General features: G+C 57.8%; 50 protein-coding genes and 3 pseudogenes (1 of these 53 running past the window's edge). 12 read left to right on the plus strand and 41 right to left on the minus strand.

Annotated elements, in window-relative coordinates:
* Nucleotides 1-207: 207 nt before the first annotated feature.
* From AC07W5_RS18290 to AC07W5_RS18320, 7 genes are all read right to left on the minus strand, one after another.
* The gene (locus AC07W5_RS18290; protein WP_495024022.1) at nt 208-1,620 is read right to left on the minus strand and encodes an aldehyde dehydrogenase family protein; all 1,413 of its coding nucleotides are present in this window, start codon (nt 1,618-1,620) and stop codon (nt 208-210) included.
* Nucleotides 1,621-1,630: 10 nt separating this feature from the next.
* Nucleotides 1,631-2,674: a homoserine dehydrogenase gene (locus AC07W5_RS18295; RefSeq protein ID WP_495024023.1), complete on the minus strand. Its 1,044-nt coding sequence runs from the start codon at nt 2,672-2,674 to the stop codon at nt 1,631-1,633.
* A 173-nt stretch (nt 2,675-2,847) separates the two neighbouring features.
* Nucleotides 2,848-3,285 (minus strand): Lrp/AsnC family transcriptional regulator, encoded by a 438-nt coding sequence (locus AC07W5_RS18300; protein WP_494995532.1) that lies wholly within the window; start codon nt 3,283-3,285, stop codon nt 2,848-2,850.
* Between the two features lie 20 nt (nt 3,286-3,305).
* Nucleotides 3,306-4,685 carry a threonine synthase gene (gene thrC, locus AC07W5_RS18305; protein WP_495024024.1) on the minus strand — a complete coding sequence of 460 codons (1,380 nt, stop codon included), beginning with the start codon at nt 4,683-4,685 and terminating at the stop codon, nt 3,306-3,308.
* 16 nt (nt 4,686-4,701) lie between these two features.
* On the minus strand, nt 4,702-5,592 hold the full coding sequence (locus AC07W5_RS18310; RefSeq protein ID WP_495024025.1) for a LysR substrate-binding domain-containing protein: 891 nt from the start codon (nt 5,590-5,592) through the stop codon (nt 4,702-4,704).
* A gap of 60 nt (nt 5,593-5,652) precedes the next feature.
* Nucleotides 5,653-7,083, minus strand: a complete 1,431-nt coding sequence (locus tag AC07W5_RS18315) for an amino acid permease (RefSeq protein WP_495013601.1) — start codon at nt 7,081-7,083, stop codon at nt 5,653-5,655.
* 152 nt (nt 7,084-7,235) lie between these two features.
* Nucleotides 7,236-8,513 (minus strand): cystathionine gamma-synthase family protein, encoded by a 1,278-nt coding sequence (locus AC07W5_RS18320; RefSeq protein ID WP_495024026.1) that lies wholly within the window; start codon nt 8,511-8,513, stop codon nt 7,236-7,238.
* Nucleotides 8,514-8,996: 483 nt separating this feature from the next.
* On the opposite strand from AC07W5_RS18320, the gene AC07W5_RS18325 reads away from it, so the two are divergent.
* Complete coding sequence (locus tag AC07W5_RS18325) at nt 8,997-9,200, plus strand: co-regulatory protein PtrA N-terminal domain-containing protein (RefSeq protein ID WP_495024027.1); 204 nt, start codon at nt 8,997-8,999, stop codon at nt 9,198-9,200.
* Between the two features lie 224 nt (nt 9,201-9,424).
* Here the strand turns inward: AC07W5_RS18325 and AC07W5_RS18330 are convergent, their stop codons facing one another.
* Nucleotides 9,425-10,705 (minus strand): HAD family hydrolase, encoded by a 1,281-nt coding sequence (locus AC07W5_RS18330; RefSeq protein WP_495013598.1) that lies wholly within the window; start codon nt 10,703-10,705, stop codon nt 9,425-9,427.
* A gap of 263 nt (nt 10,706-10,968) precedes the next feature.
* Here AC07W5_RS18330 and AC07W5_RS18335 point away from each other — a divergent pair, with 263 nt between their 5' ends.
* The gene (locus AC07W5_RS18335) at nt 10,969-11,739 is read left to right on the plus strand and encodes a DeoR/GlpR family DNA-binding transcription regulator (protein ID WP_495024028.1); all 771 of its coding nucleotides are present in this window, start codon (nt 10,969-10,971) and stop codon (nt 11,737-11,739) included.
* An 89-nt stretch (nt 11,740-11,828) separates the two neighbouring features.
* Here AC07W5_RS18335 and AC07W5_RS18340 read toward each other — a convergent pair whose 3' ends face one another.
* The 6 genes from AC07W5_RS18340 to AC07W5_RS18365 form a co-directional block, all read right to left on the minus strand.
* A complete protein-coding gene (locus AC07W5_RS18340; protein ID WP_495024029.1) occupies nt 11,829-12,770 on the minus strand; it encodes a p-hydroxyphenylacetate 3-hydroxylase reductase component in 942 nt (313 codons plus the stop codon).
* A 205-nt stretch (nt 12,771-12,975) separates the two neighbouring features.
* Nucleotides 12,976-13,581 (minus strand): hypothetical protein, encoded by a 606-nt coding sequence (locus AC07W5_RS18345; RefSeq protein WP_495024030.1) that lies wholly within the window; start codon nt 13,579-13,581, stop codon nt 12,976-12,978.
* A 549-nt stretch (nt 13,582-14,130) separates the two neighbouring features.
* A complete protein-coding gene (locus AC07W5_RS18350; protein ID WP_495024031.1) occupies nt 14,131-15,354 on the minus strand; it encodes a patatin-like phospholipase family protein in 1,224 nt (407 codons plus the stop codon).
* A 418-nt stretch (nt 15,355-15,772) separates the two neighbouring features.
* Nucleotides 15,773-16,618 carry an amidohydrolase family protein gene (locus AC07W5_RS18355; RefSeq protein ID WP_495024032.1) on the minus strand — a complete coding sequence of 282 codons (846 nt, stop codon included), beginning with the start codon at nt 16,616-16,618 and terminating at the stop codon, nt 15,773-15,775.
* A gap of 28 nt (nt 16,619-16,646) precedes the next feature.
* Nucleotides 16,647-17,936 carry an MFS transporter gene (locus AC07W5_RS18360; protein WP_495024033.1) on the minus strand — a complete coding sequence of 430 codons (1,290 nt, stop codon included), beginning with the start codon at nt 17,934-17,936 and terminating at the stop codon, nt 16,647-16,649.
* A gap of 137 nt (nt 17,937-18,073) precedes the next feature.
* Complete coding sequence (locus tag AC07W5_RS18365) at nt 18,074-18,805, minus strand: GntR family transcriptional regulator (RefSeq protein ID WP_495024034.1); 732 nt, start codon at nt 18,803-18,805, stop codon at nt 18,074-18,076.
* Between the two features lie 181 nt (nt 18,806-18,986).
* Here AC07W5_RS18365 and AC07W5_RS18370 point away from each other — a divergent pair, with 181 nt between their 5' ends.
* Nucleotides 18,987-19,727, plus strand: coding sequence for a Mut7-C RNAse domain-containing protein (locus AC07W5_RS18370; protein WP_495024035.1), 741 nt, complete (start codon nt 18,987-18,989; stop codon nt 19,725-19,727).
* Between the two features lie 121 nt (nt 19,728-19,848).
* Here the strand turns inward: AC07W5_RS18370 and AC07W5_RS18375 are convergent.
* The 12 genes and pseudogenes from AC07W5_RS18375 to AC07W5_RS18430 form a co-directional block, all read right to left on the minus strand.
* Nucleotides 19,849-20,267 (minus strand): annotated as a pseudogene (locus AC07W5_RS18375) (DUF924 family protein); the annotation flags it as partial.
* An 88-nt stretch (nt 20,268-20,355) separates the two neighbouring features.
* Nucleotides 20,356-20,544, minus strand: coding sequence for a hypothetical protein (locus AC07W5_RS18380; protein WP_495013458.1), 189 nt, complete (start codon nt 20,542-20,544; stop codon nt 20,356-20,358).
* A 167-nt stretch (nt 20,545-20,711) separates the two neighbouring features.
* Nucleotides 20,712-21,629, minus strand: a complete 918-nt coding sequence (locus tag AC07W5_RS18385; RefSeq protein WP_495024036.1) for an alkene reductase — start codon at nt 21,627-21,629, stop codon at nt 20,712-20,714.
* Nucleotides 21,630-21,781: 152 nt separating this feature from the next.
* The gene (gene egtB / locus AC07W5_RS18390) at nt 21,782-23,929 is read right to left on the minus strand and encodes an ergothioneine biosynthesis protein EgtB (RefSeq protein ID WP_495024037.1); all 2,148 of its coding nucleotides are present in this window, start codon (nt 23,927-23,929) and stop codon (nt 21,782-21,784) included.
* Between the two features lie 185 nt (nt 23,930-24,114).
* Complete coding sequence (locus AC07W5_RS18395; protein WP_495013455.1) at nt 24,115-24,483, minus strand: DUF427 domain-containing protein; 369 nt, start codon at nt 24,481-24,483, stop codon at nt 24,115-24,117.
* A 19-nt stretch (nt 24,484-24,502) separates the two neighbouring features.
* Entirely contained in the window at nt 24,503-24,907 is a 405-nt protein-coding gene (locus AC07W5_RS18400) for a nuclear transport factor 2 family protein (protein ID WP_495024038.1), read from the minus strand.
* A 93-nt stretch (nt 24,908-25,000) separates the two neighbouring features.
* Nucleotides 25,001-25,648 carry a glutathione S-transferase family protein gene (locus tag AC07W5_RS18405; protein WP_495024039.1) on the minus strand — a complete coding sequence of 216 codons (648 nt, stop codon included), beginning with the start codon at nt 25,646-25,648 and terminating at the stop codon, nt 25,001-25,003.
* An 87-nt stretch (nt 25,649-25,735) separates the two neighbouring features.
* Nucleotides 25,736-26,995, minus strand: a complete 1,260-nt coding sequence (locus AC07W5_RS18410) for an MFS transporter (protein ID WP_495024040.1) — start codon at nt 26,993-26,995, stop codon at nt 25,736-25,738.
* A 72-nt stretch (nt 26,996-27,067) separates the two neighbouring features.
* The gene (locus AC07W5_RS18415) at nt 27,068-27,817 is read right to left on the minus strand and encodes an SDR family NAD(P)-dependent oxidoreductase (protein WP_495013451.1); all 750 of its coding nucleotides are present in this window, start codon (nt 27,815-27,817) and stop codon (nt 27,068-27,070) included.
* Between the two features lie 44 nt (nt 27,818-27,861).
* Nucleotides 27,862-28,611 carry an SDR family NAD(P)-dependent oxidoreductase gene (locus tag AC07W5_RS18420; RefSeq protein ID WP_401117527.1) on the minus strand — a complete coding sequence of 250 codons (750 nt, stop codon included), beginning with the start codon at nt 28,609-28,611 and terminating at the stop codon, nt 27,862-27,864.
* A gap of 58 nt (nt 28,612-28,669) precedes the next feature.
* Nucleotides 28,670-29,518 (minus strand): alpha/beta fold hydrolase, encoded by an 849-nt coding sequence (locus tag AC07W5_RS18425; protein ID WP_495024041.1) that lies wholly within the window; start codon nt 29,516-29,518, stop codon nt 28,670-28,672.
* 65 nt (nt 29,519-29,583) lie between these two features.
* Entirely contained in the window at nt 29,584-30,330 is a 747-nt protein-coding gene (locus AC07W5_RS18430) for an SDR family NAD(P)-dependent oxidoreductase (protein WP_495024042.1), read from the minus strand.
* A 164-nt stretch (nt 30,331-30,494) separates the two neighbouring features.
* Here AC07W5_RS18430 and AC07W5_RS18435 point away from each other — a divergent pair, with 164 nt between their 5' ends.
* Nucleotides 30,495-31,379 carry a LysR substrate-binding domain-containing protein gene (locus AC07W5_RS18435; RefSeq protein ID WP_495024043.1) on the plus strand — a complete coding sequence of 295 codons (885 nt, stop codon included), beginning with the start codon at nt 30,495-30,497 and terminating at the stop codon, nt 31,377-31,379.
* A 656-nt stretch (nt 31,380-32,035) separates the two neighbouring features.
* Here the strand turns inward: AC07W5_RS18435 and AC07W5_RS18440 are convergent.
* Nucleotides 32,036-32,821 carry a FadR/GntR family transcriptional regulator gene (locus AC07W5_RS18440; protein WP_495013447.1) on the minus strand — a complete coding sequence of 262 codons (786 nt, stop codon included), beginning with the start codon at nt 32,819-32,821 and terminating at the stop codon, nt 32,036-32,038.
* A 162-nt stretch (nt 32,822-32,983) separates the two neighbouring features.
* On the opposite strand from AC07W5_RS18440, the gene AC07W5_RS18445 reads away from it, so the two are divergent.
* From AC07W5_RS18445 to AC07W5_RS18455, 3 genes and pseudogenes are all read left to right on the plus strand, one after another.
* Nucleotides 32,984-34,294, plus strand: coding sequence for an MFS transporter (locus AC07W5_RS18445; RefSeq protein ID WP_495024044.1), 1,311 nt, complete (start codon nt 32,984-32,986; stop codon nt 34,292-34,294).
* A gap of 15 nt (nt 34,295-34,309) precedes the next feature.
* Nucleotides 34,310-35,284, plus strand: coding sequence for a D-erythronate dehydrogenase (gene denD / locus AC07W5_RS18450; protein ID WP_495024045.1), 975 nt, complete (start codon nt 34,310-34,312; stop codon nt 35,282-35,284).
* A 20-nt stretch (nt 35,285-35,304) separates the two neighbouring features.
* A pseudogene (locus AC07W5_RS18455) lies at nt 35,305-35,431 on the plus strand (3-oxo-tetronate kinase); the annotation flags it as partial.
* Between the two features lie 129 nt (nt 35,432-35,560).
* Here the strand turns inward: AC07W5_RS18455 and AC07W5_RS18460 are convergent.
* The gene (locus tag AC07W5_RS18460; RefSeq protein WP_495024046.1) at nt 35,561-36,415 is read right to left on the minus strand and encodes a LysR family transcriptional regulator; all 855 of its coding nucleotides are present in this window, start codon (nt 36,413-36,415) and stop codon (nt 35,561-35,563) included.
* Between the two features lie 107 nt (nt 36,416-36,522).
* On the opposite strand from AC07W5_RS18460, the pseudogene AC07W5_RS18465 reads away from it, so the two are divergent.
* Nucleotides 36,523-37,164: pseudogene (locus tag AC07W5_RS18465) on the plus strand (FMN-dependent NADH-azoreductase).
* Nucleotides 37,165-37,195: 31 nt separating this feature from the next.
* On the opposite strand, the gene AC07W5_RS18470 reads toward AC07W5_RS18465, so the two are convergent.
* The 4 genes from AC07W5_RS18470 to AC07W5_RS18485 form a co-directional block, all read right to left on the minus strand.
* The gene (locus AC07W5_RS18470) at nt 37,196-38,791 is read right to left on the minus strand and encodes a DHA2 family efflux MFS transporter permease subunit (RefSeq protein ID WP_495024047.1); all 1,596 of its coding nucleotides are present in this window, start codon (nt 38,789-38,791) and stop codon (nt 37,196-37,198) included.
* The gene (locus tag AC07W5_RS18475) at nt 38,788-39,885 is read right to left on the minus strand and encodes an HlyD family secretion protein (protein ID WP_495024048.1); all 1,098 of its coding nucleotides are present in this window, start codon (nt 39,883-39,885) and stop codon (nt 38,788-38,790) included. The genes AC07W5_RS18470 and AC07W5_RS18475 overlap by 4 nt, the downstream gene beginning before the upstream one ends.
* A gap of 97 nt (nt 39,886-39,982) precedes the next feature.
* Complete coding sequence (locus AC07W5_RS18480) at nt 39,983-40,396, minus strand: cupin domain-containing protein (protein WP_494995563.1); 414 nt, start codon at nt 40,394-40,396, stop codon at nt 39,983-39,985.
* Between the two features lie 82 nt (nt 40,397-40,478).
* Nucleotides 40,479-41,240, minus strand: coding sequence for an SDR family oxidoreductase (locus AC07W5_RS18485; protein ID WP_495024049.1), 762 nt, complete (start codon nt 41,238-41,240; stop codon nt 40,479-40,481).
* Between the two features lie 259 nt (nt 41,241-41,499).
* Between AC07W5_RS18485 and AC07W5_RS18490 the strand changes: the two genes are divergently transcribed.
* Nucleotides 41,500-43,098: a winged helix-turn-helix domain-containing tetratricopeptide repeat protein gene (locus AC07W5_RS18490; protein ID WP_495013438.1), complete on the plus strand. Its 1,599-nt coding sequence runs from the start codon at nt 41,500-41,502 to the stop codon at nt 43,096-43,098.
* 201 nt (nt 43,099-43,299) lie between these two features.
* Here AC07W5_RS18490 and AC07W5_RS18495 read toward each other — a convergent pair whose 3' ends face one another.
* The 4 genes from AC07W5_RS18495 to AC07W5_RS18510 all read right to left on the minus strand — a co-directional run bounded on the left by AC07W5_RS18495 (nt 43,300) and on the right by AC07W5_RS18510 (nt 47,907).
* Nucleotides 43,300-44,223 (minus strand): LysR family transcriptional regulator, encoded by a 924-nt coding sequence (locus AC07W5_RS18495; protein WP_495024050.1) that lies wholly within the window; start codon nt 44,221-44,223, stop codon nt 43,300-43,302.
* 80 nt (nt 44,224-44,303) lie between these two features.
* Nucleotides 44,304-45,278, minus strand: a complete 975-nt coding sequence (locus AC07W5_RS18500; RefSeq protein ID WP_495024051.1) for a quinone oxidoreductase family protein — start codon at nt 45,276-45,278, stop codon at nt 44,304-44,306.
* A gap of 279 nt (nt 45,279-45,557) precedes the next feature.
* Nucleotides 45,558-46,211, minus strand: coding sequence for a peroxiredoxin (locus AC07W5_RS18505; protein ID WP_494995568.1), 654 nt, complete (start codon nt 46,209-46,211; stop codon nt 45,558-45,560).
* Nucleotides 46,212-46,821: 610 nt separating this feature from the next.
* Entirely contained in the window at nt 46,822-47,907 is a 1,086-nt protein-coding gene (locus AC07W5_RS18510; RefSeq protein WP_495013429.1) for an NAD(P)H-dependent flavin oxidoreductase, read from the minus strand.
* A 317-nt stretch (nt 47,908-48,224) separates the two neighbouring features.
* Between AC07W5_RS18510 and AC07W5_RS18515 the strand changes: the two genes are divergently transcribed.
* The 3 genes from AC07W5_RS18515 to AC07W5_RS18525 all read left to right on the plus strand — a co-directional run bounded on the left by AC07W5_RS18515 (nt 48,225) and on the right by AC07W5_RS18525 (nt 53,215).
* Entirely contained in the window at nt 48,225-49,256 is a 1,032-nt protein-coding gene (locus AC07W5_RS18515; RefSeq protein ID WP_495024052.1) for a GlxA family transcriptional regulator, read from the plus strand.
* 250 nt (nt 49,257-49,506) lie between these two features.
* Nucleotides 49,507-52,323: a 2-oxoglutarate dehydrogenase E1 component gene (locus AC07W5_RS18520; RefSeq protein ID WP_495024053.1), complete on the plus strand. Its 2,817-nt coding sequence runs from the start codon at nt 49,507-49,509 to the stop codon at nt 52,321-52,323.
* 124 nt (nt 52,324-52,447) lie between these two features.
* Complete coding sequence (locus AC07W5_RS18525; RefSeq protein ID WP_495013427.1) at nt 52,448-53,215, plus strand: metallophosphoesterase; 768 nt, start codon at nt 52,448-52,450, stop codon at nt 53,213-53,215.
* A gap of 340 nt (nt 53,216-53,555) precedes the next feature.
* Here AC07W5_RS18525 and AC07W5_RS18530 read toward each other — a convergent pair whose 3' ends face one another.
* The 5 genes from AC07W5_RS18530 to AC07W5_RS18550 form a co-directional block, all read right to left on the minus strand.
* On the minus strand, nt 53,556-54,539 hold the full coding sequence (locus AC07W5_RS18530) for a GlxA family transcriptional regulator (RefSeq protein WP_494995586.1): 984 nt from the start codon (nt 54,537-54,539) through the stop codon (nt 53,556-53,558).
* Between the two features lie 144 nt (nt 54,540-54,683).
* Nucleotides 54,684-55,682: a 4-hydroxyproline epimerase gene (locus AC07W5_RS18535; RefSeq protein WP_495024054.1), complete on the minus strand. Its 999-nt coding sequence runs from the start codon at nt 55,680-55,682 to the stop codon at nt 54,684-54,686.
* Nucleotides 55,683-55,694: 12 nt separating this feature from the next.
* The gene (locus tag AC07W5_RS18540; protein ID WP_494995574.1) at nt 55,695-56,546 is read right to left on the minus strand and encodes an ABC transporter permease; all 852 of its coding nucleotides are present in this window, start codon (nt 56,544-56,546) and stop codon (nt 55,695-55,697) included.
* Complete coding sequence (locus AC07W5_RS18545) at nt 56,543-57,391, minus strand: ABC transporter permease (protein ID WP_495024055.1); 849 nt, start codon at nt 57,389-57,391, stop codon at nt 56,543-56,545. The genes AC07W5_RS18540 and AC07W5_RS18545 overlap by 4 nt, the downstream gene beginning before the upstream one ends.
* Nucleotides 57,388-57,671, minus strand: partial view of a quaternary amine ABC transporter ATP-binding protein gene (locus AC07W5_RS18550; protein WP_495024056.1) — the 3' end only. 835 nt of this gene lie beyond the right edge of the window; the window shows 284 of its 1,119 coding nt (coding positions 836-1,119); the start codon falls outside the window, past its right edge; it ends in the stop codon at nt 57,388-57,390. Before AC07W5_RS18550 ends, AC07W5_RS18545 begins: the two co-directional genes overlap by 4 nt.

The raw sequence follows: 57,671 nt of genomic DNA on the forward strand, positions 1-57,671 counted from the left end.
TACCGCAGTGACTGTTTTACGACTGCTGCGCAGCCGGACGCAGGCTTCGCCAGCTGCTACTGTCCGCGTAATGTCTTAACTGACTGGCATTGCCAAAAGAACCCGTTTTTAACCCTTCTATATAGTAGAGCCGTCAGCACCTATATATAGAAGGGAACACTCACAGTACGCCAGCATCAATCTTGCGCAGCCCCCCAGCACAATGAATCAACGAAGATTATTCAGGCACACCACTTTGGGTTGAGTCATTTCTTCATAGGCGAAGCGAACACCCTCCCGGCCCAGGCTGCCATACTTGAAGCCGCCAAACGGCATCGCATCGAAGCGGTAGTCGGACGAATCGTTAATCATCACGCCCCCCGCTTCGATCCTCCGTGCAGCACTCATTGCCGTTCCCAAATCATTGGTGAAGATCCCGGCATGCAAGCTGTACTCGGGCTCATTGGCCAGGGCAATGGCTTCATCGAAGGTTTCGAAGGACTGAAGCACCACCACCGGCGCAAACACTTCATTGCGCCATAGCCGGCTGGCGTGATCGACATTCTCCAGCACTGTCGCGGCGTAACATGCGCCCTCTCGCTGGTGCCCGCAAAGCAGCCTGGCCCCCTCTTGCATTGCCTCGCTCACAACCCTCTCGGCACTCTGAGCAGCCTGTAACGTTATCATCGGACCGATGTCCGTGGTGGCCAATGCCGGGTTACCCGCAACCAAGGTTTTCGAGAGGTTGACGAACCGGTCTCGAAAAGCTTCATAGATAGAAGCCTGAATCAGAAGGCGCTGAGTACCAATGCAGTTCTGCCCGGCGGCCCAGAATGCCCCGGATACACAACTCTCGATTGCGGCATCGAGGTCGCAGTCGCCCATCACGATGACCGGCGCATTACCGCCCAGGTCCATGGCCAGTTTCTTCAAGCCGGCAGTGCGGGCAATTTGCTCCCCCGTGACGAACCCTCCGGTAAAAGAGATCATCCTGACCTCACGGGCGGCGACCAGGGCCTTGCCCAGCGCAGCCCCTCCGGTCGCGACCGTGACCACCGACTCCGGCAGACCCGCGTCCACCAGATACCCTACCAGCTTGATCGCCGACAAAGGCGCCAGCTCGGACGGTTTGAGGATGACCGCATTGCCGCCGGCTATGGCCGGGCCCAGCTTGTGCGCCACCAGGTTCAACGGATCGTTGTAAGGGGTGATTGCCACAATCAGGCCCAGCGGCTCCCGAGAGAACCAGCCCTGCCGCGACTCGGAGCCTTCATAGGCGTCGAACGGCACGACTTCCCCCGCATTGCGCCCGGCCTCTTGCGCGGACAGTTTCAGGGTGTTGACGCAACGTTTGACTTCTTTTTCCGCCTGCTTGATGGTTTTACCGGCCTCGTCGACGATCAGCCGGGCGAACGCCCCGCCATCCCGCTCGATGTTCAGGGCTGCTTGCTCAAGAATCCGAGCCCTGCGATAACGCGGCAATCCGGCGCATGTTTGCGCACCACTGCGCCCCTGCGCCAGCAGATTCGGGACTTGAGACGCACACATATCAGGTACCGACCCGATGACGCTTGCGTCAAACGGGTTCAACACGTCGATTTGATTCCCAACCACGGCCATGGCCAAGCGCGATACGTTCACAGGCCTTCTCCTAGTTGTTCGCAACCGACTTATGGATGTTGATGATGTCCGACAGCAGCGCGAACGCGGTTTCCGTCCGCCCGGCGCCCGGGCCCGATACGGTGACCGCCCCCAGCAGCCCGGTATTGAACGACACCGCGTTGGTCGCGCCAGCGATGCTGGCCAATGGGTGAGCGTTGCTCAACAGCCTGGGTTCGACACTGGCACTGACCGAGCCATCAGCGTTGCGCGTGGCGGCGCCGATGAGTTTCCAGCGCGCGCCGTTGTGCCGGGCGTTCTCAATGTCGTCCAGGCCCAGGGGCGAAATACCGCGGCAGCTGACGTCGCTGACACTCAAGTGGGCATTGAGCAGTTCGTTGGCCAGAATCACCACTTTGAGGCGCACATCATGCCCCTCGACATCCGCGGTCGGGTCGGCTTCGGCATAACCCTGCTCCTGGGCTTTGCTGACTGCCTCGGCGAAACCCAGACCGCCTTCCATGCTGGTGAGGACAAAGTTGGAAGTGCCGTTGAGGATCCCTTCGAAGCCGACAATCGAACTGCCTGCCAGAGACTGCCTGGCAAGCCGGATCACCGGCGTACCACTCATCACTGAACCTTCGTATTCAAAGGCGACGTTATTGCGCTGGGCCAGCGCTTTCAGCTCTGCGCCATGCAAAGCAATCGGCCCCTTATTGGTCGTCACCACGTGCTTGCGGTTTTCCAGGGCCCAGCGGCAGAACGAGGTGGCCGGCTCGCCGTCTACAGGGTTGGTGAAGGTTGCTTCGGCGATGATGTCTGCACCGGAATGCTTGATCACAGCTTCATTGAAGGCTTCGGCATTACCGCCAGGCAGCTGCGCGAAAGCGCCCTTGACTGCAGGGAGGTTCGCCAACAGCCCGGCATCCAGGCCGTCACGGCCGATGACAGAGCCCAGAAACAGATCAGTGACGCCGACGATTTTCAAGGTAAAACCGAACTCTTGTTGCCACGCCTTATTACGCTCGGCGATGAGCTGAGCCAATGCACGATTGACACCGCCGAAGCCGACCAACGCAAGTTTGTATTCAGTCATTTTTGTTATCTTCCATCCGGGTTATTAGCTGTTGGGCTCTAGATTAGGATGGAGGCCATGGCAGTGAAATATGGCGATTTGCTCTATTTTATGGCCGTTTTGATCAGCGCACGGGCAAAGTGCCCAGACATAAAAAAGCCAACAATCGTTGGCTTCTCAGACGGGCAATAACCCTAAACAACAGATGACAGGACAAATGAAGTCACGGTGTTTTCCACCCCCGACAGGGCGGATATTTCATTCCAGACTTTATGCACCCGCTCGGGGCTCGAAGCGCCGACTCGCACCATCAGATCGAACTCCCCACTCATCACATCGCACTGGATTATTTCGGGTATTTTCTGCAGTGCCTGCAATACCTCCGCGCCGCGCATGCGGTCATAGCGATAGACGAATATCACCGCATTGATATTGGCTGATGACTGATGCCCCACGCCCGTGCGTAGCGTATATCCCTGTATCGCACCATCGCGTTCGAGCCGTTCGATGCGCTGTCGCACCGCATTGCGCGACAGGTTCACTTTGGTCGCCAGCTCGGCGTGAGCAGCTCGGGCATTCAGCCTGAGCTCGGCAATGATGCGCTCATCGAGCGGATCCAGAATTCGCTTCACTTAGCCCCCTTGTCGCGTCTTCAAAGACCGCGGAGCACTTGATGGATGGTTTCGATGTCGTCGGGCTGAATGCGGTAAACCTGCTGCGACGATTGAACCGTGAGCGGGCTTCGCTGTGGCACCGAGGTGATCCCCAGCTCACCGAGCAACGCCGCTGACTTGACTGGCGAGATCTCGCCCAGTGTGACCATCGGCGCCGCCAGGCTTCTGCGGTACAGCCGGGCCGCCAGAACGCCTGTGGCTGCATGAGGGTCGATGACATATCCGGTATCACGGTAGAGGGTGGTGATTTCCTTCAGGGTCTCGTCATCGCTGACTGAGTAAGAGTCGATGATCATCCGTGCCTGCAACCAGAACTCATTGGCGATGGTCATCTCGCCATGGGCCTCGAACTCTGTCATCAGCGCGCTCACTGCCTGATGATCGTGCCCGTAGAGCTCCCACAGAAAGCGTTCGAGATTGGAAAAAATCGACAGGTCCATGGCTGGCGACAAGCTCTTGCTGGCCCGCGACCTGGAGTAATGGTTTTTCAGAAACAGCTGGTGCAGCGCGTCGTTCCGATTGGTGGCAACGATCATTTGGGTGATCGGCAGGCCCATCTTTTGCGCGATATAGCCCGCATAGACTTCGGCGAAACTGGCCGCCGGCACGCTGAATCCGATCGGCCGCTGACCACCGCCCAGTTGCAGCACGGCGTGAAAATAAAACACCAACTGCGCCATCACGCTGACCCAGTTGTTCGAGTTGAAACTGATCGCCTCGCACTGCGCGGATGGCCATTGTCGCAACAACCGGGTGACGATGGTCTGGCAATCGTCAAAGCTGCCGTTCACGGCGAATCTGTGCAGCCTGGGGTGAGCGGCAGCCTGCAGATGCTGCAGCTGATCATCAGGCACACCGGCTTGCGGGTAGAACACCACCACGGCGGTTTCGTCGCAGTCTTTGAACGCCTCGATGGCGGCAAGCCCGGTATCCCCATTGGTCGCCCCCAGCATGACCGCACGCTGCTGGCGTTTAACGAGGAAATAGTCGACCAGGCGCGCTTGCAGCTGGGCAGAAAAATCTTTCGAGGAACGTGTCGGTCCATGGAACAACTCCAGTACCCATTCGTTCCTGTCGACCTGATGCAAGGGCGCGACGGAGCGATGACTGAAGGTGCTGTAGGCTTCCTTGAGCAGACGTTTGAAATCCACTTCGGGGATTGACTGGCCTACGAACGGACTCATGACCCTATAGGCCAGTTCTTCATAGGGCAACGTTGACCAGTTGGCGATTTCCTGCGCGCTGAACAGCGGCAGGCTGACCGGCACGAATAGCCCGCCGTCGTCGGCGACTCCGGATAATACGACCCTCTCGAAATCGGCCTGCACGGCCAAACTTCGTGTACTCACATAGCGCATGGTTGACTCCGGCCATTCATTTGTAACGATGTGCCTGCTCGACCAGCCAGGTGGAAAACATGACCGCATCGGGATGCTGATCGGCTCCGGAACCGCGTACCAGGTAAAAGGACTCGCTGGCCTCGATCCGCTGTGCGAAGGGTTCGACAAGACGACCGTCCTGGAGCATCTCATCGACCATGGATGAGCGAGCCAGGGCGATACCCTGGCCGAGCTCAGCCATGCGCAACGTCGAAATGAGGGTATCGAACTGCATGCCCGTCGACGAATCGACAGCGTCTGCACCGACCATTTTCAACCAGTACCCCCACCCTTCTTCATACCCCAACACGTGCAGCAAAGGATGCCGGGCCACGTCGCCTGGCACCTCCAGCGGCGCGCTCGCCATCAACCCCGGCGAGCAGACCGGGAACAAGGTGTCCCAGGTCAGGCGCTGAGACACCAGGCCTGTCCATTGTCCGTGGCCCCAGCGGATCTCCATGTCGTCCTCACCATCGAGTTCCTTTACCCAGATGTTGCTGATGTAGCGTATATCCACATGCGGATTAGCCTGGCGAAAGTCGACCAGCTTTGGCGCCAGCCAGTGCACGAAAAAAGACAGGCTGCCACGCACCTTGATCGGTCGCCTTTTATGCTGACCAAAAATTTCATTGGTGCCGACCGCCAATCGCGTAATCGCATCTTGCACGACAGGCAAATACGACTGACCTTCTTCGGTCAAACCCAAACCACGGGGCAAGCGTTTGAACAGTGCCACACCCAGGTGGCTTTCCAATTGCCGGATCTGTTGGCTGACCGCGCCTTGGGTCAAAAACAACTCTTCGGCCGCATGGGTGAAATTCAAACAGCGGGCAGATACCTCAAATGCGCGAAGCCAATTGAGCGGGGGTAACGTCTTTTGATTCATTGCCTGGACCTCATTGACGCCCCCTGCACCAAGCGCTGTTGCCCACATCGTCGATACCGCTTAGAACGCATCGGACGGTTGTGCCAAGGGGGCAACCGACAAGCGACGCTCGCGGTTCTTGCGGGTAATGTAATACACGAAATAGCACCAGGCGATGAACGGCAAGCCGAAGTACAGTGCCACACGCTGCTCAGGGTCAAAGGCGATCCCCACACAGGCCAGACTGCAACAGACCAGCGCACCCAGCGGCACCCATGGATACCCCCGTACGCGAAACTTGAGGTCCCTGATATCGCCGCCATTGGCCACATAATGGCGACGGAACGCGATCTGACTCGCGGCAATGCTCATCCACACTACAACCACCGCCAGCCCGGAAATCGAAACCAGCGCCAGGTAGATGGTATCGGGGGCAAACACACTGCTCAGCAGCGATGCCGCACCGCCCACCATACTGACCACGATGGCATTGAACGGTGTCCCCATGCGGGTCAACGCAGAGAACTGCTTCGGCAGATGACCTTGATCACTCAGCGTCCAGAGCATGCGCGAAGCGGCGTACAACCCGGAATTGGCGGCGGACAACAGTGCACTGATGATCACGAAGTTCATGATGTCGGCGGAGTACGGGATACCGATATAGGTGAACACCGTCACAAACGGGCTCTCGACCAATCCGGCCTGCTCGCGCGGCAACAACGTCGCCAGAACGAAAATGGTCCCTACGAAGAAGATCGCCAGGCGCAGTACGGTGGTGCGGATGGCCCGCGGTACATTGCGCTGAGGATCTTTGGTTTCGCCCGCGGCAATACCGATCAGCTCGGTGCCGGAAAAAGCAAAGGACACCGCCAGCAAGGTCATGGCAATCGACATGAAACCTGTAGGGAACAGCCCCTCGCGGGTGAAGTTACTTAGCCCGATGCTGTGCGCCTGATCGATTTGAAACACGCCAATGATCGCCCCGCCACCGACCACCAGGAACGCCAATACCGTCAGTACCTTGACCAGCGACAACCAGAACTCCGTCTCGGCAAACAGCCTGACCGACACGACGTTACTGAGGAACACCACCATGGAAAACAACGCACTCCAGATCCATACCGGCGTGCTCGGAAACCAACGCGCCATCAGGATACCCGCTGCGGTAAATTCGGAGCCGATCGCTACCGTCCAGGTCAACCAGTAAAGCCAGGCCACCGTGTAGCCGGTACCCGGCCCGAGGAAGCGTGTTGCGTAGGTACTGAATGAGCCGGTTTCCGGCATCTGCACCGCCAGTTCACCCAGGCACATCATGACCATGTAGACCATCACCGCGCCGATGATGTAAGCGATTACCGCACCCAATGGGCCGGCCTGATTGACGGTGTATCCGGATGTCAGGAATAGCCCGGTACCAATAACTCCGCCCAGCGCCAACATGACAATATGGCGGGTCTGCATTTCCTGTTTGAAACCGGCACGGGTACTTATTTGTTCTTCTTTTATGGACATAGTTGACTCTCATGAAAGTTATTAGGGCAAAATAAGTTCCTGCAGTAAATTACCGGGCAGTAATACAACCAGTTTGCCGCTAAATTTTATTATTATTCCTCTTCATGAACTCCTCAGCGACTGCCTTGTCGTGAGGCATTAACGTTTAAACGTCAGTTTGCTACCTCAGCGCAAGGTTCATTCAATATTGATTGGGTTTTCGAGATTGCCTGTTCCTCCCATAAACTTCTGACCCAGGCAAAAGCCTGTTTCAAATCATCAACCAGATCATCGGTATCTTCGATGCCAACGGAAATACGCACCAACCCTTCAGAAATACCCAGGGCTAAACGCTCTTCCAGGGTGTTTTCCACATGGCTGGTTGTTCTGGCCGGCCCATAGATGGTTTCAACCGCACCCAGGTTCCCGGCACAGTGAGCAAAGCGTAAGCGTGGCAACAGCACTTTGACCGTGTCCATGCCACCGGCCACGACAAAACTGACGATTGCCCCGAACCCGCGCATTTGCGCGCAAGCGACGTCATGGTTCGGGTGATTGGGTAAGCCGGGATAGTTCACCGACTCCACCAAGGGTTCAGTACTCAGGAACTCTGCCAGGGCGCGGGCACTGTGTTGCTGCTGGCGCACCCGCAGTGCGAGTGTCTTCATGCCACGAATGATCATATAGGCCGAGAACGGATCGAGCGTGGCGCCATTGATTTCCCGGTAATGGCGAACTTTCGCCATCAACGGTTCGGCACCGCACACCAAGCCGCCCAGTACATCGCCATGGCCACTGAGAAACTTGGTAGCGCTATGAACAACTACATCCACGCCCAGCGCCAGCGGGTTCTGATTCAAGGGGGTGGCAAAAGTATTGTCCGCCACCACCAGGGCGCCGACGCGCCTGGCCGCCGCTACAAGGCGTTTGATATCGACTATTTTCAGCGTCGGATTGGTGGGTGTTTCCAGGTAGAGAAGATCGCAGCCTTTGGCGATTTCCCGTTCGATTTCTTCTTGATCGAATGTTTCACACAACGTGACATCGACCCCCATGCGCGGCAAAAACTCTTCGAAAACCTTGTTGGTGCCACCGTAACTGTCCTTGGTTGAAACCAGCCGATTGCCATGGGACAGGAAGGTATAAAGGACACTGCTGATCGCGGCCATGCCGCTGCTGAATGCCACGGCTGATTCCGCATTTTCAAGTTCGCGGATTTTCGCCTCGAGCGTCTCCACCGTGGGGTTGCTCATGCGGCTGTAAATAAAGCCTGGACTCTTGCCCAGAGCCACGTCGTACCAGACATCGATATCGTCGTAACCGTATGCGGCGCTGACCACGATGGGTGTTTGCGTGGCGTTGTAGGGATGCCTGACTTGCTCCCCGCCCCAGACAACTTTGGTCCCCGTTCCGGCGTTATCAAGCCCTGCGCTGTCAGGTTTTATTTTCATTAAGACTACCCGCATTGAATGGTGGCGAATGTTTGCTGATTCGCTTGATCTGGGCGCCAATATAGTCAAAAGCCATGTTCTGGAGAAACGATGTTATCCGGGCCAAAGGGGCGTTTTTTTTAATGGCTGTTTAACGTGCGGGGGTGTTTGAAATAGAGGGAACGGTAAAAGCAATGCTCGCGCCGGTACAGTGACAGGTCGACCTGCATCGGCTTCAGACCGATTGATTGGCGCTCAACTGCTTACTTCTCCAATTATCAAGATCACTTCAATCTTTTAATGCCGTACTTCAAGCGGATCCAGCGGGAATCCGCAGCGACTCAGTTATCCGAAGCGATCTGAAGAAGGAAAAAAGAGCACAAATAGCTTTACTGTCAAAAAATTCATGTGCCGGGGAACGGGCTGAAATACGGCTCGCTTCAGAATTAGCTCAAGCCAGCAAGCTTTCGCTCTGGCAGAACCCGAAGACTGGAGAGTTCCCCCATGAAAGCCCTTAAAGCATTTTTGATTGTCACCCTGATGAGTGCCTCTGTAGCTGCGATGGCCGAAGGCGGTAGCGACAAGGTAATGGAAAGAATGGAGGCCGCGGCTGATTCCTCCATGGCGCATTACCAGCAGTCTGAACATGCACAGGCGGTGGCAAGCAATCAAAAAGCGGCGGCTAATAATGCCGAACGCTCAAACTGACAGTGCACGCCACCGATCAAGTCAACTTGGCAGCCGGGTTATTCGTCATGCACTTAGCGTGTCATGGGATGCAGTCGGGAAACTGCCGCAGTGCGCGAATTCGGTCAGTTGCTGTTGAAGCCTGACCGGGCTCTGAGCGATGGAGGCGGTGGACGCCCTCTTGATTTTCCAGCCATTGCATTGCGGCTCGCGGATGGCAGCCAACCACCCGCGAGCCAGTGCCATCAAGCCAGCAGCTTAAGCTCGCTTTTGCCGTACTTGAGGGATTTTTCGTCCGGGATCATCAGGCCAGTGTGCTCGTCGCGCCCCTGCAGGATGAAGCGGGCGTTTGGGGTGCCCAGCTGGGTGGCGGCCTGCTGGCTGTCGGTGCCGATCTCGCCCTTCTTCATGCGGTTGACGATCACCCCCACCGCCGTGTCGTTGAAATCGCGCAGCATCCAGGCATCGCCGTCGCTGTCGCCGGCCACCAGCACCGGGCCGTAGCCCTTTTGTTTCACCAGCACGTTGTTGATGCCGACAGTCTTGCCCGGCCCGTAATTGAAGTGCCAGCCCGGCAGATAGCGGCTGGTGTACTTGCCCTCTTCCATCGCCATGCGCAGGCCGATCACGTTCTCAGGCGGCACGCCGTAGCCGTAATTGGGATGGCCGGCGAACACCCGCACCACATCGTCGATCGAGGCGGTGCTGACATAGACGTCGATGCCGTTGGCGCGCAGCGAGTGCATCAAGCCGCGGATCTCCTCATGGATGCGGATGCCATGGAAGTGGGTGTCCGCCACCACCCCTGCCTTGCCCGAAAGCGTGCGGGAACTCTCGTATTTGACCTTGCGCAGCGCGTCACCGATCGCGTAGTTGTTCGAGGCCTCGGCCATCGCCTGCAATTCGGCCGTGGTCATGTTCTTGTAGAAGTACAGAATCCACTTGTAGCCGATCTCCACCGGGTAACTGTCGCAGATCGCGTCATACATGAAATAGAGCTTGGCGAGGAAGTCCTTGTACTGCTCGCTGGTCTGGATTTCCTCCAGGCTCTTGTCACCAGCGAGTCCCTTGTAGTTGGCGTGCAACCAGCGGTAATCGGCTTCCACGTCGCTGGCGATGTCTTCCATCTTGACCGGCTTACCGTCCACGGTGGTGTAGTCCTTCATGAACGGGCCGTTCGGCACGTCCTGGCGCAGCACGGCGGCGAACTCATCGGGCGTCAGCTTGTACTGCAAATGATTGATCTGGTAGACCAGCAGCGCTTCTTCACAGTCGTTCATGATGCAGGTGTTGTCCCAGTCGAACACCGCGTATGGGCGCTGCTCCGGGCGGTAGGACGGGCTCTTGACGCCGTGCTGGTCGATCACCGCCTGCAGGCGTTTTTTGTTGAGTGGCGACCAGCGCGCCGGGTCCAGCTCGCTCGGCGTGGCTGGGGGCGTGGCGGCTTGCGTTATGCGTGATGACAACAACAGCGGACTGACAACGGAAACGGTGGCGAGGGTGTTCAGAAACTGGCGACGCTGCATGGCATAGCTCCTACTTCTAGACGAGAGGTTACAACCGAGGCGATGGCGAAAGCGTGTTTCGAAATATGGACGAGAGGGAAAAACCGTCCGGCGACGAGGCTATCTTCAAATACACAAAAATACAATATTGCCACAATATTACACTTTCATGATTCGCAGGCTGCGCCTGAGCAATGTTTACAGGGCCGAGTCGAACTTGACAGTGACCGATCCCCCCCCACAATGCGTGCTCGGACAGCGACTCAACAGCAGGGACACCCGGCATGTGGCAAGAAGAGCGTTACCAGCGGATCCGCGCACTGCTATCGACCTTGCAGCGCGTTACCACCGACCGCATCGTCACGGAGCTGAATGTTTCACGCGAGACCGTGCGGCGCGATCTGGTCGCTCTGGAAGAACTGGGGGAGTTGAAGCGGATACACGGCGGCGCCATCCGCGTCGAGGACGAGGCGCCAATCGCCGAGCGTGCGCACATCAACGTCAAATTCAAGCGTGACCTGGCGCGCGCCGCGGTCAGCCTGCTGTCGCACGGACAAACTGTGTTTATCGACGCGGGCACCACCACGGTCATCCTTGCCGAAGAGCTGGCCAAGCTGGGCGGGTTAACCGTGATCACCAACTCGTTCAACGTGGCACTGCAATTGCGCAATCCCGCCGTGCCGGGCGGCCAGCACAACGAGGTGATCGTACTGGGCGGTTCACTCGACGACCGTGCTCCGGCTACGGTCGGTGGCACCACAGTAGCGGAAATTGGCCGCTATCGGGCCGACCTCGCGCTGTTGTCGCCCGTTGGCATCGATGCCCAGCGCGGTGCCAGCAACTACGACCACCGTGAAGCCGAAGTGGCGCGCGCCATGACTGACCATGCCGAGCGCGTGGTCATCCTCGCCGATTACAGCAAGATCGGCGTGGAGAGCCGCGTCGCCTTCTGCCCGCCAGAACGCATTGACCTGCTCATCACCAACCACAGGGCCAGTACCGAAGCAGCGTTCGCCGCACTGAACGCCAGGCTCAAACGCATTATCCTGGCGTAGCGGTGGCCTGCCGGTTCAGGGGGGGAATCAGGGCAGCGTGATGCCCAAGATGCGGCGCAATCCGCCTGGTCGGCAGTGACAAGCGACCGTCAGACTCCTTGAATCACACCCTTGAGCACGCTTTTGAAATGCTCGACTTGTGCCTGGCCAAACTGGCTGAAGACTTTGTCCTGCTGCTCTTGGGCAATGGCCCACAAGCCTTCCGTTTCGTCGATCCCTTTGCGGGTCAGACGTACCCGATCACCCTCGTCACTGACCAGCCCCTTGCGTTTGAGATTGGCCACCGCCTCTTCAATCTCTCGAACAGGCATCGCCACTTCCCGCTGCAAATCGGCCATGCTCAGACCGGCGTCGTTCTCCAGCACCATCAGCATGCGCGCTTCACTGGTGCGCAGCCCGGTGGACAATTGACGTGGCTGGTAACTGGCCTGACAGGCGCGCAACGCCTGGGTCATCAGGTAATAAAGATTGTGGCTCAGGCGGCCCTGGAAGTGGCTGCATGGCAATTGCCCCTCTTCACGTTTTGTCATGCGGGTGTGGGGCAACAGCATCGAATAGGCGCCCTGGTGATAGAGCAACGGCGAACGTCCGAAATCGTCGAACGCCACCACTTTGCCGATCATGATCCAGTGATCGCCACCGTCGACTTGCTGAAACTTTTCACAGTGGAAACGCGCCGAGCAGTCGACAAAGACCGGCGCCCCCCCTTCGCCCGCCTCGAATTCAATTTCGGCGAAGCGGTCTTCCTTGGGCCGTGCGAAGTTGTTCGAAAGATCAATCTGATCGGCAGCCAGTACGTTAACCGCAAAGTGGCTGGCGGCTTCGAACACTTCATGACTGCTGGAGCGCTTGTCGATGCTCCACAAAATCAGCGGCGGATCCAGCGATACCGAGTTGAAACTGTTGGCCGTCACGCCTACCTTGCGCCCATCTTCAGTGGCCGCCGTGACAACAGTCACGCCTGTTGCAAAATTGCCTAGGGCCCGGAGAAACGCACGGGTGTCGAAGGCAGTATCAGAAACAATAGACATGCAAGACTCCTGGGCCATCGCAATTGACGGCCTCGATTGTTGTTGTATGAACCGGATCTCAGCGAGCTGGCAGGTCAAACCATGGCTGGATCGGGTTCCAGGCCCATCAGCTCACGACCCAGGAATCGTCTCGAAAACATGGTCTGTAGGCACTACCGAGCGCTGTGCGGAGGGCCCGAGTACAGGCACGGTGATCGTAATCAGATCACCCAATCAGGTTTTTGATGATGGCCCGGCTACCGCGCTGGTCTTCCAGGTCGTGATCAATGATGTATTGATAGACGGCTTGTGCTTCCTCTCGGCTGCGCGGCTTGATTTGCGCCAGTACTTCGAATATGAACCACTCGCGTATCGTTGCCTCAGTGTGCCTGTCCCCTGGCACCCCGCAGGCCTTGCGCAACAGATAAAGCTCGTTCCAGTAACCGAGTTCATGCAGGCAGTCTGCCAAGGTATAAGGCATCAAGTCAGGCCTGTCCTTGAAGCGCTTTGCCGTAGCCGCTCTGTCGTAATCGAGAGTTGAACTGACACCGCCGCTTACTTGATAAAGCGCAGTGGCACAAAACCGCTCAGCCGGCGTCTCTTGGCCAATCGACTCACCAAAACGCATCTTGACTTCCAACTGTCGTTGACGGTTTTCAATCGAGCGCGCGATCAAAGTGTCCTGATGACCGAAGCCGGTCAGGAGAAGCGTCGAAGGAGTAAGGTCCGGGACCTGCGCATCGGGGATCGCGGTGGTGTTCTCGCAGATCGGCGGCAGGCTGAACAGGCTGCGATGGTTAACATTGCCTACAGGGTGGTCCAGGTAATGCATTGAAAAACTTCCCCAGGATACACGTGACTCGAGCTAACACAGGGTCAGTTGTCGATGCCTTATGGACCGACGTGCTTACCTGATAGGGATTATCCATGAAGCACTCAGTGCTAATGCCTATGTCCATATTTGTTCAGAATTGAAGTGGGATTCTCGACTTCAAAATCGGCGGCCTTGCGCCAGCAACACAGGCGGCCGGCAGTGCGCGCGTCTCCACCGGCCAGGCACTCTTTGGCGAAGGCCGGGCGCGCACCACCCTGGCCTTGTAGTTGAGCTACTTCTTCACTCTGACCTGATGTACATGCTGCTCAATTGGCTGCCTTCATGGGTTTCCTGCCTGACCTTGAGAGGCTGCCCAGCGGCTATCGGGTACAGTCACCACCGACCGTATCTGTCGACACCTTGCGACCAAGGGACGGAGGCTGTCCAGGCTGCGGCGTATCGGCCGTGAAATCGTCGAGTCGTGGCGGCTGATGCTGGTCTGAAAAGTCTGTCACTCATCACGCCCAAGCACGGCTGGACCCGGCTCTCCCGGACGACCTGTATTGCTCATAGGGGAGCCAGAGAACCGGGCCTCTCTAACGCCTTTTCGCTCGGCGGCGATTTATGCCACGGATAGCCCTTCGCGCTGAGTTGAAAGGCGTAATCGAATAAACGCTTCATGTACTCGCCATCGAATTTCTGATTGTGCGGAAAGTAAAAGTCGGAGCCGATGTACGCAAGATTGAAGTCCGCCCCATCCTGCCGCGCGATACGGTAGATTCGATCCAGGTCGCTGATCCCCTGAGTTTGAATCAATGCACTGATGGCTCGACCGCCGATGCTCAACGTACGGCGCTTCGTTCCAGCCCATTGCGGCTCGAGTTTCCCATTGCGAATGACATAGAAATTACGTTCAAGTCGAAAAGGTGCTCCGCTGACTCTGTTCATCGCCATCAAGGTGCCAGGTGGGTAAAGGAACACTTGAGTGATGACCCCGCCGTCCACGTGCATTTCCTGAAACTGTTTGCCGTCAACGTCCACATCGATCATGACGGGTGAGACTGCACCGGGAATACTCATCGACGCGATCATGATGTTGCGAAAGAGGCCGAGCGCTCCCGGCGCTTCGCTGGAGGCAATAGCGCCCATGTTCCAGGTGACTGGCCGCCCTGAATCAAGGTCAGTTGTGCCGATCAGCAGGATTCGTCCTTTGGCGTATTCCGACGCGATCGCCGCAAGAATCTGCGCAGTGACGTATTTTGTAATGAGCCGCGACAGTGGCTTGCTGTCCGCTATACCGTCGCTAGCAAGACGGGTTAGCACGTTTCGCGAATGAAAAACGTCTTTTGGACCGATTGCGTTGGCAATACCCCGAATGACGCCGTCGTACTCAGACCCCAGGTAAGCGAACGGGGCGACCAGGGCGCCCGCGCTAATGCCCGTGACGACCTTGAACAGGGGGCGAGTCCCGTGCGCGGTCCATCCCGTAATGAGTCCCGCTGCGAATGTGCCTGCGTCACCGCCCCCCGAAACTGCCAGCATATTTGCCAGCGGCAGGATGTTGTTCGGTTTCCCGGCCCTGGCGAGCGCCTCGCTCTCGCGTTTGTTGGCCTGAATCGCATCCTGAATGAACGGAGTCAGGTCGTGGTCCAACCTGTAGCGAGCATTGGGAATGCCTGGGATGACAGCTTTTTCCGTTAAAGTTTGCGGAACAGCGTCACGGCGTGGCAGCCACGCTTGAAGCAACATGTCCAGAGTTGAGGCGCCAGGTCTGAGCAGGAATGGTTTCAAAACGCCTCCTCCGGCCCCTGCCGTCGACAGCGAACGCGCTCGTCGTATTCGGTGAAATGTCCTTACCCATGATGCCCGAGATGGCTACATGCCAGCCGACTGCGACACGTCATTCGAATGTCCAGTAGCTCATCTTGCGCTCCTTTACGTGATAAACAAACTCGTTGACCACCTCCCCCCGGGTGTTGCCATTCCATAGATAGTTTATCCGGCCCTGATAACCGAAGCCGGGGTTCTCCAAGCACCAACCCGGCAAGCCAGAAAGCTCTGGCAACTTTAAATCGCGTCCATCGACGTACGAACTGGCAGCTATCGGCTGAAGCGGCCAAGCTCGGGACTCCCAAAGCTGTACAGGCGAAAATCACGGACGATTTATGGAGCCCCGCACCGGGAGCTCCCTTGATCTCTCGTTGCAGCTTCAGGCCTCCCTTTCTTCAAACCCGAATAACACCCGAGGCGCTTCGACCAGCAACGAACGCATCAGCTGCGTCGAACACTCCAGTGCTTGCAGTTGTTCGATCACAGTACCGAAACCGACGCTTTCTTCATGTTGTGTATGCGGCCAGTCGCTGCCCCACACCAACCGGCGCAGGCCGAAGCTCTGCTCCAGCAGCGGCAATGCCGCCCGGGCGAATCCGAGGTTCTGCTGAGGCGTACCCGCCAGCCGATAGATGCCGGAGACCTTCATCCACATCTGCCCGCTTAGCCCCAATTCCAGCAACTCGGGAAACCCGGACTGATCGACACCCAAGCGGGCATCGGGACGACCGAAGTGATCGATGACGAGCTTGATGCCGAACGGGATCAGTTGACGAATCAGCGCCGGCAAATCTGCCACGTCACGATGCAGTTCGACATGCCAGTCCAGCTCAGCGAGGTGGCCGAAGAAGCCTTTCCAGGCTGGATCGCAGAAGTCAGGCAAGGCTTTGCCCATCAGGTTCAAGCGAACGCCGACCACGCCCAGTCGAGCCATGTCGTTCAACGTGTCGCGGCTGACGTCTGGCTCCACGACCACCACACCGCGCAACTGCGCTGGCGCCTGTTGCAACGCCGCCAACAGATAACTGTTGTCGGAGCCGAGAAAACTCGGCTGGACCAACACGCCATGACTCAGGCCATGCGCTCGCAAGTGTTTTTGATATTCCCCAAGCGTTGCGTCATAGCCAGGGGTATAGCGCCGGGCAGTGGCCAGGTTTAATTCGCGGTTGAACACATGAGCATGGGAGTCGATGCCGATGATCGGCGCAGAACAAGTATCAGACATGGGTTTCATCTATCGAAAGTAATGATCATCAGGCTCGAGCGCGCTCGTTGCCGTTGACGCTGACAGGCACTGAGGTGTTCGTGGCGTCGAGACTGCGACCACGGGTTTCCGGCAGACAAAGGGCCGCAACTACCGCCACGCCGTAGGCGATCCCGGCGTCGATGCCAATGGCCGAGCCCAGTGACATGGAATCACTCATATGGCCGACCAGAAACGGGAATACCGCCGAGAGCACTCGGCCGAAGTTGTAGCAAAACCCCACGCCAGCGCCGCGCACGTCCGCCGGGTACAGCTCGTTGAACAGTGCGCCGAGGCTGGCCGGAATACCCGCCGCGAAGAAGCCGAGCGGAAAACCGAGGAATAGCATTTGGGTATTGGTCAGGGGCAGGAACACGTAGCACTGCACGGTTACGACGCAGCACAGGGCGAACAGCACGATATTTTTTCGGCGGCCAATACGGTCGATCAAGAAACCGCTGACGACGCAGCCACACCAGAAGGCAAAGATGATCACGGCAAGGTAGCCGCCAGAGTTCAGCACCGACAGGTTGCGCTCGGTCTTGAGGAATGTCGGCAGCCAGGTCATCACCGCGTGGTAACCGCCGTGTGCGCCCAGGCCCAAAAGCCCGCCGAACAGCGTCACTCGCAGCAGTTCAGGGCGGAAGATGCCGGCCAGGGATTTGAAGAAGCTTTGCGCGATGGCGTTCTCTTTTTGCAGACGCTGGAAGCTGTCGGGCTCCTCGACATTGCGCCGTACCCAAATGATCAGGAGCGACGGCAACAAGCCCACGATAAACATCACCCGCCAGGCCATGTCTTGCGGTACGAAGGAATAAATCAGCGCGAACACCCCGACCGCCACGCCCCAACCTACGGCCCAGGCACTTTGTACGGTGCCCATCACTTTGCCGCGGTATTTCGGGTTGATGGTTTCGGCCATCAATACCGCGCCGGCAGCCCACTCACCGCCAATGCCGAAGCCTTGCAGCGCCTTGACGATCAGCAACTGCTGGAGCCCGGTGACGAAGGCGGACAGAAAGGTGAAGAAGGAGAACCACAAAATCATCCACTGCAACGTACGCACCCGGCCGTAGCGGTCGGACAACGTCCCCCCTACCCAACCGCCGATGGCCGAAGTGACTAGCGTGACGCCGCTAATCAGCCCGGCATCGCCCTTGGTCAGGGCGAAGGCGGCAATTAATGCCGGAATTGCCAGGCCGAACATTTGTACTTCCAGTGCGTCCAGCGACCATCCGCCGAAGCAGGCCCAAAACGTTTTGCGCTCCCGAGGAGTGACTTGGCGATACCAGCTGAACATGATTTCTTATCCTTATAAGTGGAACGTGAGGCAGCCGAGAGCGAACCGCGCCGCTACGAGGCCAGTCATGGCAAACAAAACGATGAATCCGGCAGCGATCGATTCGCCGGTGAGCGATCCGCTATTCAGGCAATGCGCTAGCGAATGTCCACGCTGTAACGGAAATGCTCGGCATGCCCACGGGAGCGCCGCCACTCCAGAGGCGTACCGGCGTAGTCACGCGCCAGACGCTCGATCACCACCACGGGACTGTTGGTCGGTATTTTCAATAACCGCGCATGCACCTCATTTACCGATTCGGCGGTGAGTGTTTCTTCGGCAGAGGCGACGACCTGACCGCAGACTTCTTCGTAAATCGGGTAAAGCAATGGCCCTTTTCGATTCAGGTCGATCTCTAGTAGCGGCTGAAACCGGCTGCGAGGCAGCCAGATTTCTTCGGCAAGTACCGGCTGAACATCCAGAAGACGAACGCGGACAATGCGAATAACCGGAGAGTCGATTGGCAGCCCTAATGCATGGGCCACCGCTGAGGGTGCGGCCACCGGCTCAATAGACAGGATGCGACTCTCCGGTACCTGGCGCTCGCCGGCAGCGGTTTGAAAGCGGAAAAAACGGAACAGCGAAGATTGAAACTGCGGCCGACGAACGAAGGTGCCTCGACCTTGCTGACGCTCCAGAACGCCCTCACTGACCAGCGCGTCGACCGCTTTGCGCACGGTGCCAGTGGACAGATCGTACTCCGCTGAAAGCGCAGCTTCAGTGGGAATGGCCTCCCCCGGACGCCAGCGATTGTTAGCAATCTGCTCGGCCAACTGATCACGCAGGCGTTGATAAAGCGGTAGGCGGACATCACTGGACAGGGAATTCATCGACTTTATTCACCTTGTTATCTAGTCATATATATGAATATTGGGGCGAGTATTCTCCTGATGCTTTTTTCTGTCAAGAAGGGTTACCGAACCTGGCGGACGAACGGTGGTGGATGGGACCTGCCGGAGAAGATCTCCGGACTGAACTCGCCCATCCTGCAGCCCTGCCATACTGTTCAGCATGACCCGTGCAACCTTCCGCTTCTACGAGGAGCTCAACGATTTCCTGCCGGCCGAACGGCGGCGGCAGTCCTTTACCTGCGAGTGCGCGCGAGGGGCGACGGCCAAGCACATGATCGAGGCGCTCGGGATACCGCACACCGAGGTCGAGCTGGTGCTGCTCAACGGCGAGTCGGTGGGCCTCGAGCGGGTGATCTTCGACGGTGACCGGCTGGCGGTGTATCCCAAGTTCGAAGCGCTGGACATCAGCCCGCTGCTCAAGGTTCGTGCGCAACCTTTACGGGTGCTGCGCTTCGTCGCTGATGCGCACCTTGGCGGGCTGGCCAACCTGCTGCGCATGAGCGGCTTCGACACCCTCTACGACAATCGCTTCGAGGATGGCGAGATCGCCGAGATCGCTGCGCAGCAAGGACGCATCGTGCTAACCCGCGACCGCGAACTGCTCAAGCGGCGGATCATCAGCCACGGCTGTTACGTGCATGCCCTGAAACCGTCACTGCAGCTGCGCGAATTGTACGAGCGCCTCGACCTGGCGCGTAGCGCGCGGCCATTCAGCCTGTGCCTGCATTGCAACCTGCCGCTGCACGAGATCAGCCCGGAACTGGCCCGGCCGCAGGTGCCGCCACGCGTTGGCGCCCTCTATTCGCACTTTCTGCGCTGCGACGCCTGCCAACGGGTTTACTGGGAGGGTTCGCACTGGCGCAGCATGTGTGCACTGCTGGCACCTCTGCTGGACCGATAGCCGAGCGCATCGGGCCGGCTGCGTTGCAGGGATAACCGGCTTTTGCATCAGGCAGATAACGGCCAGAAGCGGTCATTCACCTGATCACCAGCCGAATAACTACCCCGCGAAACCCTTTCTGTTCGAGTTCCCGATTGAGGCGCAAAGACAGACGCTGATCGTCGGCATTCTCCGAGTGCTCGAAGGGCAGATAGCAAAACATTCGCAATGAACTTTCGATCTGCTTGTCCATCTCGGTATGTGCCATCTGACGAGCATTGAAACAGGCGAGCGGGTCAGTCGTAAACACATGGGCTGTACCTCGAAACGCATTCCGAGAGTACTGGGCGAGCAAAATCAGTAATGCCAACACCCCTTCAGGGGTTGCCATCCAATGCTCCAGCTCACGTCTGGCAGCCCGAAATGCAATGTGGAGAATGCTTCCCGAAACTGGTTATCGAACGCTTCGTCTTTCTTGAACCATCTCTGTGGCCCTGCCTCCTTCCAAAACGCTATGACCACCAGTGGTGTGTGGAGCGAATCACTTGCTGTATTGGCCAAGATCAAATCCTCACATTGAGTAGCGCACCGTATGGCGCACTCTATGCTCAACCTGATTATTGGGTTGGTGCGTTACGCTCTTTCGAGCTTATCGCGAAAAAACTCGATGAGCAGGCTCAACATAGGCGCCGTTGCACCACATGGATTCAGCTCGATTAAGACCAATGGCCTTAACCTGGATACGTACTTCACCGCTGGCCGGTGTCGGCACGTCGATGTCCGAATAGGTGAGGAATTCCGGGCCGCCATATTGGGTGAAACCGATGATGCGAGACATAGTTACCCCTTAAGCACCGGGTTGCCTTTCAGGAAAAACGAAAGAGGATTTTCTGGTCGGTCAAGCGTAGCGCCATGCGTTGGTGACGTAGCCCCTGGTATCCAGAGGCCGGTCATGCAGTACCACGAAGGTGGCCGGTGACAGTTCTGGCCCCAGCATGTCAACCATCAGGTTGCGAATGGAAAAGCGAGATAGTCATTTTCAATGATCGGTCCGCGGAAGATATTACGCAGCGCGGCGGCTGCCACCGGTCGCTGGGACACCTCCGCGCCCTTGATGCGCGGCTCGATGATGTGCAGGTAAGCCAGTTCATACTCATTGAGCCGCGCGGCGAAATAGCCAAAAGTCGCTTCAGGGTTACTGTCCGAGATATTTCCCCACTGCCCGCTTGGCGAGATGCGGATACCAACCCGGCCAGGGCCCCACACCGAGATCATCGCTTCCAGTATTTCGAGAGAAAACCGGGCGCGATTTTCCAGACTCCCTCCATAAGCATCGGTGCGTTTGTTGGTTCCATCCTGAAGGAAGGTGTCAACGAGATAGCCATTGCCGCTGTGCAACTCCACACCATCAAACCCTGCTTCCTTTGCCCGCATGGCGGCCATACGGAAGGACTCCACCAACGCCGGAATCTCCCAAAGATCGAGCGCCCGATGAGGAGAGTTTGGCACCCAGCCGTCTTGGGTCAGCACCTGGGTTTCAAATGGCACCACCGAGGGTGCAATGGGCGCTTTGCCTTCGCTCAGGTCTACATGGGACTGACGACCGACGTGGGCGATTTGCATGACAATCTGGCTGCCTTTGGCGTGAACCGCAGCAGTGATTTTACGCCAGGCATCAACGTGTGCCTGGGTGTAAATGCCCGGGGCGCCAGGGTAGCCACGGCTGTCACGGGAGGGGTGGGCGCTTTCGGTAATCTGCAAGCCGCCTTTTGAAGCACGCTGGCGATAGTACTCAATCATCATTGCACTGGGGCTTTCATCCGTCTCGGCGCGTAATCGCGTCGTAGAGGAATGGACAACTCGATGAGTAAGGTCGATCGCACCAAGGCGAAGGGCTTCGAAGAGTTCTCGTGCAGTAGTCATGACAACAATCTCCATTGACCGGCACCAATGCGCCAAGCTGTTCAAATAGGGCCAACACCGGCTGCCTGGCCGAAGCCGCGGAACATCGATTGCATATTGCAGCCGCCGCCCCACCTCCCACCGTCTTCACCATCGTGTTGACCACACGACAATCACGCCTTCAAATTGAACAACGCAACCTGCGGCGTTTCGCTCACCCAGTAACCGCTCACCGACCAGCCAGCACGCGCTGCCAGTTTGGTAAAGGACTCGACGGTGAATTTGTGCGAGTTCTCGGTATGCAGACGTTCGCCGTCGCTGAAGTGGAAGGTGTGCCCGGCGACCTTGACCACTTGTTCGCCGCGGCTCACCAGATGCATCTCCATGCGCTCATCGGTGTCGTTCCACAATGCCAGATGGTCGAAGGCATCGATGTTGAAGTCACCATCCAGTTCACGGTTGATGCGTTTCAGCAGGTTCTTGTTGAACCGCGCGGTCACCCCTTCAGCGTCGTCGTAGGCAGCGACCAGGATGTCGGCGTCCTTGACTAGATCCACGCCAACGATGAAGTGAGCTTCATCACCCAATAACGCGTGAGCCGAACGTAGGAACTCCTCGGCTTGATCATGGGTGAAATTGCCGATGGTCGAACCGGGGAAGAACCCTACGCAGCTGTACCCAGCCGCTTCGGCCGGCAATTGCAGCGCACGGCTGAAATCCTCGACCAGTGGCACGACCCTCAATTGTTTGTACTGCATTGTCAGCCGCGCGGCGGCTTTGTTCAGCGCATTGGCGCTGATGTCGATGGGCACGTACAGCGCAATCTGTGGGGCGGCGTCGAGCAGCAGTCGGGTTTTCTCGCTGGCGCCGCTGCCGAACTCCACCAGAGCCGCGCCCTCTGGAATCGCATCGGCAATCTGTTGCGCAACCCGGGTCAGCAGACCGGTTTCGGCACGCGTCGGATAGTACTCGACCGTCTCGCAGATGGCCTCGAACAGCTCGGAGCCCGTGGCATCGTAGAAGTATTTGGGCGACAGGTTTTTCACCGGGGCTGACAAGCCGCCGATGACATCACGACCAAATTCACTGTCGTGGTTGTTCACCGCACCCGGCTGCCGAGCATCCCGGGCCAGACGCAAACCGGAGAACATCCAGCGCTTGTCCGGGCCGAAAAAGTTGCGATAGGTCGAGCGGGCATGGCCTGGGGGGGTGATGCTGGCACCGCCACGCAACACCATCACGTTGATCATGAACTTGCCGTTGTATTCGCCGACCGCACTGTCCGCCGGGCGGAATCCCGGGTAGGCGTTGTACGCACTTTGTGTCCACTGCCAGGCCACGTTATCGACTTGTTCCAGCAGACCGGCTTCAGCGGCGGCTTCCCACTCGGCTTCGGTCGGCAGGCGCGCATCGGCCCATTGGGCAAATGCAGCGGCTTCGTAATAGCTGATACTGATCACCGGAGCCGTCGGGTCAATGGCTTCCAGACCGCGCAAAGTCATCTGCCGCCAGCCCTCGTCGTCGTGCTGCCAATAGAGCGGGGCGTTCCAGCCGTTTTGCTGCACGACCGCCCAGCCGTCTGACAGCCATAGACTGGCTTTGCTGTAGCCGCCGTCCGCCATGAAGGCCAGCCATTCACCGTTGGTCACCAGACGGTCGCTGATCTCGAAGGATTGTAGGTAAGTAGTGTGTCTTGGGCCTTCGTTGTCGAAGGCGAAACCCTTGCCCTTGTGACCCATTTCGGTCAGCCCACCCTTGAGCGGCTTGAACCGGCCGCGACGCCCGGAGAGGTCTATCGGCCAGCGCGGGTCATAGGCTGGCTTGAGCGAGGAGGTACTGAACAAGTGCAGGATGTCCATCAGCAACAGCTCTTGATGCTGCTCCTCATGGGCCAGACCCAGCTCGATCAATTCGGCGGTGCCGTCGGACAACGCCGACTCCAGCAAGGTACGCATGTGTTCATCGACATGCTTGCGGTAGTCCAGCACCTCGTCCACGGTCGGACGTGTCATCAACCCGCGTTGTGGCCGGGGATGACGGGGGCCGATCGCCTCGTAATAGGAGTTGAACAAGTAACCGAACGCCGGATCGAACGGCTGGTAGTCGACGACGTTTTCGGCCAGCACAAACGTCTCGAAAAACCAGGTGGTGTGCGCCATGTGCCATTTGGCGGGGCTGGCGTCAGGCATTGACTGGACGACCATGTCCTCAGGGCTGAGGGGTGCAATCAGGCTCTCTGTCCGGCTGCGAATAGTTTGGTAGCGCTTGAGAAGCGCGCTATTGGCGGGAAGGTCGCGTAGCTCGCTTAAGGTGCTGGTCATCAGGTTTTCTCTCCGGTGAATCGTCGTTGCGCTGGTCTGTCGATCCTCTGGTATTTCCAGAGGAGGCAGGGCTTCGTACGTTCTTTCCATGACCGAGCCAAAGTGAAGTGCTTGTGCACCTCGTCCCGACCCGAAAAGCCATGATGCGTGACTGCTCGTAAACGCCTGGTTCGTAAACGTCTGGTTCAGCCCTGTGCTCCTTCGATTTCGAAGGTCACCTTGTCAGCGTAAAAGGCGACGTGCCCCTTGATTTCCGCCACTGCCGGGTATGTGTCTTCGTAGGTCCAAACCGCGTTTTCGGCGGCCTTTCCGTCGGCGCTCAGGCTGAAATAATTGGCGTCACCCTTGTAGGGGCAATGAGTTTGATGTTCGGTGCGCGCGTAATGTTCAATCCGAATGTCGGATCTCGGGATGTAAAAAACCGCTGGATATTTGGCCTCTTCGAGCTTCACGGCTTTGTCGGTCTGCGCGACGACGACATCATTGAAGCGAACGGTGACGCGCCCCTGGAATGGGGTAATGGTGATGGGATGATCGGGGCCGGGGATTTTCATGATGATCAGTCCTTATAATTCACGTGGGAAAGGTGTCGCCGAACATCGGCCGCCCGCTTCTGGATTCAGCATTACTTGCTTCGTCCTGCAAGACGTCCCAGTGTTCGGCGAGCCGACCGTCTTCGATCCTTAGCACATCGGCAGCGATCCATGCAACGGGTCGACCGTTGCCTGAGAAGCGCCCGTGGACGATGACGTAGTCGCCTTCTGCGACGATAAGCTGATGCTCGTAGCGCAAGGTATCGGGCGCGCTACGGATCAAGGCAAACAACCCTTCGCGTCCGGGTTCGATATGCGCGCTGTGTTGGATGTAGGCGCCCGACCAAAAGCGCGTGGCCGCCCTGTAATCTCGCTTGTTGAACAGTGTGTCAAAAGCTTCCAGCACGAGTGCCTTGTTCTGCTCCGGGGTGGTCTTGATGGTCATATCGATCCTCCTCACGTTGCTGCTACTTCAGGCGGAGCGCTGCACCGCCCAAAAAGACACTTGAAAAGCCGATGTGCAAATTCACGTTTGTTGTTAGGCCGACGTGCTAGCGCGCTTTGAAACCTGGTCGTACCAGCGCTTCAGGTCGGCGTGTTCCTCCGGTATGGGGAAGTTGATCGCTTTGGCCGCAAAATCCACGGCTACCAGAGCCGTGATGTCGGCGACGGAGTAGCGATCACCCGCCACGAACGGAACCTCACCCAAGCGGGTATCAAGGTCGGCGAAGAAGTTCTTCACCCGCAGCTTGCTGCGCTCGGCCAGTTCCGGAATCTGCTCGTAGTCATAGGGACCCGCAATCGCGCGTCCCTTGAGGCCTGGTGCGACATTGCGGATGGCCTCCATGACGGCCGCGAAACCTTCCAGCTCGGCGCGCCGCTCCCACATCGTGACTAAGGCCCTTTCCTTTGCGGTCTCGCCGAGCAATGGCGTTTGCGGATAGGTCTCTTCAAGGTATCGGATGATGGCAGGCACCTCACCGATGGCGGTGCCGTCTTCCAGCACCAGGGTTGGAACGACTCGGCGCGGGTTGATCGCACGGTAGGCCTCGGAATGCTGTTCACCCTGGCCCAGATCGACCGGGACGAGCGGAATCGACAAGCCCTTCTCGGCGAGAAAAATGCGCACGCGCCGCGAATTGGGAGAGCCCGCGGACTGATAGAGTTTGAGTGTATTGGCGGTCATGGCTTGATTTCCTTTGCGAGAACTCAGAGGTAAAGCAATGTGTCGGGCTTTGGCTAATGCCCCGACGGCGATGTCATCAACACAGGTCTAGGGGGAAGCGGTCTTGCTAAGAAAACTCATCTTTCGCTGCGCCACCAAAAGCGCAATTGCAGCGAGGCTTAGCAAGGCGACAACGCCCGCGCCAAGGTCAACTGCGAGACCCAGCCCCGCGTGTGTCGCCACGACGCCCAGCCCAAGGGCGACAACACCAAGCGAGAGATAAGCGAATAGGTAGAGCGCCGAGAACACACCACCGCGGTGTTGTGCGGGCGTCGCGCAATTGAGTAAGGCAAGTCCACCCAAAAAGAGCAGACCGTATCCGACGCCGGTCATCGCGTTTGCCGCAAGGTATAGCCAAAGTCCGTGCCAAACGACGGATAGCGCAAGCAAGGCCATTCCGACAGCGGAGGCGATCGAACCCAAAATCATGGAAAGCCTTGGCCTCAGCCGTCGCGCCACTGCCCCGGACAGCGCAGAGGTGACCGCAAATAAGGCCAGTACTGCGCCATTGACCAAGGCATTAGGGGATCCGATTACGTCGCGGGCGACCTGCCCACCGAGCGATAGAATCAGCACGCCATGTGTGTAGGCGATGGTCACCGCTAATGCTGCGATGGTGAACGCAGGTCGTAAAACAGAGGGAACGGACGGCGCCCTTGGCCGCCACTTGCTGGTAGCTCGCGTACCCACATGGCGCGGCAGATGCCACACCGCAACGAACAGCACCACGAGGAGCACAAATAGTACCCAGAACGAGAGATGCATCGGCCATGGAGCGTACTGTGTAAGCGCACCTCCAACGAGCAGTGCCGCTGTGAAACCGAAGGCCTGTGCGACCGCAGTGACGGATGCAGCCCGTCTGACCTGAGCATCGGTACCGAACTCAACCATCGCGGCGGTCGACGCCCCCACGCCAAGCCCAACACCAATGCCCATCAATGCTCTGCCAACGAACAACCACAAGACACCTGGAGCGATGGCAAATAGCAGTACGCCGAGCAGCGAAGCGATCAAACCGAAAAGCATTGTCGTTCTACGGCCGATGTAATCAGAGAGATCACCAAACACAATCAGGACTGCGACCACGAAGAGCGGATAGATAGCGAATATGCCCGTCGTCACCGTGTGGGATAGTTGCCAGTGCTCCGCATACAATCGGTAGCTCATGGCTGGTGCTGCGCTGGTCCACAAAGTGTGTGCGACTACCCCCGCCGACACCCAGAAACTAGCGCGCGGGCTCAGCTCGTTGGGCCGAGAAGCCAGAGCAGCGATCCGTGGTGGTGGACAGTGCGGATAGACGACGGGCATGGCAGATACTCCTTTGTGCCGGCAGAAGGACTCAAATCTTCGAGCCACCGCCAACCTGATGACGGGCACGGGTCACGAAGCGGTTTTGCCGCCGTTGACTCGAATGATTTGGCCTGTAATGAAGGTCGCCTTACCGGATGCGACAAACACAATGGCGTCGGCAATCTCTTCCGGGGCTCCGGCACGCTTGAGTGGAACACTCATCAGGAAAGCGGCTTTGCGCTCGGCCGTACCGGTTAGCCGGTCGAGCATCGCTGTCTGAACCGGTCCAGGGGCAATTGCATTGACCCGCACACCGGAGGCCGCCCCCTCAAGGGCGGCCGACTTGGTCAGACCTTCCACGGCATGCTTGCTGGCGGTATAGAGGGATAAATTCGCCCCACCACGTTCGCCCATCGTTGACGAAATGTTGATGATGCTGCCGTTACCCTGCGCCAACATCACCCTCATCTCGTGTTTCACGCTGAGGAACGTGCCGAGCACATTGGTATCAAACGTTGCCGCATAGTTCTCGGGCGTCACCTCCGTTACGGCAATGGACTGCCCCTCTGTGCCGGCGGCGTTAACCGCAATATCCAACCGGCCGAAGCGTTCGACCGTTGCATCGATCAGACTGCGGACCTCATCTTCATGACGCACGTCGGACATCAGAAATTCCGCTTCGGTGCCGAGTGCACGGAGTTCGGCCGCCAGTTTCTGACCTTCTTCTTCACGTCGTCCGGAAACGACAACTTTGGCACCTTCATTAGCGAAGGCGATCGCGGTCGCTCGACCTATGCCGGTCAGTGCGCCTGTGATGAGAACAACAGATTGAGTAGACATTTGCTTTATCCTGGTTAAGTACGCGTAGCTCGAAGAACCATCGTTCAGAGCTTTGTGCCGCCATCGACGTGCAGGGTGTCGCCGGTGATCCAACGGGCGTCATCGGAAGCGAGGAAGACAACGGCCGCTGCGATGTCATCGGGCTGAGCCATGCGCTTAAGCGCCTGGATGCTCAGCGTGAAGTCCCGCCCCGCATCGGTTTTGGCGAAACTGGACATCTCGGTTAGAACCACGCCCGGTGCTACGGCATTGACGCGGATGCCCCGCCCGCCGAGTTCCGATGCGAAGTACTTGACCAGGGTATCGATGGCGCCCTTGGTGGCTGCATAGGCGGACAGCGTCCCAACGCCGGTGTGCGCTGCTGCACGCGATGACAGGAGAACGACGCTGCTGCCCTTGCACAGAGCGGGTAGCAACTGCTGCACCAGGAAATACGGGGCGCGCACGTTCACCGCAAAGAGATCGTCAAAGTCCTTGACGGTGGTTTTCTCGATCGTGTCGGCCTTCGAGATTCCGGCATTGGCGACGAGGATGTCCAATCGACCACCGACGATGGCGCGCACGCGCTCGGCCAGCAAATGCGGCCCGTCTGCTGCGCCCATGTTGGCGGAGATCTTCTCGGCCTTCCCGCCCGCTTTGCGAATTTCGGCGACCACTGCTGTCGCCTCCTTCTCTCCGCTACCGTAGTGGACGAGCACTTGAGCGCCGGCTCTTGCCAGCGCTAGTGCGCTGGCACGGCCAATGCCGCGGGAGGCACCGGTGACGAGTGCAGTCTTGCCGTAGAGGTTGGTCATGATAAGCATCCCTTGGTCTTGATCCAGAATCCCGCTGCAAGATTCAGGCGTGCCTGGTCTATTCAGAAAGGAACAGGGACGCGTGGCCGACAAAGCGCTCGGGGTATTGATACTGCGAGCCGTGACTGGCATCCGGGTAGAGGATCAGTTGCGCGTTCGGCAGATGCCGCTGCAGGATCAAAGAGTTCACCGAATAGATGATCACGTCGTTGTCACCATTGACGACCAGCGTTGGCTGCTTAATTGCCTTCAAGTAATCGAAAGGGTTCTCGCGTGGTGCGCCCCACTTGGTCAACGCCTCGATCTGCGCAGGTCCGACCTTGTCGCTAACGCCTGGATCGCGATCCACTATGCGTTGTCGAAAGCGTTTGAGATAAGCATGGCCCGCCGCTTGGCTGGCTTGGGACGGGGTGAAGAACACCCAGAGCCACAAGTGATCAGGCTCGTCGTAGGTCGCACCGAAGATCTCCTGCGCTTCGGGTGTCAGCGAGGCCATACCTTCACCGCTGCGCGGTCCGGTCCCCACCAGAATCAGCCGCCGTACGAGCGCCGGTTCGGCTAGCGCCAGTTCCTGCGCGACCAGGCCGCCGAGCGAAAAACCAAGTACGTCCACCTGTGTGAGGCCGAGCGCCCTGATGAAGACCGCGGCGTTGGCCGCCATTTCCTCAATTGAGTTCGGCACCTCCCCCGAACTGCTGGAGATACCGGCGTTATTGAACAGAATGACTTCACGGTCGTGCGCCAATCCGTCCGTCACTGCAGGATCCCAGTGATCCATCGTGCCGGTGAAATGCATATTGAGGACGAGTGGAACCCCACCCGATTTGCCGAAGCGTCGGTATGCGAACCGAATACCCGCTGCGTCCACGAACTGCGTCGGCGCGCTCTGATGATTGTACTGAGTCATTGAGATTCCCTCTGGTGATGCCCCCCTTAACCGGGTGCGGAGCAAATCTCCGCACCCGGGCAGGATCAGTTAGCGGTATGACCGCCGTCGACGTTGAGGACATGGCCGGTGATGAATGAAGCTTCATCCGATGCGATGAAGACGATCGCGTTGGCAAGGTCCTCCGAGAGGCCGAGTCGGCCCAGCGGAACCTGCGCCACCAAGGCCGCTTTGTTCTCCTCCGTGCCGGTGAAGCGGGTGAGCATGCCGGTGTCCGTGGGGCCCGGCGAGACCGCATTCACGCGAATGCCCGACGCGGCGAGTTCGAGCGCCACCGACTTGGTGATGCCTTCGACAGCGTGCTTGGCGCCCACATAGATCGAGGCATAGGCCGCGCCCTTGTGCCCGTAGGTCGAGGAAATATTGATGATGCTGCCGCTCCCCTGGGCCTGCATGACGCGCACCTCGTGCTTCATGCTCAGGACCACGCCGAGAACGTTCGTATCGAACGTCGCGGCAACGCTTTCCGCGGTCTGGTCCGTGATCGGGCCGACCGCACCTTCAGTGGCGGCGTTGTTCACGGCGACATCGAGACGCCCAAACCGCGCAACAGTCTTGTCGACCATATTGCGGACGTCATCTTCGTTGCGGACGTCGGCGTTGATGAATTCGGCCTCCGAACCGAAAGAGCGCAACTCCTCAACGAGTGCCTTGCCGGCTTCGTCGCGTCGACCGGCAACGACCACCTTCGCACCTTTCCTGGCGAAGGCGACAGCAGTGGCGCGGCCGATACCGGTGAGGGCTCCGGTGATCAGAATAACGGGCTTGTTCATTTTTAAGCTCCTGCAAGGTATGACTTGCGGCGTATAGATAGCCAAATGGTTTCGGCGCTGGGAGAACTTCCCCGACGCCGCCATAGGCAACAAGCTAGGAGCTTATGGCGAAGTTGAAAAAGACTTTGTAAGCTGTGGGCATACCTGACAGGCATGAGAGCACCATGGAACTGCGACATCTTCGATATTTCATTGCCGTCGCCGAGACGGGTAGCCTGACGGAAGCAGCCGAGAAACGACTGCACACCTCGCAGCCTTCGTTAAGCCGGCAGATCCGGGATCTGGAAAATCATGTCGGAGTCGAGTTGCTGTCGCGCAGCGTTCATGGCGTCGAGCTGACCGCTGCGGGCAAAGCCTTTCTCGACCACGCCCGCCTGGCGCTGATGCAGGTCGATGCTGCGGTCGAAACGGCACGCAGGGCGGCGCAGCCGATAAGGAAGACATTCTCCATCGGCTTCCAAACCGGGCACGAGATGAACTGGTTGCCACGAGCGATGCACGTACTGCGTGACGAATTGAAGAACATCCAGGTCATGGTCTCCAGCGACTATTCACCGGATCTCGCCGAAGCGCTCGTCCGCGGCCGGCTGGACCTTGCCTTCCTGCGCGTAGAGCCGGATTACGATCTCGAGTACCACGTGGTGGACCGGGAGCCACTCATCGTCCTGATGCCGAGCGACCATCGCCTGACCGCGCGCGAAGCAGTGCGCCCGCAAGATTTAGTGGGCGAGATTTTCATCGGCGGCTCGAACAAGGCCACGGTGCTGCGTGCAGTCACCGAAGACTATCTCCGTCGCTCGGGGCTCGACATCAAATTGGATCACGGGGTGGACAATTTGGCGATGGCCATGTCCTTGGTCGCCTCCACCCGCGGCCTGGCGTTGATGCCCGCCTATGCCAAGAATTTGCTGCCGTGGTCTGTCGTCAGCCGTCCGCTAGAAGGCGAGGCACCGATGATCGATTTAGCGGTGGGCTACAGCAAGTCGAACACCTCACCAATTCTCAAGCTGTTTCTGTCGCGGCTCGGCGAACTGATGGCACCGAAGTGAAACCTGTAGAAAATAAAGGGAAGACATATTGGATTCGTTCTGGCCACCCGCTCGCATTCGTCCTCATGTCTAGTTTTGTTAGGCCCTGTGAGCGGAGGGTATGACACGAGACTTTTTCGAACGCCTTTAAGTAGTCCGAAAACGCACAGCGGTGTAACGCGTTAGCAGGCAGCTATCGGCCGATTCTGTTGAAAAAGTCGACCCGGCCTGGCTACCCATGTATTAAGCGGTGAAAATGCGTTTTCAGCGCGCTGCTACGTAAAATCTGAGTCCTGAACCTTCTGCGCAAAACTCGGATTTCAATCTCAGACGCGTACTTTTCTGTCGCGGAAACTGAAGCCGACTTTTTCAACAGAATCGGCCAGAAGCGGCCCTTGACGAAAGGCCACCATCAAATTTCCCTCGCCCACTCCCGCTTAGAGTAGGACGCAGATATTCCCTCTGTTTTGTGTTCGAGTCAGTTTGCATGATAGCTAGCAAGCGGCCACGCTGTATCACGAGCGCTGGAAAAGTGCCTTGCGCGCCTCTTTAAGGCGCTAACCAAACCGGTCCATGTGGAATACGATCGCAGTGCCTAATATCACCATCCGCTAAAGTCCTAGACAGACGATGTATTCGTTTGCATGCCTAACGAGCACCAGTAAACGCGCACGATACTATGACGCTCTCGCCCCCGGATTCTGCCAGAACGAGGGATCGGCACTCTTGAGACGCTCAACAGCGTTATTGATGTGGTTGAGCGCCGCATGGCGCGCGCCTTCAGGGTCACGTGCGGCGATGGCCGCGTACACAGCGAAGTGCTCGACCCGCACCGTCTTGGCCAGATCCCGGCGGCGTTCCTCGTTGGAGCGCGTGATGCGGATCGCCTCTTTGATGAATTGAGCGATGAATTCGTGCAGTGACGGGTACAGCGGATTGCCCGTAGCTTTGGAAATGGAGTGATGGAACGCAAGGTCTTCCTCGACGCCATCGCGACCCGCCTGCTCGGCTGCATCGATGGCCTTCAACGCCTGGTGGATGGCATCCAGCTGCACAGGCGAATGCCGCTGCGCTGCCAGTGCAGCCGCTTCCCCTTCGATACCACGGCGTAACTCGGTGACCCGTAATACCGCCTCAATCGACCCGCAGACATCCAGATCGATAGTGAACGCCTTGATGTGCGCGCCTTCGCTGACGACGGTACCGCTGCCTTGGCGGACCTCGACCAGACCGGCTGACTTCAGGCGCGAGATCGCCTCGCGGATTACCGTCCTGCTAACCCCGAAACGCTCCGCGAGCACGGGTTCCGTGGGCAGGCGAGCTCCCGGCAGCACTTCGCCATTGGTGATATAGGCCTTGAGGGCCGCAGTTACCTGATCGGACAGCGTGCCCTTGGCGGAATCCTTCAGAACAGCCAGCGCATCGGCGGAACAGGAAGATTTATCAGGAGTGGACATAGGCATCTCTAGGCTCAAATCGGTAAACGGTACTGCATTTTAGGCCCGTCGTCCTCCTTGACTTCCGACCCTTGAATTCGTATGACGTATTATGATAAAAAACGGCACTTCATGTTAATCCGATAAAAACAAAGTTACCCACTACAAAAATAAGGATGGGGGAAACACATGACTGAATCAGTGATTCAAACCGGTGCCATCGTGCCCGCTGATCGCTTCGAGGACTTGGCGTATCGCAAAGTCGCGTGGCATATCCTGCCGCTGTTGTTGCTGTGCTACCTCGTCGCCTATCTGGATCGGGTGAACGTTGGTTTCGCCAAATTGCAGATGTCCGACGATCTGCAATTTTCCGAAGCCATCTATGGTCTCGGCGCAGGGATTTTCTTCATTGCCTACTTCCTGGTGGAAATTCCCAGCAACCTGATCCTGCATCGCGTCGGAGCGAGGTTGTGGATCGCGCGCATCATGATCAGTTGGGGAATCATCTCCTCCGCCATGGCACTGGTTAGTACGCCAATGTCCTTCTACATCATGCGCTTCCTGCTGGGGCTCGCCGAGGCCGGGTTCTACCCGGGTGTCATCCTCTATCTGTCTTACTGGTTCCCGACCCATCGCCGCGGCAAGATGTATGCCCTGTTCGCCACGGCAGTGCCGCTGTCCGGACTGATTGGCGCACCCTTATCCGGCTGGATCATGAGCGCCTTTAACGGTGACCATGGGTTTGCCGGTTGGCAATGGCTGTTTTTTCTCGAAGGGCTGCCCTCGATCGCCGTCGGAATTCTGGTGATTTTCTGCCTCAGCGACCGGATCTCCAAGGCCGGTTGGCTCACCAGTGAAGAGAAAACTCTGCTGCAGACCCGCATCGACGCCGAAACCGCTGGCCATCAAAAGCACAGCCTGAAAGAGGTGTTCCTTCAGCCGCGCATCTGGCTGCTGACGGCCATCTATTTCTGCATGATCGCCGGTTTCTACACCGTGGGTTTCTGGTTGCCGACACTTATCCGCCAGGCCGGAGTCAGCGATGTATTGCAGGTCGGAATGCTCACCGCCATCCCTTATGCCGCAGCGGCACTGACCATGATCCTGGTTTCGCGCAGCGCGGATCGGCTGCGCGAGCGTCGCTGGCACCTGGCGCTGACCGCAGTGCTGGGCGGTATCGGCCTGTTCATCTCCGCCACCTGGAGCGACAACTTCACTGTTTCCATGATCGGCCTGACCCTTGGCTCCATGGGGGCTATGAGCACCCTGCCACTGTTCTGGAGCCTGCCTACTGCCTTCCTCGGAGGCACGGCAGCGGCAGCCGGCATTGCCCTGATCAACTCCTGGGGCAACCTGGCGGGCTTCGTCTCTCCATACGTGATGGGCTTCCTTAAAGACACGACCCACAGCACCACGATCGGCATGTATGTGATGGCAAGCGCGCTGTTCCTAGGCGCCCTGCTGGTCTTCAGAATTCCCGGAAAACTCGTCAATCACTGACGCTTGGAGTAACTCATGAAAATTCTCGTGACCGGCGCAGCCGGCTTCCTCGGCCGCCGCCTGATCGAAGCCCTGCTGCTGCGTGGCTCTCTCACCGACCGCGTCGGCCAGTCCCAACCCATCAGGCAAATCGTCGCCTTCGACAGGGTCGCGCTCGAGGGGATCGATGATCCTCGGGTAAAGGTGGTGTGTGGCGATATCGCTGACCCTGAAGTGCTGGACAGCCTGATCGATGCAACCACTGACAGTATCTTCCATTTGGCTGCGGTGGTTTCCAGCCAGGCGGAAGGCGACTTCGAACTGGGCATGCGCATCAACTTCACTGCGACCCAGAATCTGCTCGAACGAATTCGCCTGCTCGGCACTTGCCCGAAATGGGTGATGACCAGCTCCGTCGCGGTGTTCGGCGGGCAATTGCCGGAACGCGTCCGGGATGATCACGTCTGGGCGCCGCAGAGTTCCTATGGCACGCAAAAAGCCATGAACGACCTGCTACTCGCCGACTACAGCCGGCGCGCATTCGTCGACGGCCGCAGCCTGCGCATGCCGACCATTGTGGTGCGCCCGGGCAAACCAAACCTGGCCGCTTCCAGCTTTGCCAGTGGCATCATCCGCGAACCGCTCAACGGCCAGCACAGCGTTTGTCCGGTGCCCCTCGATACCCGGCTCTGGCTGATGTCGCCTGCGCTCGCGATTCGAAACCTGATCCATGGTCATGAGTTATCAAGCGAGCAATTGAACCAGGGTCGTGTGATCAACATGCCGGGCCTGTCGATTACCGTCGAACGGATGATCGATGCACTGCGTCAGACTGCGGGCGCAGAAGTTGCCGGACGGATTCGCATGGAGCGCAATCCCGCGATCGAGCGCATCGTCGGTTCGTGGCCAGGAGCCTTTTGCGCCACCTACTCCCGGGATCTGGGGTTCACGGCGGATGAGGATTTCACCGATGTGATCAAGCAGTTCATGAATGAGTATCTGCCGAGATAAACCAGATTGAGGAACTCAACATGTTGAATGCCCCTGCCCGCTCCCTGTTGGGCTGCATCGCTGAAGATTTCACCGGCCACTGACCTTGCCAACATGCTGGTGCATGGCGGCATGCGTACCGTGCACTGCATCGGCATACCCAGTGCCGCGTACAGGACCAATTACTCAGCGAGTCGGGCATGCAGTCACGACTCAATCACTTCTTCCGAGAGCTGATCTGTGTAGCTTAAGCACCACCGGAATTTACACATTTGAGCAGCCCTCCGTGAATGACCGTCAAGCCCTCCGCGTGGAGCAATACTCCACAATGAGCTGAGTGATCGCTGCCGCAATCGCCTGATCCGCGTCAGGAGAGGTAAACAACCGAAATTGCACATCCGGCAAATCCGGTAACCCTTGTTCGCCCCCGAGAACCGCCAGTCCTTGCCCCAACTGACTGAGTGTCATGGGCGCAACCGCGAAGCCTGCAAGCGCCGCCGCCCGCAACCCGGCAGCGCTGCTGCATAACATCGCCGTGCGTTGGGCGATCCCCGCCTGAGCCAACCGCGTCAGCGCTATCTCTCGATAAGGGCACGGCTCGGGGAACAGGGCCAGCGGCAATGGCGTCGGTAACCGGGTGACGGGTTGCGCCGACCAGGCCCACACCAGCGGCTCTTGCCACAACAGCAGCCCCGCTTCGCTGGTTTCGCATAGAGAACCGATGACCAGCTCCAGATGGCCTTGTTTCATCAGGTTCAGCAACGTGCCAGGAATGCCCACCTGCACGTCGATCTCCATGCCCGGGTACTGCGCCGCGAAATCCTGAAAAGTGCGCAATAACCGCGACTCGACAAAATCCTCGGACACCCCGATCCGCAGCCGTCCGTGAAACGGCGTGCGCGTCAGTTCTGCCCAGGCATCACGGTTCAGCACAAGGATCGTGCGCGCATAAGAGACCAGGCGCTCGCCATCGGGAGTCAATTGCTGGGAGCGGGTGGTGCGCGTCAACAGCGGTTTACCAATCTGTTCTTCCAATCGCCGCACGTGGCCACTGACCGCAGACTGAGTGAGGTGCAGCTTCTGGGCAGCACGGCTAAAGCCTTCTTCATCGACGACAGTGACAAATGTCTTGAGCAGCAGCGTATCGAACATAGTTTTATACGTAATCAATTGCGTATTAATTTACGATTTATATTTCAAATTTAACTATGTTGCAATGCGCCCACCAGCCCTATCTCCCCCACCACTCGAGGCGCGCCATGACTACTCTTCTGCATATTGAATGTTCCCCACGCAAGCAACGTTCGGCCTCCCTTGAAGTCGCCCGCAGCTTCATTGCGCGTTACCAGGAACACGCCCCAGACACCGAAATCATCACGCTCGACCTTTGGAACAAGGCTTTACCGGAATTCGATGATCTGGCAATGGAGGCCAAATACGCCGGACTCAATGGCACGCCCTTGACCCCCGCATAACAAGACGCCTGGAACACGCTGAAAGATCTGGCAAGTCACCTGCACCGCTCGGATGTGCTGGTGATGTCCGTACCGCTGTGGAATTTCAGTATCCCGTACAAACTCAAGCACTTCATTGACCTGGTGTCGCAGAAAGACATTCTGTTCAGTTTTGACGCGGAGCGCGGCCTGGAAGGCATGCTGCTCAACAAAACCGCTGTGGTGATGTACGCCCGTGGCCTGGATTTTTCGGCGCAGTCGAGCACGCCGGCAACACGCTTCGACTTTCAGAAGCCCTACGTTGAAGCCTGGCTGAAATTTGTCGGCGTGACGGATGTGCATTCGGTCATTGTGGAGAAAACCATCCTGGGCGAAGACGTTGATCGCATAGCGCGTGAGGCCGCGACTCAGCAGGCCAGGAGATTGGCAGACAGTATTTGTCGCTGACGTTTCAGGGGCTCGGTTGATGTGGACTGTCTCACGCAACAGTAAGCGCAGCTCGCGCTTTCGCGTATCGCACCAGGCCGATCTTGATGCCGATCAGTATGGGCGCGGCGACGACAAACAGCAGGGCCACGGCGTAGAACGCGGTGTCGAAGGCAATCACTGTGGCCTGACCTGACACGACCTTACCCAAAAGGCTCGTCGCTGCCCTGCCAGCGGCCGCTTGATCCATCCCCTTCCCCACCAACATCGCCGTGGTGGTCGTCAGCCGTTCGATGAGCGCGTTTCCCCCTGGGGTGACGTTGGCGCCGAGGGCCGCGACATTGATGACGATATGATGGTCGATCAGGGTCTGGAGCCCGGCGACCCCCATTAAGCCACCCAATTGACGCCCCGTATTGAACAGGCTGATGCCGCAGGCGAGGTTGCGGTTGTTGAGGTCGCTGAAGGCGATCAGCGTAATTGACAGAAACAGGAAGCCAAGGCCCAGGCCGCGCAACAGGATAGCCGCCATCATGTCGCCGGTGCCGCTGTCGCTGGTGGAACCGGACAGCATCCACATCGCCCCCATGATAAGCAGGATGCCAAAGGGCACTGTCGCAACCGGTGGAACGCGGCGCACTTTGATAAAAAAGGCAGCGATGAGCAGCGAGCCGACAAACAGACCGCCACTGGGCAGCAGGAGCAAGCCGGCATCGGTCGGGGTGAACGCCAGCACCGACAGGGCGAATGCCGGAATCAAAAATGCGCTGCCGAACAAGGCGGCGCCAGCGACAAAGCTGACGATAAAGGCAAAGGTAAAATCACTCGATTTGAACACCGTGAAATCGAATAGCCCCGGGCCTTTGGCCAACGCTTGTTGGCCGAAAAATGCCAGCAGCGCGGCGGTGCCGATCATTGTCAGCATCAGGATCCGAGGTTCCTCGAACCAGTCCCATCGGCTGCCCTGGCTGAACACGTAGGTGAAACAGAACAGGGTGGCCGAGATCAAGGAGAAGCCGAGCCAGTCAAAGGGACGCTGCCGGACCTTGGCAGGCGATGGGCCGTCTGCAATGAGCAAAAGGCCCGTCGCCGCCAGGGCCAGCGGTACCACGCTGAAGAAAATCCAGGTCCAGGACTGACTGTCGATCAACCACCCTTGAAGGGCCGGGGCAATAGTCGCTGGCGCGACCACCGAACCCATGGCAAACAGGGCTTGTAGGATCGGCTGAAAGGCACGCGGCCAGGCACGAAAAATCATCGCCTGGCCCGCCACCAGCAGGGTGCCGCCGGCGAAGCCTTGAATGATGCGAAGCACGATCAGCAGGTCCAGTCGAGCGATGATGGCGGCCATACAGCACGCCAGGCCCATGGCCAGGGTTGAACCGATGATCAGGTTACGCGCAGAAAAACGCTGCATCAGCCATGGGGCCATGATGAACCCGATCAGCTTGAGCGTGGTGTAGCCGACATCCAGCCAGGCGAATTCATCAGGTGTTGCATAGGTGTCGCCGATAATATCGCCGCGCCCGATCGAAAGAACGGTGCCGGTGATCGCTTCCGTCAGTGTGGCCAGCACGATGCCCACGATGAGCAGGACGCCAGTCGTAGCCTTGGCACTGCTCGGCGTTGCGCTGGCAAAGGTGTTCATGAGCCGCCCCCTTGCGTCACCTCCACCCGCGCGGACAGACCTGGCACGATGCGCCCCGGCAGCGGATTGTCGGCCAGCCGGATCTTGACCGGAACCCGCTGCACGACACGGACAAAGTTCCCGGTTGCGTTGTCAGGCGGCAGCAAGCTGAACGCCGCCCCACTCCCCGGTGCAAAGCTGTCGACCACGCCTTCAAGCACGGTGTTGGGGTAGCCATCGACCGTGATGCGCACGCGCTGTCCGGGGCGGATATGTTCGAGCTGGGTTTCCTTGAAATTGGCCACGACCCACACATCATTGACCGGCACGATATCGAGTAAGGAAACGCCCGGCGTAACGAGCCGGCCGATACGAACCTGGCGGTTACCGACGACGCCACCCACAGGCGCGCGTACCACGGTGTAGTCGAGATCGATTTGGGCGAGATCGCGCACAGCCTGTGCTTGCGACACGGCCGCCACGGCAGCCTCTCGCTCGGCCACATAGACGGCGATGTGTTGCTGTTGCGCCTCGACCGTTGCCGAAGCGGCCGATACCGACGCCTCGGCTCTGGAACGCGCCGTGCCGGTTTCATCGACCAAAGCTTGGCTCACCGCGTTGCTGACGATCAGTTTGCGACTGCGATCGTGGGTCTTGGTTGCCAGATCCATGTCGGCGGTGGCTGAACGTCGTTGGGCTTCGGCCTGCCGAATCAACGCACGCTGAAGCTGGGTCTGCGCATCGACATGGGTCAGTCGAGCCTTTGCAGCGCTGACATTAGCCTCTGCTTGCGCAAGCTTTGCGCGATAGTCCCGGTCATCGATACGAAACAGGACGTCACCCGCCCGGACGGTCTGGTTGTCCACGACCTCTACCGCAGTGACATAGCCGGCCACCTTTGCGGCGAGTGAGGTCACGTCACCGCGAACATAAGCGTTATCGGTCGAGGTTGTGCCGCTCGAAACAGCCATGGTCCCCCAGGCAGCCACGACCACCACCGCGCCGACGCACAGTAATATGCCGATTGTCTTGCGCGTGCTTCGCCGCGCCACTACGACGGGGGGCCCGGCGATTGCCCCGGTGGCAATGGTGGCCTTGTCCTGGAGCGAGTTCATTTTTTCATTTCCTGTTCAATGCCATGCACTACAGCAGCCCCAGGGCGGCAGTGGCCTGCCGCCCGGCTGTCGAACGTCGATGAGCGCGCTTATCGGCTCACTGCCTGGCAGGTGTGACGAGCACCTTTTCGTCGGTGTCGAGGACGAACACGGCCATGAGGCGTGCGGGTTTCGTGTCGCTGGCGTTCGCGCTGACTTGATGATGGGAGCCAGGCTCCTCAACGAAGTTTTCGCCGACGTTGTAGACCTTTTCCGGCCCGCCGTTGACGCGACTGCGGACCGAGCCCTCCAGGACCGTTGCATAGATGAAGGCCGATTCAGGATGGGTGTGGGACGGTGACGAAGCGCCCGGCGCGTACTCGACAAGCACGCCTTTCATGCTCTTGCCGGGGATATTGGGAATGGGGTGGTCGAATACGACCGTCACGTTGACGCCGGGCCGCTCGTCGGCCGACGCTGCGGTGATCGACAATGCTGCAAAAGCAGCGGCCAAGAGAAATCGGCTAACCATGGCAATAATCCTTCGTGTGCAGGCGTTATGACGGCGCGCCTCATTACCGGCGCGGCGTCTTCCTGAGTTGTCCCTGGTAGCCTCAGCGACCCGCTTCGGCCGTTGACTGGCTGAGCCAGTCTTCGAAACGGATCGCGCCCAGGCGCGGGTTCTTGCCGGGGGTCAGCGATTGATCGTCAAGCACGGCGCCGTAGTAGCGTGCGTGTACATCCGGTACGACCTTGCGAGTATCCTGGGTGGCCCGCAGAAAGCGCCTGATCAACTCGTCGAGCGGCATGGCCTCGGGCCCCGCGACTTCGACCGTGCCATTGACCGGCGCTGCAAGCACGACATCGGTAAGTGCCGCCACCACGTCGTCGGACGCCATCGGCTGGATCAGCGCCGGCGAAACGCAAAGCTCTTCGCCGACGGTAAACGAATGGGCAATGCCGCCGACAAATTCGAAGAACTGCGTGGCACGCAAAATAGAGTAAGGAATGCCGGATGCCTTGATAAGGCTTTCCTGCGCGACCTTGGCCCGGAAATAGCCGTTCTCGGGAAGCCGTTCGCTCCCGACAATCGACAGGGCAACGTGATGGCGAACCCCGGCCGCCGCTTCGGCGGCCAGCAGGTTACGGCTCGACGTTTCGAAAAACTCGAGGACAGCCTGGTCCTCCCACGACGGCGCGTTCGCCACGTCGACGACGATGTCAGCACCATCCATCGCTTGGGCCAGGCCCTCGCGGGTGATGCTGTTTACGCCCGTGCTGGGGCTAGCAGCGAGCACGTCATGGCCGCGCTCGCGGAGGTTCTTCACAAGTTTCGATCCGATGAGGCCGGAGCCTCCGATGACGACGATCTTCATGGGCTTTCTCCACGTATCGACTGCAACCATTGCGTCGGTGTAAGGAGAGATTGCCTGCGCGTGTGAGCGTAGTCCTTGTGCCTGCTGTGGACTTCCCTCCACGAACGCTTGGTTTTACGTCCAAAGCCGCCGCTGTCCGCCGCCGTCTCTGCCACGGACGGTGCGGCGGGTTTAGCGCTGCCGTATCATCAAATCAAATACTAATCGCCAGTCGCCTGGGACATGGAGTTGCGGGCGCTTCGTCAGGGGGAACCTCACTTTGCCATTCGTGTTTGAAGACTACGTGCTCGATGAGGAGCGCCGGGAACTCACCTTGCGCGGGCAAACCGTGGCCGTCGGACCGCAGGTTTTCGATCTATTGCTGCTGTTCGTCAACAACCCCGATCGTGTCGTCAGCAAAGACGACCTGCTCAAGGCGGTGTGGAGTGGCCGGATCGTTTCGGAATCGACGATCACCAGTCACATCAATGCGGTGCGCAAGGCCATCGGCGATACGGGTGAGGAACAGCGCCTGGTGCGCACCGTCGCCCGCAAGGGCTACCGCTTTGTCGGCCAGATCAAGGTCGGCGGGATCGGCGAAGCGCAACAGCCTGACCAGCCTGCCATCGACGAACGCGCGCACACAGACCCGAAGGAAATGCCCTCCTCCTCGCTCGTTCTCCCGGACAAACCCTCGATTACTGTCTTGCCCTTCCAGAATTTGAGCGGCGATCCGGAGCAGGAATATTTCGCTGACGGCATCGTGGAAGACATCATCGCTGCCCTGTCGCGTATCCGCTGGCTGTTCGTCATCGCGCGCAATTCGAGCTTCACCTACAAGGGCCGAACGGTGGACGCCAAGGGCGTCAGCCAGGAGCTGGGCGTTCGCTACGTGCTGGAAGGCAGCGTGCGCAAGTGCGGGAACAAGGTACGCATCACCGGGCAGCTCATCGACGCGACGAGCGGGACGCATATCTGGGCGGAGCGCTTCGAAGGCACGCTCAACGACATCTTCGAGCTGCAGGATCAAATCGCCGAAAGCGTCGTCGGTGCCATCGCACCGCAACTCGAACGGGCAGAAATTGAACGTGCCAAACGCAAACCGACGGAAAGCCTGGACGCCTACGACTACTACCTGCGCGGAATGGCAAAACTGCACAATGGCACCCGGGAAGCCCTCGACCAGGCGCTGCCGTTGTTCTACAAGGCCATCGAGCTCGATCCGGAATTTGCATCGGCCTATGGCATGGCAGCCTGGTGCCACTTCTGGCGCAAGCTGAATGGCTGGATGACCGATCGTATACAAGAGATCGCTGAGGGCGTACGGCTTGCGCGTTTGGCGGTGACGCTTGGCCGGGATGATGCAGTCGCGTTGACGCGAGGCGGACATGCATTAAGCCATCTCGCCGGCGATGTTGACGGCGGCATTGCATTGCTCGACAGGGCACGTCTGCTCAACCCCAACCTCGCCCCCGCCTGGTACTTGGGCGGTATCCTGCGCGCGCTGCGCGGTGAAACAGACGCCGCCATCGAGCAGCTTACCCATGCCACTCGCTTGAGTCCGCTGGATCCGGAAATGTTCAGGATGCAGGTCGGAATGGCGCTCGCGCATTTCTTCGCCGGGCGCTTCGATCTCACGACGGACTGGGCGGAAAAGGCGCTGGGCAACCTGCCCAGTTTCCTGGCCCCGGTGGCCTTGGTGGCGGCCAGTCATGCCCTCAGCGGACGAATGGATAAAGCGAGGTTGGCGATGCAGCGTCTTCGCGAGCTGGATCCCTCTTTGCGCATCTCAAACCTGAAAGACTGGCTGCCCATCCAACGGCACGAGGATTTCGCGCGCTTCGTCGATGGACTGCGGTTGGCCGGGTTGCCCGAGTGACCGTGGAACGGTTCCATGTACTCAAAATCATCGGGAATGTGCAGGCAGACCATACGTTTGTTCGCCAGTTCCGAACGCAATCGTGCGGTGAGTTTTTGCGGTGGATGGGCTCCATGACAGTGTTCATTACGGAGTCACGTGCAGTGTGCCCATGGTCCGCTTCTGATCGTTTTCTGCCCCATGCTATGGGCATCCCCACTGTCAAAACGATTGCCAAGGTGCCCCCCTGGAAAACCTTTCCTCGATCCAGTGCTTGAACGCCGTCGTCGTTGCGGTGTTGTACCTGGCGGACGGGCGTACCAGATAGACGCCCGCGTCGGCATCCAGCTGCCACTCCGGAAGCACCCTGACGAGGTGACCGGAATCGATGTCTCTCTTCATGAGCCACTCGCCTCCAGCAAGAATGCCCAGCCCCAGGCAGGCGGCGGACAGCAATGCCTCATTGTCGTTGCTGACCATACCGCTACGCACCCTGACGGACTTCTGATCGCCATCGCGCGTCAGCTTCCACTCCGGGTATGAGTGCAGTCCGGTGAAGCCGAGACAATTGTGGGCATCGAGGTCTGCCGGAACTTTCGGCTCTCCATGGCGCTGCAGGTAGGCAGGCGCGGCACACAGAATACGACGGTGGTCGCACAGTTTCCTGGCAACCAGTCGACTATCTGAAAGCTCACCGATTCGGATCGCGGCATCGAAACCCTCCGCGACAATGTCCACGAATCGCTCCGAGTACTCGACCTCCAGCGAAACCTGGGGGTACGCCAGGGCGAACTCCGACACTATCGAGCTGAGCCATAGCCGCCCCATCGCCGCTGGCAAGGCAATCCGCAGTCGCCCTCTGACCTGCGCCGCGCCCTGAGCTGCATCATGCTCAGCTTCCGTAATCAAGCTCACTGCATGGCGAAGCCGCGTGACCAGGCGCTCCCCTTCGTCCGTGAAGCGCAGTTGCCTCGTGGTCCGTTCGACCAGGCGTATCCCGAGACGAAGCTCCAAGGCGCTGAGCCGCTTGGACAGCACCGAAGGGTGCCGTTGCAGCACCCTTCCCGCCGCGGCAAACGAGCCGTGGTCGGACAGAGCCAGGAGTGTGGCGAGTTCATCCGCCTGACGGCTATCGAACAGATCCATACAACTACAAACCTCGCGGACACATCCAGACAAAGGGTTCTGGCGAAGGCCCGGGGCATACGCCTGGTCCCGGTCTGCGCTCAGGGCGTGAGTATCATCGCGCCTTGCGACCGCCCATTCTCCAGATCGGCGTGCGCAGAGGCTACGTCGGCCAACGGGTAGCGACGCCAGATTCGTGGCTGGATGATACCGTCGGTTATCGCTTGCAACACATCCTTTGCGCGCTCTTGATACTCGTGCGCAGTGGCCGTGTGCGCGGCGAGGGACGGTCGGGTCAGGAAGAGAGAACCCTTGGCGTTCAGGGTGCTGACCTCGATGGCAGGCGTCGTTCCCGAGGCCATTCCGAAAGATACCAGCAGGCCACGCGGGCGAAGGCTATCCAGGGAAGCCTCGAAAGAAACCCGGCCGATAGGGTCATACACGACGTCGACCTTTTTCCCCTTGGTTACCTCGGCGACCTGATCGGCAAGCGTAGCTGCGTTGAACACCAGTACTTCATCACAACCGGCTGTCTTTGCGCGCTCGACACTTCCCTGCTTCGAGACCACACCGATCACGAAGGCGCCCAGATGTTTGGCCCACGGCACCATGATTTGCCCCAACGCGCCCGCAGCTCCATACAGCAGCACCCTGGAGCCGGGGCCAACGCGATAGGTTGTCTTGAGCAGATAGTGGGCGGTAATGCCTTTGAAGAACACCGCTGCCGCTTCGTCGAAGCCCAGATCATCGGGAATCTTCACGAGTCGATTGGCCGGATAGAGGCGACCACTGGCGTAGGCGCCAATCGGACCGGTGGCGTACGCGACCCTGTCTCCCACCGCCACCTCGGTGACGTCCGGCCCTATCGCCGTAACATGCCCGGCCCCTTCAAGACCGAGACCGGATGGCAAAGGAATACGAACAGTGCCGCAGCGCTGGCTCAGGTCCAGGGGGTTGATCCCAATGGCCGCCTGCTCCAGCCAGACTTCTCCGGCACTAGGTGATTGTGTACTTGTCTGTTCGAGCCGCAAGACCTGAGGCCCACCAATATTCTGAATCCTGACGCAGCTTACCATCTTGATCTCCTGGCGCATTCGTTGTGCTGAGGAGTCTAATTGGTCGAAAACAAAGCACTAGCCAGGAAGATTGCAGTTAATAAGTGCACTGAATGCAACAATAAAGCTAAAGGCGCAGATGGGGACTCTACGGTGGCTAACCTCAGAGGAATGCTGTCCACTCTCGATGATTCAGGTGGGTGAGCCCAGTCAACACTGCGATCGATGTCATCCGGCGTAGAGTCGCTCCCGGATACATAATCCATCTTCCAATCGTGACTGAGCCCTTGCTGGTTGTTGTTACCTCGGTTGCGCCACGACGCGCAAATAGGGTTTCAACGTCTTGAAGCCCTGCGGATATTTCTTCCTGGCCTCTTCATCGGATACCGAAGTGGGAATGATGACGTCCTCACCCGGGCGCCAGTTCACTGGGGTGGCGACTGTGTGCTTGGCGTTCAATTGCAGAGAATCGAGCAGGCGCAACACTTCATCGAAGTTGCGCCCGGCACTCATTGGGTAGATCAGCATCGCCTTGACCTTCTTGTCCGGGCCGACGATGAACACCGAACGCACCGTGGCGTTGTCCGCGGCGGTGCGTGAGCCGCCACTGGCATTCGGGTGAATCATGTCGTAGAGCTTCGCCACCACCAGGTTTGCGTCGCCGATCATGGGATAGTTGACCGCATGGCCCTGGGTCTCTTCGATGTCACCGACCCAGGCCCGGTGGTCACTGACCGGGTCGACACTGAGCCCGACTATCTTGGTGTTGCGTTTATCGAATTCCGGCTTAAGTCCGGCCATATAACCGAGCTCAGTGGTACACACAGGGGTGAAGTCCTTCGGATGCGAGAACAGGATGGCCCACTTGTCGCCAATCCACTCGTGGAAGTGCAGCGGACCTTCGGTGCTTTCGGCAGTGAAATCCGGTGCTTCGTCGCCAATACGGATTGCCATGTTCGATCTCCTTACAGTGACTGGTAGGGGAGTTGTCAGAACTCCGACTGCAGTTCCAACGGCATTCGGTGCCTGCGTTGAACCTGTCAACGCGAGTCAGTATAGGAGACGTACCAAGACAAGGCGCAAACCAGGGTATTTACTCTGTAAGTGCTTGAATTAGCGTGTCTTACGGTGTCATCAGCATTAAACTGGTGACTCAGTCGATAGACCGGCCTCAATCCTCTTTTCGCGGACTCGTCCAGCAATAGCGTACGTGGCGCCGCCCAGGTGGTGTATCTGTCTTTCGGTGCCCCACAATGCAGGTATCAGGCGGCAACCATAACCGGGCAATTCGACACTGCCGTGGGGCTGCTTGAGGCGGACATTGTTGGTGGGTGCGAGATGGTTCGCCGAAGGCTGCGGAGCCGATGTTGAACATGACCGAGTAGTGGATCTGCCTGAACATACCAGCGGATGAAGTGGCCCGGATCTGCCTCCTGTTGGAAACGATCCGGGATGCTATCAACTTTCAAACTTGCGCCGTCAGAGTACTTTAAAAATAAGCTCCAACGAATAACATCCCAATCCAGAGATCCGCAAAAAGCTGACCTCCCCCCTTCGATCTTCATCATCGATGCAAACAGTATTTCGCAAAAATTTTCGGAGTTTCCCTGACGAGTTCCTCCATCAACTCGCGCGCGTTGTCGTGACGAATCAGAGAGACGGATTGCCCTGCTGACAGAGAAACGAAGTCATCGTGGCCTTGCATTAGCGCCGCTCTTCCGAGATTCCCCATGTACCAGGCCTGGACAGGATAAGCCGCAATTTTTGAGCTGCTGTGACTCATCTCGGTAGTCATCCTGTTCGAAATGCTCCTCGCCAGGCGCCCAGTGAAGGCTTTCGTCAGCGTCGTAGATCCCGAATGACTCTCGCAAAGGGCTTTGCGATGCGGGGAACTCGCCGCTGACTCTTTACAGGCAAGAAACGCAGTACCAATCTGAACGCCGTGAGCCCCCAAGGCAAAGGCTGCCGCCACCCCGCGTGCATCAGCTACGCCACCGGCAGCGATAACGGGGATCCCCACCTGGTCCACGACCTGGGGAATCAAGGAAAATGTGCCCGTAAGCGATTCTTCAGCCGATCTCAGGAACGACCCTTTATGACCACCGGCTTCGAATCCTGAGGCAACAATGCAATCGACGCCTGCACGTTCCAATGCTTTCGCTTCCAGCGCAGTGGTCGCTGTCCCCATCGTCAAAATACCCAATGACTTGCAGGCAGCAATAATGGCGACAGGAGGAATGCCGAAAACAAAACTGAATACGTGCGGCTTAATTTCCAGCATTGCAGCTAGCTGGGCGCCCAAATCAGGGATAAAACGCTCTGGCGTGGCCGGAACTTCCTTTCCAAGTTCGGCATAATACGGACGCAAAAGCTCGCCTGCTTCATGAACGCCTTCGGGGCTTGATTCTGTCTCTTCACCGTTAGACATCCAAAGGTTGATGGCAAACGGTTTACTCGTCGCTATACGAATCTGCCGTGCCACATCAATCATTTGCGCGGGCTCCAGTGACTGCATGCCAAAAGACCCTAAACCTCCGGCATTGGATACAGTACTGACCAGTTCAACGGACGAGGGGCCGCCACCAAAGGGACCTTGAATAATGGGAAATTTTATACCCAACAGTCTTGTTGCGGGCGTGTTGGACCACATCGGCATACGCTCCGTTTGCTATCGAAATTGAATAATATTTTTCTTTGGAATATCCGCTAGTTGGGGTACCCATAAATATTGAGATGTACCAACAGCCGGCTCATATCTGCAGCAAGCTTAGAGGCAAATCGAGACACGCCGACTTTTTGCTCATTCACTTTAGAGCCAATGAATAGCTATTTCTGGCCATTTGCGCACGAGATAGCGAGAGGTTTATTGACCGACTGACGGTGACCCGTAGCGTGTGTAGACGAACCTGTCTAAAATTCTCGTAGCACAACCGCCCCTTCTACGGACGGTTGACTGAGAAGGCTCATATGAAACTTGCACTGGTTGTTTTTGATGGTGTCCAGGCGCTGGATGTAGCAGGTCCCCTCGATGTGTTCGCCGAAGCGAATTCATTCCTGCCAGAAAGTCAGCGGTATGACGTCTCAATGGTGGGGGTTCGACCAGGAAATGTACGCTGCTCGAACGGGATGGAGATTGCCGTTCCCTATCACTATCAAAACTATCCGGGCCATTGCGACCTGCTTCTCGTGGCGGGTGGTCCGAGAATGCCGGACGCACGACCAGAAGAAGGTTTTCTGGATTGGTTGCGCAGTCAGGCGGCGGGATCTCGGCGATTTGGATCGGTGTGCAATGGAGCCTTTCTGTTAGCTCATGCTGGCTTGCTGGATGGGCGCGAAGTGACCGCACACTGGAATGATGTTCAGCGGCTTGAAGATCAATTCCCTCTTACCTTGATCCGGCCTGACAAAATCTTCGTACGCGATGGAGATCTGTTCACCTCTGCCGGTGTGTCGGCCGGCATCGATTTGTGCCTGTCTTTGGTCGCTGAAGACTGGGGTAACGAACTTGCAGTCACCGTCGCAAAACGCCTGGTTGTGTACATCCACAGAGAGGGCGGACAGTCACAATCGAGCCCATTCCTGGCCTTGCGCCCCGAAGAGAACTCCATCGTCACTACGGTGATGCGTTATGTGACAGATCATATCGGTGAAGCATTTTCGATGGATCAACTGGCGGATGCCGTGTCGGTGAGCCGTCGTACTTTTTCGCGAATTTTTTCCAGATACGCAGCTGTCACGCCTGCGGCTTTCGTTGAACAGGTGCGGGTTGACCATGCTCGAAAAATGCTTGAAGACACAGACGTCCCATTAAAAACCATTGCATTCAACTGCGGCTTTCATAACTCAACACATATGCGCATGATTTTTTCACGACGCTTGAATACCACGCCGAAAGAATACCGGAGTCACTTCAGAAACACCGAGAAAAGCGCAAAAGTAATACACAAGAAAGTATCGCAGGTGCCCCACCACACCACGAAAAAAATCGAGGCAGCATAGTGAATCTCCTGGCGGCGTCCGAAACAAAAAGATGGCACCGACGCGGGTTCACATCAAGTTTATAAAGCATCGATTTCAAGCCAGATTCAATCACTTTCTGGCCAAGTACGAGCAGCTCTGGTACGGGTGGGTGCTTGGCCGAAAATCGCCTTTCTTTGGCCTTGAACCGCACCATCTATAAGTATTTTAGAATGACATTTTAGTTAGCATCGCTCTAACAATCCGAGGGCAGAGAAACGAGGAGTTAGCGATGCAAAGCCAAAAAACTTCAGTCTTACATGGTGGGAACGCCACCTATGTTGAAGAGTTATATGAGCAGTTTCTCGTTGACTCCTTAACCGTACCCGATCAATGGCGTACCTACTTTGAGTCATTTCGGCTGCCCCTCGGCATTGGTGAGTTGCAGACAGCTGACATTGCGCACGCGCCGATAGTCGAGCAGTTTGTGCAGCTTGCGCGACGTGCCGGGCGCAAGGCTTTGTCGGTCGCTGTTCCAGACATGGAAACTGCTCGTAGACAATTAGCAGCTCAATCATTAATCGCGACCTTTCGAATGGTCGGCGCACGTCGGGCCGATCTTGATCCTCTGCGATGGGCTCCATTACCTGGCATGCCGGAGCTGTCGCCTGAGTTTCACGGATTGGAAGGCTGCGACTTATCAAAAAAAATCGAGCTGCCAGGTAACCACTTCTGGAAAGGCGAAGGGTCTATTTCTGACTTGGTCTGCGCATTAGAGACAACCTACTGTGGAACTTTAGGCACCGAATTCATGTACCTGAGCGACCCATTGCAACGCGATTGGTGGCAGAACCGTCTTGAGTCCACACGATCGAAGCCGGCGCTCGGTCCCGAGAAAAAACTTCGCATTCTTGAGCGTCTTTCGGCGGCGGAAGGGTTCGAGAAATATCTGCATATCCGGTACACCGGTCAAAAACGATTTTCGTTGGAGGGCGGTGAATCCTTGATCGTCCTTCTGGATGAGCTCATCAACCATGGCGCAAAAAACGGTGTACGTAATGTCGTAATGGGCATGGCTCACCGTGGCCGTTTGAATGTTCTGGTGAACACGGTTGGTAAGCCACCGGCTTATCTATTCGATGAGTTCGATAACAAAGCTGCCAATGTTTTACCGGCGGGTGACGTGAAGTACCACAAGGGGTTCACGGGGAACATAGAGACGCAAAACGGTACGGTGAAAGTCGCCTTGGCCTTCAACCCTTCTCACCTGGAAATCGTCAACCCGGTTGTTCAAGGTATGGCTCGAGCTCAAAGCGAGCAGCACGAAGCCTCCCAGCGCGGCAGCGTGCTGCCAGTAGAGATACATGGTGATGTGGCCATTTCCGGACAAGGTGTCGTCATGGAAACGCTGAGCCTGAGTTACACCAAAGGGTATGGCACCGGCGGCACCGTGCACATCGTCGTGAACAATCAGATTGGATTTACCACTTCTGATCCACAAGAAACCAGGTCCTCATTTTTCTGCACTGACATTGCAAAGATGATTGAGGCGCCGGTATTGCACGTGAACGGGGACGACCCTGAGGCTGTTGTCAATGCGGTACAGCTCGCACTCGATTTCCGCAAAGAGTTTGGCAAAAGCGTAGTGATCGACCTGGTCTGTTTCAGACGGCACGGCCATCAGGAGCAAGACACACCCAACATTACTCAGCCGCTGATGTACCGTTCGATCGGTACCCATCCGGGCATACGTCAAATCTATGCCAATAAGCTGGTCGCTTCGGGACTGCTAACTGACGAGCAGGTTTTGTCCATCGCGCAGGCTTACCGCGACGGTCTGGAAAACTCCCAGTCTGGCGCTATAGCTGAAACCTCCATGGCCGTAGAGACAGCTCAACAGTTCTCTCCAGGCCTGAAAACCAACTTTTACTCAGCACCGACACTGGAGCAAATCAAAGCACTGGCTACCCGTATTTCAGAGCTTCCTGCAGATTTGAAATTGCACCCTCTGGTATCCAGGGTCATCAATGGCCGGCACGAGATGGCAATGGGCTCGAAACCGTTGGATTGGGGCATGGGTGAACACCTTGCTTTCGCATCGGTGTTGTCTGCTGGTGTCGATGTGAGGCTCAGTGGGGAGGATTGCGAGCGAGGCACTTTCAGCCATCGGCACGCCGTTTTAAATCCGCAGAATCGTGAAGTGCGTGGACAAGGTAAATATCGGCCTTTGGATCATGTGGCCCAAGGGCAGCAGGGTAACTTCACGGTCATCAACTCGGTTTTGTCCGAAGCCGCGGTCCTGGCCTTTGAATACGGTTACACCATCGCCCGTCCTGACGCACTGGTACTGTGGGAAGCTCAATTCGGAGATTTTGCCAACGGCGCGCAGGTAGTTATCGACCAGTTCATTGCCGCTGGCGCTGCCAAATGGGGTCAGCACAGTGCATTGACCATGTTGTTGCCGCACGGGCAAGAAGGTCAGGGTCCGGAACACGCTTCAGCCCGACTGGAGCGATACCTGCAATTATGTGCGCAAGACAACATGCGGGTTTGTCAGCCGACGACGCCGGTTCAGTTCTTCCATTTACTGCGACGTCAGGCGTTGCATTCCGCACCCAGGCCATTGATTGTGATGACTCCGAAATCCTTGTTGAGGCATCCAGATGCTGTGAGCGAGCTAATGGAATTCTCTGAGGGATCTTTTCAGGAGGTGATGGGTGAGAGGTTTACCGCTGCTGCGGAAGATCAAAAGGTGACCCGTGTGATCGCCTGTTCCGGAAAAATTTACTATGAACTGTTGGCACACCGCCGTGCTGTGAATGCTGAACATATTGCTTTTGTCCGCCTGGAGCAGCTTTTTCCTTTTCCTTGCGAGGCGTTGGCTAATGAACTCGGTCGTTACAAAAATCTGAAATCGGTGGTCTGGTGCCAGGAGGAATCCCGTAATCAAGGTGCCTGGAAATTCGTCGATGATTATCTGCGTGAAATTACCCCTGAGTCGGCCTCGCTTCGTTACGCAGGACCACCACCAGGTGCATCCACGGCACCAGGCAATATGACGATGCACGTTGAGCAACAACGCCTGGTCATTCAAAGCGCGTTCTCTTAGGGGACGATTTGTGCTCCCTCTCGTCGCCATCCTGGTGTCGAGAGGGAGTCGCCAAGCTTGTCGCAAGAGGTGATCAACGCGTAAGTTGAATGGGCCGCCATTTAAAACCGGTAGGAGTTGATCAATGCGCATCGCCTTGCTGTCCGACATCCACTTGTCCGTCAACGCATTACCTTTTCCCGATGTGGATGCCGATATCGTAGTCCTCGCCGGAGACATCTCCCGACCGGCAGCGGCCATTGAGTGGGCCAAATCCTGCCCCGCTCCGGTCGTGTACGTGGCAGGCAATCACGAGTTTTATGGCAGTGACCTGATCTCTACCTACGAGCACTTGAACAGATTGTCGCAAGGCACACAGATCCACGTGCTGGAACGTTCGGAGTATGTCCACAACGGCGTGCGTTTTCTGGGTTGCACCCTGTGGTCTGACTATCGTCTTTTCGATTCCGCAGAGGATCGGGCACGGGGCATTGATCTGGCGACGAAGGTCATTCGGGACTTCACCCACATAAAAATCTCACCCGATTTTCAAGACCTGTTCACTCCGGCGATTTCCCAACTGGTTTTTTTACAGACAGTCGCCTGGCTGGAAGACTGCTTTACCAAAAACAGAACCATGCCCACGGTGGTGGTTTCCCATTTTGCACCGACACGGTTGAGCATCAGCCCGGCTTTTGCGAGTTCGCCGATTAACTCCAGTTATGTTTCAGACCTCGAAGAGCGGATCAAAGACTGGCAACCGGCACTTTGGCTACATGGCCATACCCATGGGAGCTTTGACTATCGGGTGGGCAATACCCGCGTCATTTGCAACGCCCGGGGCTATGCAAAAAATGGCATCAATGAAAACCCTGAATTTAATGGCTCATACGTGATTGACCTGGATATATGAGGCAACACACTGCAAATCCCCCTCCGTAAAACCACCAAGGCAATCACCGGCACCATCCCGTTCCGATGTAGAGGCACCACGGCAAGGTGATATCGTCGGTCTACCGGATCTGCCTGATATCCACGCATACACAGCTGCCTCACGAAGCTTCGACGGATCGGGCTGCGCCATGAAGTCACGGAAAAACGTTGGGGCGTATTTAATTTCGGCAGCGGGTGCCGCATTTGACGCGTTGAGACAACAGCTTTACCGACAGTTACCTTTCCCGGCATCAAAGTGATCTAGCTGATCCACCGTTGCGATGGATCATTCCAAAACGTTACTAACGCAACGGTTCTTTTTACTTTACCAGCCGCTTTTCCTTGGACGGTCTGTAACCGAAATACGAGCTATAGCACTTGCTGAAATGACTGGGCGAAACAAAGCCACAGGCAACCAGCACATCGACCTGGGACAGCTCTGTGTGCTGGAGAAGTCGTCGCGCCTCGGTGATACGCAGTTCCATGTAATACCGTTGCGGCGTTGTGCCCAGTTGCTCCTTGAACAAGCGCTCGAGTTGTCGACGCGAACGGCCAGCGTAGACCGCCAGTTGCTCCAACTCCAAAGGCTCTTCGAGGTTGGCATCCATCAGCTTTACCACCTCACGTAACGGCGCGCTCACACAGATATTTTCAGTTGGTTTGATGCGCCGATAACGAGACTCCTCGAACGCCAGGATGTCCTCTATACCCTCGACGAGGGCTTTATCATGCAGTCCTTTGATCCAGTCCAGCGCCATATGAAAGGCCCCGGAAGGACTGGAAGCCGTGAGCCGGTCTCGATCAATGATATAGGGCTCACTGCTGACCTGCGTCGCCTTGCAGAACTCAGCGAGTGCGGGGCGATGTTCGGGGTGAATGGCGCAACGGTAACCGTCAAGCAATCCTGCCCTCCCCAGGAACCATGCACCATTCCACAATCCGGCCAGACTGACACCCAGATCCGATGCAGTCCTGAGCAGGGTGATAAATCCATCATTAGCCTTCAGTTCTGTCCTGTAGCCGCCGCAAATGACCAGTAGATCAAGGTCTTTAATCACTGAACAATCGATACGCGCATCCGGCCGAATGACCAAGCCCAGATCACTGACGACCTCCCCATCGGTCAAGCCAAACGTTCGGGAAGAGAACAACCCGGGTCGTAGAAGATTCGCGGTGACAATCGTATCCAGCGCCTGGGTGAACGCGGGCAGCGAGAAATGCTCGAGCAGCAGAAATCCTGCCCGAACCATTTGAGTCGTCTCGTTGGGGTTTTCATTCAGATAGCGGAGATTTTTCCCCTTCATGCCTCCGCTGAATTGGCGTCGCTCGATCAATGTTCGACCTACTTTCTTATGTTAATGAACACGTTATTTGGTGCGTTGATAAAGCGCAATGCCAAGCGCCAGAAGTACAAAAAGCGCTTACCCCTGGCGTCATTACTCTGCTGATCAGGCAAGCTGAAAACCGTGACGAAGCGGGTCTTTATCGTCGACAAAAATGGTGTTGTGTCCGGTAATCTGCGCCCAGCCACCGATACTCGGCCTGATGCCGTCAAACGCTCCGACTTTCACCGACGCTTCGACTTTCCCTTCGAAGATCGTCCCGATCAAGCTTTCGTTGCGGTACGTATCCCCCACCTTCAATCGTCCTTTACCAAACAGTTGAGCCATCCGTGCCGAGGTACCTGTACCACCGGGAGAGCGATCAATGGCTTTGTCGCCGTAGAACACGGCACCGCGTCCATCTGCTGCCGTGCTGTGTTCGTCGTCGCACCAGATGACATGGTGAACGCCACTGATTCTGCTGTTCTCGGGATGCACGGGATCACACACCTCTGCCAAGGCCGAGCGCAGTTTCTGGCTCAGGTTGACGATGTCTGCCGTGGTCAATCCTTGCAAGCCGGCCCAGTTTTCCTGCGGCTCGACCACCGCATAGAAATTGCCGCCGTAAGCAATGTCCACGACGAGCTCACCTACGCCTGGCACATCCACCACCACGTCGGCACTGTGCAGATAACTGGCCACGTTGAACAGGCGGATGGAGTCGACATATTCGCGGTTCATGGTGTACTCGACATCCACTCGCCCGGCCGGCGTCTCGATGGCCAGCTTGCCCGATTCGCGCGGTGTGATCAGGCCTTCCTCGATCACCACGGTAGACAGACCGATAGTCCCTGCCCCACACATCGGCAGACAGCCGCTGACCTCGATAAACAACGCACCAAAGTCACAGTCATCACGCGAGGACGGATAGACGATGACGCCAGACATGATGTCGTGCCCCCTGGGCTCGAACATCAACGCGGTTCGCACCCAGTCATGATCGCGGACAAAAATTTCTCGTCGTTCGGCCATCGACACCGACGGCAACAAAGGGCCGCCACCTGCCACCACCCGAACCGGATTGCCGCACGCATGTGAGTCGATGCAAAAAAAGCTGCGTCTCATACTGGAACCCTATCAAACGAGGTTGCTGGGGGAATGACGCTGCAACGCGCCGCGTGACAGACGATCCAGCAGCAGTGCAACCGCCACAATCGCCAGGCCGGCCCGGAGTCCCAGGCCCATCTCCATCCTTGAGAGACCTCGGGTTACTTCAGCCCCTAAACCGCCCGCCCCCACCAGACCTGCCAGCACCACCATCGCCAAGGACATGAGGATGCATTGGTTCAGGCCCACCAACAGCGTGGGCGCGGCAGTCGGCAGTTCAATCTTGAACAAAATGTCCCTTGGCGAAGCACCGGACGCCTGCCCCAGCTCCAGCAAATCTTTCGGCAACTGTTTGAACGCCAGGGTAGTCAGCCTGAGCATCGGCGGAATGCCATAAACGATGGTCGCAATAATTGCCGGCACCCGCCCCAGGCTGAACAGAATCACGGCGGGGATCAGGTAAACCCATGGCGGCACCGTCTGCATGATGTTGAGGATCGGCAGGAACGCTTCATCAACCCGCTTCACCCGTGCGGCCAGCACACCGAGTGGAAAGGCGATGGCCACCGATATCAGAACCGCGACCGAGACCAGGGCAATGGTTTGCATGGAGGCGACCCAAAGGCCGGAGAATAAGCAAAAAGCCAACATCAACGCAGCGAATACGGCGACGCGTTTGTTGGTGAGAAAAAAAGCGCCAACGACGACGATCCCAATGAACAAATAAGGATGGGGCGCAAGCAGCGCGGCCTCAACGAAGCCAAGTACCGCCTCGATGACTTGGCTGATCCCTTTGAACAAACCGTGCAGATTGGCGTTCAGCCAGTCAACGGCAGGTGCCAGGAACTCACCCGGGGAAAATTGGATGTTCATGGTAGTCATTGGCTTTCTCCCATCTGCGAACGTGCAGCGTGCTGCGCCAACCGATCCAGAATCATGGTCAGAATGACGATGGCGATGGCCGCATTGATCGACTTGGCGATATCCAGTGTGCGAACAGCTGCATAAATCGACTCACCCAGGCCGCCGGAACCGACGATGCCGGCAATAACCACCATGCCGAAGGCCATCATCAAGCTCTGATTCACCCCTGCCATGATGCTTGGCTTGGCGAATGGCAGGCGGATCTTGAAGAACATCTGCCAACCGGTGACGCCACTGGCATCCCCCAGCTCGATGAATTCCCGTGGAGTCATGCGAATCCCCAGAGAGGTCAGGCGTATGGCCGGTGGTACGGCAACGATAAAGGTGGCCAACAGTGCCGTGGCCGGGCCGTAGCCCAGCAGGGCGATTGCCGGCAACAGATAGATGTAGGGCGGCAGGGTCTGGATCAGATCCAGAACCGGATCCACGACGCGATCAATTGACGGTGCGAGACCGGCCAGCACGCCCAATGGGATCGCTACCACCAACGCAAGCACGGTAGCCGTCAGCACCAGGGCAAGGGTACTGACCGTCTCCGGCCACAAGCCAATCACCTCGCAAAACAACAACGCCAGGCCCGCGAGAATGGCGAACCGAACGCCGACAACCCGCCACCCGATAAGGGCAATGGCTATCGCGACGACGTAATACGGGGGATAGGCAATGCACCAGAGAACACTTTTGTATATGCCCGTCAGCAATGCATTGACGCCGTCGAATAAAAATTCGCCGTGATCCGATAGCCATTCCAGACTCGAGTCGACGACCGAGTCGAACTGATTGGAAAAGTCCGGGATGCTCATGTCGATGCCTCCAGAAGACTGGCGGCTGTCGAAGCCGCGAACTCATTCGGAATGCCTTGTACGCCACGCAGCAGATCACGCAGCGTAATGATGCCTACCACTGTTCCGTTGTCGACAACAGAGAGTGCGTCGCGCTCGGACTTCATGGTCAATTCGATCAGCTCGTTGATATCGGCGTCGAGCGAGGTTTTGGCAAGCCTGGAAATGTCGCAGCCAGGGTTCGCCACCTGGTAAGGCTCCACGGGCGTCATGACCGACTGGGCTTTAACCAGATGCAATC

The sequence above is a fragment of the Pseudomonas sp. GW821-FHT01E05 genome, from assembly GCF_059422425.1.

Bases quoted from the DNA above. Each gene is read 5' to 3' on its own strand.
- AC07W5_RS18295 (WP_495024023.1), bottom strand. From the start codon at position 2,674: ATGACTGAATACAAACTTGCGTTGGTCGGCTTCGGCGGTGTCAATCGT.
- thrC (WP_495024024.1), bottom strand. From the start codon at position 4,685: ATGCGCTATGTGAGTACACGAAGTTTGGCCGTGCAGGCCGATTTCGAG.
- AC07W5_RS18310 (WP_495024025.1), bottom strand. From the start codon at position 5,592: ATGAATCAAAAGACGTTACCCCCGCTCAATTGGCTTCGCGCATTTGAG.
- AC07W5_RS18315 (WP_495013601.1), bottom strand. From the start codon at position 7,083: ATGTCCATAAAAGAAGAACAAATAAGTACCCGTGCCGGTTTCAAACAG.
- AC07W5_RS18320 (WP_495024026.1), bottom strand. From the start codon at position 8,513: ATGAAAATAAAACCTGACAGCGCAGGGCTTGATAACGCCGGAACGGGG.
- AC07W5_RS18325 (WP_495024027.1), top strand. From the start codon at position 8,997: ATGAAAGCCCTTAAAGCATTTTTGATTGTCACCCTGATGAGTGCCTCT.
- AC07W5_RS18330 (WP_495013598.1), bottom strand. From the start codon at position 10,705: ATGCAGCGTCGCCAGTTTCTGAACACCCTCGCCACCGTTTCCGTTGTC.
- AC07W5_RS18335 (WP_495024028.1), top strand. From the start codon at position 10,969: ATGTGGCAAGAAGAGCGTTACCAGCGGATCCGCGCACTGCTATCGACC.
- AC07W5_RS18340 (WP_495024029.1), bottom strand. From the start codon at position 12,770: ATGTCTATTGTTTCTGATACTGCCTTCGACACCCGTGCGTTTCTCCGG.
- AC07W5_RS18345 (WP_495024030.1), bottom strand. From the start codon at position 13,581: ATGCATTACCTGGACCACCCTGTAGGCAATGTTAACCATCGCAGCCTG.
- AC07W5_RS18355 (WP_495024032.1), bottom strand. From the start codon at position 16,618: ATGTCTGATACTTGTTCTGCGCCGATCATCGGCATCGACTCCCATGCT.
- AC07W5_RS18360 (WP_495024033.1), bottom strand. From the start codon at position 17,936: ATGTTCAGCTGGTATCGCCAAGTCACTCCTCGGGAGCGCAAAACGTTT.
- AC07W5_RS18365 (WP_495024034.1), bottom strand. From the start codon at position 18,805: ATGAATTCCCTGTCCAGTGATGTCCGCCTACCGCTTTATCAACGCCTG.
- AC07W5_RS18370 (WP_495024035.1), top strand. From the start codon at position 18,987: ATGACCCGTGCAACCTTCCGCTTCTACGAGGAGCTCAACGATTTCCTG.
- AC07W5_RS18380 (WP_495013458.1), bottom strand. From the start codon at position 20,544: ATGTCTCGCATCATCGGTTTCACCCAATATGGCGGCCCGGAATTCCTC.
- AC07W5_RS18385 (WP_495024036.1), bottom strand. From the start codon at position 21,629: ATGACTACTGCACGAGAACTCTTCGAAGCCCTTCGCCTTGGTGCGATC.
- egtB (WP_495024037.1), bottom strand. From the start codon at position 23,929: ATGACCAGCACCTTAAGCGAGCTACGCGACCTTCCCGCCAATAGCGCG.
- AC07W5_RS18395 (WP_495013455.1), bottom strand. From the start codon at position 24,483: ATGAAAATCCCCGGCCCCGATCATCCCATCACCATTACCCCATTCCAG.
- AC07W5_RS18400 (WP_495024038.1), bottom strand. From the start codon at position 24,907: ATGACCATCAAGACCACCCCGGAGCAGAACAAGGCACTCGTGCTGGAA.
- AC07W5_RS18405 (WP_495024039.1), bottom strand. From the start codon at position 25,648: ATGACCGCCAATACACTCAAACTCTATCAGTCCGCGGGCTCTCCCAAT.
- AC07W5_RS18410 (WP_495024040.1), bottom strand. From the start codon at position 26,995: ATGCCCGTCGTCTATCCGCACTGTCCACCACCACGGATCGCTGCTCTG.
- AC07W5_RS18415 (WP_495013451.1), bottom strand. From the start codon at position 27,817: ATGTCTACTCAATCTGTTGTTCTCATCACAGGCGCACTGACCGGCATA.
- AC07W5_RS18420 (WP_401117527.1), bottom strand. From the start codon at position 28,611: ATGACCAACCTCTACGGCAAGACTGCACTCGTCACCGGTGCCTCCCGC.
- AC07W5_RS18425 (WP_495024041.1), bottom strand. From the start codon at position 29,518: ATGACTCAGTACAATCATCAGAGCGCGCCGACGCAGTTCGTGGACGCA.
- AC07W5_RS18430 (WP_495024042.1), bottom strand. From the start codon at position 30,330: ATGAACAAGCCCGTTATTCTGATCACCGGAGCCCTCACCGGTATCGGC.
- AC07W5_RS18435 (WP_495024043.1), top strand. From the start codon at position 30,495: ATGGAACTGCGACATCTTCGATATTTCATTGCCGTCGCCGAGACGGGT.
- AC07W5_RS18440 (WP_495013447.1), bottom strand. From the start codon at position 32,821: ATGCCTATGTCCACTCCTGATAAATCTTCCTGTTCCGCCGATGCGCTG.
- AC07W5_RS18445 (WP_495024044.1), top strand. From the start codon at position 32,984: ATGACTGAATCAGTGATTCAAACCGGTGCCATCGTGCCCGCTGATCGC.
- denD (WP_495024045.1), top strand. From the start codon at position 34,310: ATGAAAATTCTCGTGACCGGCGCAGCCGGCTTCCTCGGCCGCCGCCTG.
- AC07W5_RS18460 (WP_495024046.1), bottom strand. From the start codon at position 36,415: ATGTTCGATACGCTGCTGCTCAAGACATTTGTCACTGTCGTCGATGAA.
- AC07W5_RS18470 (WP_495024047.1), bottom strand. From the start codon at position 38,791: ATGAACACCTTTGCCAGCGCAACGCCGAGCAGTGCCAAGGCTACGACT.
- AC07W5_RS18475 (WP_495024048.1), bottom strand. From the start codon at position 39,885: ATGAACTCGCTCCAGGACAAGGCCACCATTGCCACCGGGGCAATCGCC.
- AC07W5_RS18480 (WP_494995563.1), bottom strand. From the start codon at position 40,396: ATGGTTAGCCGATTTCTCTTGGCCGCTGCTTTTGCAGCATTGTCGATC.
- AC07W5_RS18485 (WP_495024049.1), bottom strand. From the start codon at position 41,240: ATGAAGATCGTCGTCATCGGAGGCTCCGGCCTCATCGGATCGAAACTT.
- AC07W5_RS18495 (WP_495024050.1), bottom strand. From the start codon at position 44,223: ATGGATCTGTTCGATAGCCGTCAGGCGGATGAACTCGCCACACTCCTG.
- AC07W5_RS18500 (WP_495024051.1), bottom strand. From the start codon at position 45,278: ATGGTAAGCTGCGTCAGGATTCAGAATATTGGTGGGCCTCAGGTCTTG.
- AC07W5_RS18505 (WP_494995568.1), bottom strand. From the start codon at position 46,211: ATGGCAATCCGTATTGGCGACGAAGCACCGGATTTCACTGCCGAAAGC.
- AC07W5_RS18510 (WP_495013429.1), bottom strand. From the start codon at position 47,907: ATGTGGTCCAACACGCCCGCAACAAGACTGTTGGGTATAAAATTTCCC.
- AC07W5_RS18515 (WP_495024052.1), top strand. From the start codon at position 48,225: ATGAAACTTGCACTGGTTGTTTTTGATGGTGTCCAGGCGCTGGATGTA.
- AC07W5_RS18520 (WP_495024053.1), top strand. From the start codon at position 49,507: ATGCAAAGCCAAAAAACTTCAGTCTTACATGGTGGGAACGCCACCTAT.
- AC07W5_RS18525 (WP_495013427.1), top strand. From the start codon at position 52,448: ATGCGCATCGCCTTGCTGTCCGACATCCACTTGTCCGTCAACGCATTA.
- AC07W5_RS18530 (WP_494995586.1), bottom strand. From the start codon at position 54,539: ATGAAGGGGAAAAATCTCCGCTATCTGAATGAAAACCCCAACGAGACG.
- AC07W5_RS18535 (WP_495024054.1), bottom strand. From the start codon at position 55,682: ATGAGACGCAGCTTTTTTTGCATCGACTCACATGCGTGCGGCAATCCG.
- AC07W5_RS18540 (WP_494995574.1), bottom strand. From the start codon at position 56,546: ATGACTACCATGAACATCCAATTTTCCCCGGGTGAGTTCCTGGCACCT.
- AC07W5_RS18545 (WP_495024055.1), bottom strand. From the start codon at position 57,391: ATGAGCATCCCGGACTTTTCCAATCAGTTCGACTCGGTCGTCGACTCG.